Source organism: Citrobacter sp. Cpo065, assembly GCF_030332805.1.
Taxonomy (GTDB): domain Bacteria; phylum Pseudomonadota; class Gammaproteobacteria; order Enterobacterales; family Enterobacteriaceae; genus Citrobacter; species Citrobacter portucalensis.
The window spans coordinates 230,686-288,356 of sequence record NZ_JAOWHC010000029.1 but is presented as its reverse complement, the minus strand read 5'-3'; the positions used below and the strand labels follow the sequence as shown (position 1 = coordinate 288,356).

Below are 57,671 nucleotides of genomic sequence, written 5' to 3'. Positions count from 1 at the left end.
TCGGGCAGGCTCGTCCGGTGGCCGATTTATTAATGGCCTTGCATGCTGAAAAAGATTTTGATAGCGCCTGTAAAAATCTCGGCTACCGTTCTCAGGAAGAGAATCCCTGCATCTTTTACGTACAAGTAGAAGGAAAAATTAGCAATCTTGATACCGCCTCTCGTAGTGGAAAAATGACTATCGCCGATAAAAGCGGCAACAGCATTATTGTGCAGATTGGTCCGACGCTGCGCGGCACACAATTACGCGATGCCTTTAAAGGCACAAGTTATAGTGATTTCAATGACCAGGTATTATTTGGTGAATATGGTCGAGGAATTAACGAACAAGCAATAAAGATGATCCAATCTGCGCAGCTTAAAACCGGAGAATCAGTACACGTTTATGGTGTTTTTTCTGAGTGGGAGATACCAAAATCCATCCCGGTTATTACACCAGCGAAAATTGAATCTGTAGGAGGACAATAACATGCAGCAGCAAGATATCGTCACTCCTCATTCCGTCGAATCTGAAGTTATTATCGAAACACACGATTTATCGCGTGTTTACCCTGGGGTAGTGGCATTAGATAGCGTCAACTACCGGGTATATCGGAATAAAGTAAACGTGCTGATCGGAGAAAATGGTGCTGGTAAGTCCACCATGATGAAAATGCTTGCTGGTGTCGAAAGTCCCTCTTCCGGACAAATTATTATGGATGGCATACCCGTCACATTAAATTCGACCCATCAGGCCGAAAAACTGGGTATCAGCATTATTTTTCAGGAGTTGAATTTATTCCCAAACATGAATGTCATGGATAATATTTTCATGGCTAACGAGTTCTTTCAAAAAGGGAAAATCAACGAAAAATACCAGTACGCACTGGCAAAATCCTTACTGGAAAGACTCGAGCTGGATGTTGATCCGTATACACCTCTGGAGGAACTAGGGATCGGTCATCAGCAACTGGTCGAAATTGCTCGTGCGCTCTCCAAAGATACCCGCGTTTTAATCATGGATGAACCAACCTCCGCACTCAGCCAGTCTGAGGTGAAAGTGTTGTTTAACGTCATTGAGCAACTTAAACGGCGCGGTGTCACCATCATCTATATATCTCACCGTCTGGAAGAGTTGATGGAAATTGGTGATTACATCACGATTTTCCGCGACGGTCGTTTTATCAGCGAACGCCCAGTCAATGATGCCAGTATTCCGTGGATCATTGAACAAATGGTGGGTGACAAGAAAAAACATTTTGATTATCAACCCGCACCAAAAGGTGAAACGGTTTTATCCGTACAGGGTCTCACAGCCCTTCATCCGAGCGGCGGCTATAAGCTTAATGACGTGACGTTTAGCCTCAGTAAAGGCGAAGTCATCGGAATCTATGGTCTGCTGGGCGCTGGACGCACGGAACTGTTCAAAGGTCTGGTGGGACTTATGCCCTGCCAGAGTGGGAGCGTGCAGCTTAACGGCGAATGCATTGATAAAGCCCATTTTCAGTCACGTCTTAAAAAGGGGCTGGCGTTGGTGCCTGAAGACCGTCAGGGCGAAGGCGTTGTTCAGATGATGTCGATTCAGTCCAACATGACGCTGTCTGACTTCAGCCTGCAAGGCTTTCGCCGTGCCTGGAAATGGCTGAACCCGCACAAAGAGCAGTCCAGTGTGAAGGCAATGATCCAGCAACTGGCTATCAAAGTGAGCGATCCCGAACTGCCTATCACCTCATTAAGCGGCGGTAATCAGCAAAAAGTGGTGCTGGGTAAGGCATTGATGACGCAACCGCAGGTGGTTTTCCTTGATGAGCCCACCCGAGGCATTGATGTGGGTGCGAAAACCGACGTGTATCACCTTATTGGTAAAATGGCGCAGCAAGGGCTGGCGGTGATGTTCTCTTCATCAGAGCTGGACGAAGTGATGGCGCTGGCGGACCGCATTCTGGTGATGGCCGATGGCCGAATCACCGCTGATGTCCCCCGTCATGCGGTTACCCGCGAGACATTAATCGCGGCTTCTACACCTCAAGATTAATCAGGCTGGAATCCATCATGAACCAGAAATATATGATTTATATGTACCTCCTGAAGGCCAGAACGTTTATCGCACTGCTGCTGGTTATCGCATTCTTTAGCGTGATGGTACCTTATTTCCTGACCACCTCTAACCTGTTGATCATGACCCAGCACGTCGCCATCACGGGCTTACTGGCAATTGGTATGACGCTGGTGATACTCACTGGCGGTATCGATCTGTCCGTCGGGGCGGTAGCGGGTATTTGCGGCATGGTTGCAGGCGCCTTGCTTACCAACGGTCTGCCCATCTGGGGTGGCAACATCATCTTCTTCAACGTACCAGAGGTCATAATCTGTGTTGCCCTCTTCGGCGTTGTCGTTGGTTTTGTCAACGGTGCCGTCATCACGCGTTTCGGCGTTGCGCCGTTTATCTGTACGCTCGGCATGATGTACGTTGCCAGAGGATCTGCTCTTCTGTTTAACGACGGCAGCACTTACCCAAATCTTAACGGCATGGACGCGCTGGGCAATACCGGTTTTGCCACGCTGGGTTCAGGTACTTTGTTGGGGATTTATCTCCCTATCTGGCTGATGATTGCCTTCCTGCTGCTGGGCTACTGGGTAACCACCAAAACCCCACTTGGCCGCTATATCTACGCGATTGGGGGGAACGAGTCCGCCGCACGTCTGGCGGGTGTCCCTATCGTAAAAGCGAAGATCTTTGTGTACGCCTTTTCCGGCCTGTGTGCCGCTTTTGTTGGGCTGATTGTGGCTTCACAACTGCAAACCGCACATCCGATGACCGGCAATATGTTTGAGATGGATGCCATTGGCGCAACTGTGCTGGGCGGAACTGCGCTCGCGGGAGGACGCGGACGCGTCTCCGGCTCCATTATCGGTGCCTTCGTAATTGTCTTCCTCGCCGATGGCATGGTGATGATGGGCGTCAGCGACTTCTGGCAGATGGTTATCAAAGGTGTGGTTATCGTCACCGCCGTTGTTGTCGATCAGTTCCAGCAAAAGCTGCAGAACAAAGTCATTCTTATGCGTCGCCATGAAGAAAAGTTGGCGGCAGCACCTTCAGTAAATACCGTATCCAGTTAAGCAGCAACATTCCGCCGGGCATCTTTTGCCCGGCCTATACAGGGGATAAAAATATGCAACGTGATTTTCATGGTAAGACAATTGTCATCACTGGTGCTTGTCGAGGGATTGGCGCAGGTATCGCCGAACGTTTTGCCCGCGACGGCGCAAACCTGGTGATGGTATCTAATGCAGAGCGCGTCCACGAAACAGCGGAACAGCTTCGTCAGCGCTATCAGGCAGATATTTTATCTTTGCAGGTGGATGTCACCAATGAGGCGCAGGTGCAATCTCTGTACGAGCAGGCCGCAGCGCGCTTCGGCACCATTGATGTCTCGATTCAAAACGCGGGTGTTATCACCATCGACTATTTCGACCGCATGCCGAAAGCCGATTTCGAAAAAGTCCTCGCCGTAAATACCACTGGCGTATGGCTCTGCTGTCGGGAAGCAGCAAAATATATGGTTAAGCAAAACCAGGGCTGTCTGATTAATACCTCTTCCGGTCAGGGACGCCAGGGTTTCATCTATACCCCACACTACGCCGCCAGCAAGATGGGCGTAATTGGTATTACGCAAAGCCTGGCGCATGAGTTGGCACCGTGGAATATCACCGTCAACGCCTTTTGCCCAGGGATAATCGAAAGCGAAATGTGGGATTACAACGATCGTGTCTGGGGCGAAATTCTCAGCACAGATGAAAAACGCTATGGCAAAGGTGAACTGATGGCGGAATGGGTTAAAGGCATCCCCATGAAACGCGCGGGCAAACCTGAGGATGTCGCCGGACTGGTCGCTTTTCTCGCCTCTGACGATGCGCGTTATCTCACCGGACAAACCATCAACATCGATGGCGGCCTGATTATGTCTTAATGCCCACCAGGGTATCTGTTAAGAGAGTCATCACTATGATTACAAAAGATTTTGCTCAACAACTGTTTAATCTTGAGGGGCGCGTCGCTTTCGTTACTGGCGCAGGTAGCGGCATCGGTCAGACTATTGCCTGCGCACTTGCCAGCGCGGGCGCGCACGTGATCTGTTTTGATTTGCGCGAAGACGGCGGGCTGAACGCGACCGTTGATGCTATCACCGCTATTGGCGCCCAGGCTGCGCTCTATACGGGCGATGTCCGCCAGCTTAGCGACCTTCGCGCCGCGGTAGCCCTGGCGAAGGAACGCTTTGGTCGTCTGGATATTGCGGTCAATGCCGCAGGCATTGCCAACGCCAACCCTGCGCTGGAAATGGAAAGCGAGCAGTGGCAGCGCGTTATCGACATTAACCTCACTGGCGTGTGGAATTCCTGTAAAGCCGAAGCCGAGCTGATTCTGGAATCCGGTGGTGGCTCGATTATTAACATCGCATCCATGTCCGGGATTATTGTTAACCGAGGCCTTGAACAAGCCCATTACAATAGCGCTAAGGCGGGGGTGATTCATCTGTCGAAAAGCCTGGCGATGGAGTGGATTGGAAAAGGAATACGCGTGAACTCCATCAGCCCGGGATATACCGCCACGCCGATGAATACTCGACCGGAAATGGTTCATCAGACGCGGGAGTTTGAAAGCCAGACGCCAATTCAGCGCATGGCAAAAGTGGAAGAGATGGCGGGCCCGGCACTCTTTCTGGCCAGCGATGCCGCTTCATTTTGCACCGGTGTAGACCTGGTTGTAGATGGCGGATTTATCTGTTGGTAAACAGCAATACGCCCGCAGCCATTGTTAGCTGCGGGCGTTAATTTATTCGCGGCTACAGGCAGCCAGCGTTTTTCGTTGCCGCCCGTGTTCATCAAAGTTCTCTGCGGCCAACCAGCGCTGTAACACGGCGTCACACTGGGGCCATTCGCTATCAATCATTGATAACCAGTCGCTGTCGCGATTACGCCCCTTGCGCACAATCTTCTGGCGAAAGCGACCTTCGAAGATAAACCCAAGGCGTTCCGCTGCCCGTCGAGAAGCGGTGTTCAGAGAATCGCATTTCCACTCCACGCGACGATAGCCCAACGCAAATGCCTGGCGTAACAGCAGCCAGATGCTTTCGGTGCCGAGAACCGTATTTTTCATACGCGGTGACCAGGTCACATGACCAATTTCGACCGAACCGTGCTCTCGTTCAATCTCCATAAAGCACACCAGTCCGACAGCTCGTCCTGAACGCTGTTCAATGACGGCATAGGGAACGAGAGATGCATCCGAGGATTTACCCTGCACCCAGCAAACTGCGGCCTCAACGCTTGTGGGGCGAGAGCTTGCAAGCCAGGTCCAGTCGCGATCGTCCGGCGCCTGCGCGTAGGCATCAAACAGATCGGCGGCATGGCTTTCGGCATCCAGGGGAACCAGTCGACAATATTGCCCTATCAGCGTTTCCCGTGGCAGTACGGCAGCGCCATTCCAGTCCGGCACGACATCGCCGACGGTCTGCCCATAAAGATTTATTTCCGGCACGATTCAACCCCAGTAGCGAAGTAAAAAATAGTTATAACACTGGCCATTACACCTTCAAAGCGTCACAAGGGTGATTTTGACGACGAACAGAAAATCAGCAGTCCTTCTATACTGATTAAAAATCAACGCGGAAGAGAGCCTTATGCCACTACCTGATTTTCATGTTTCCGACCCTTTTACGTTAGGCATTGAACTGGAAATGCAGGTGGTCAATCCGCCAGGTTACGACCTGAGTCAGGATTCTTCCCGGCTGATTGACGCCGTAAAACCGCAGCTCACCGCCGGAGAAGTGAAGCACGATATCACCGAAAGTATGCTGGAGATGGCGACCGGAGTTTGCCGCAATATCGACCAGGCTGATGCTGAATTGTCCGCTATGCAGCAGATAATTATGCGAGTTGCTGCAGAGCATCACCTCGCCATTTGTGGCGGTGGCACACATCCATTTCAAAAATGGCAACGTCAGGAAGTCTGCGATGACGAACGCTATCGGCGCAACCTGGAAAATTTTGGCTATCTTATCCAGCAGGCGACGGTGTTTGGCCAGCATGTGCATATCGGCTGCGCAAACGGCGATGATGCCATTTACCTGCTACACGGCCTGTCGCGATTTGTTCCCCATTTTATTGCGCTCTCGGCCACCTCACCTTATATGCAGACGTCCGACACGCGGTTTGCCTGCGCGCGCCTGAATATTTTCTCCGGATTTCCCGATAATGGTCCGATGCCATGGGTGAATAACTGGCAGGAATTCGAGGGGCTATTCCGTCGACTGGCTTACACCAGCATGATTGATAGCATTAAAGATTTACACTGGGATATCCGCCCCAGCCCGCACTTTGGCACGGTAGAGGTTCGGGTAATGGATACGCCGCTGACCCTTGATCATGCGGTCAATATGGCAGGACTTATTCAGGCTACCGCCCACTGGTTACTCACCAAACGTCCATTCAAGCACCAGGAGCGTGATTACCTGTTGTATAAATTCAATCGTTTTCAGGCCTGTCGCTTTGGTATGGCGGGAATCGTCACCGACGTCAATACCGGCGACGGTTGCCGCCTGTCAGAAGACACATTGCGACTCCTGGAGAATATCGCTACCTCTGCAGATAAAGTAGGCGCAACCAGCGCGATTGAAGCTATACATCTGCAGGTTAAAAATGGTCATGATGAAGCACAAAACATGCGTGACTTTGTCGCCGAAGGCGGGTCACTGAGTGGACTGGTGAAAAAACATTGTGAGATTTGGGCGGGGTTGTAAGCGTGGGTATTTGCGTTGCCCGCTGAGATCCCGGACAATAGCTTTTTAACTCAAGTTTAACAATGTCATGAAACACCCGCTTGAATCACTGATGACTGTCGCAGGGATCCTGCTACTGGCTTTTTTGTCTTGCCTGCTGCTACCCGCCCCCTCGCTTGGTCTGATGCTGGCGCAAAAACTCGTCGCCATTTTTCATCTGATGGATCTCAATCAGTTTTATACTTTGCTGTTTTGCCTGTGGTTTTTACTGCTGGGCGTGATTGAATATTTGGTGCTGCGCTTCATCTGGCGGCGCTGGTTCTCGCTGGCGGATTAGGCCCGCGAGAACCCTCTGCTGTTAATGCGTTCGGCTATGATTTTCTTTGCGATAAGCTCCCGGCGGCTGGCTGAACGTACGTGTGAAAATACGCGTAAAGGTCTGCTGCGAATCGAATCCGTATTTCAAACAGATGTCGTACACTTTCTGGTCGGTATCGCGTAGATCGCGCGCCGCCAACAGCAGCTTGCGCTCGCGGATGTAACGCCCAAGACTTTCGCCTTTGTACTGCATAAAAAGACGCTGCAGGTGCCATTTGGAATATCCCGCATGGCGTGCAATATCATCAATGCGCAATGGTTGATTCAAATTATCATCAATCCATTCAACAATCGTATCAATTACCTGAGCAGAAATCGTCATCATGCTCTCCCCTGTATTCATTGAGTCACCTGTTGCCACCAGGCCGTAAACGGTTGGTCCGGTTCGGACAGTATTACCGGTTCACCCAGCATTGGCGTCAGCAGTCGGTAATCCTGATGACGGCTGGCAAGCGCCAGTCGTTTGTAAGGATCATCCCAGGTATGTTTCGCCAGAACGAAACGGCCGGCATGCCCTGGCAACACGGCTTTCGCATGCAGATCTGCCGCGGCCTGAGCCGTCTCTTCCGGCATCATGTGAATAAACTTCCAGTCCTGGTCATACTGACCGTTCTCCATAATCGCCAAATCGACAGAGCCAAACTGCTCGCCGATGGCTTTAAAATGCGGTCCATAGCCGGAATCGCCGCTGTAATAAACGTTCTGCTCCGGCGTTTCGAACATGAAGCTCGCCCATAGCGTTTGGTTGCGTTTGATACCGCGTCCCGAGAAATGACGAGCAGGCAGCACATGAACGATCAGCGAATCCGTCACTCTGACGGACTGATTCCAGTCCCGTTCTTCGATTATCTCGCTGCGCATCCCCCAGTAACGCAGATGCGACCCGACGCCAAGCGGCGTAATCACCCGCTTAATTTTCGACATTAGCGCCTTGATAGTGGCGAGATCCAGATGGTCATAGTGATCGTGCGAGATGATGAGCAGGTCTATCTCCGGCATCGTCTGTGCGGTCCACGGATAATCACCGGCAAAGGCCTTGTTCAGGAACGAGAACGGTGCGGCATAATTGCTGAAAACCGGATCAATCAGGATACGTTGACCCGCCAGCTGTAAATACCACGAAGAATGGCCCAGCCAGACCAGGGTATCCTGCTGCGGCGAAAGCCCGGCGAGATCGGTCGCGACCATAGGTAACGGTTGTGCTGGTCGTGCATTTTCACGCTTAGCGACCAGAAACTCCCACCAGGCCGCCAGCATGCCTTTGTTGCCGGTATAGCCCGGTGTCGGCACCTGGTTATGAAACTGTCCATCACGATAGTGCGGTGACTGTTCAACCTGACTCAGTTGTGCCCCTTGCGGCGCCTGACCAAACCCGGCATTGAGTACAAACGGTAAACTTGCAGCTGCAGCAATAAGCATAATAACAACCACACAAACTGTGAGACGCTTCATATCCTGACCTTAAACGCGCCCCCTTTCCGCTGGTTTGCGCGACTGACTCTTGATTATGAGTGAGTAAGCACTCATTATAGAAATCGAAAGTTCTCCGTCAAGATGATTTTCAATCTTTGACATTCGCCGTTGCGGCGCAGCAAACGCCGTGATTCAATCATGTTTTTTACAGACTTAAGGGTAAAGTGTAGTGGCTCGTCCGAAGAGTGAAGACAAAAAACTGGCATTACTGGAAGCTGCAACCACAGCATTTGCACAATCAGGTGTTGCGGCTTCGACCGCCGTGATAGCCCGTAATGCAGGGGTTGCGGAGGGAACGTTGTTTCGCTATTTCGCGACCAAAGATGATTTGATCAACGAGCTTTACCTCTTTTTGAAGCAAGACCTTTGTCAGTCGATGATGGCAAACCTGGATCGTTCAGTGACCGATGCCAAAACCATGACTCACTACATCTGGAACAGCTAGCCTGAACCACACCTGCGGGCATCGCACGATTCGTCAGTTGGCCGTCAGCGAGAAAATAAGCAAGGAAACCGAACAACAGGCTGACGATATGTTCCCGGAACTGCGCGATCTTTGTCATCGTTCCGTACGACCCGAGTTTATGTCTGACGAATATCGCGCCTTTGGCGACGGGCTATTCCTTTCTCTGGCAGAAACCACCATGGAGTTCGCCGCCCGCGACGCTGCCCGCGCAAATGAATATATTTCGATGGGGTTTGAAGCCATGTGGCGCGCCCTGACCCGCGAGGAACAATAATGGACGGCCAGACCCTTCCTGCCTGTGCGAAACGCCTTGCGCTCGAACTACCTTTTACCGAACACTGCTGGCCTTTCGGCCCGGAATACGATGTCTTCAAGGTTGGCGGTAAAATTTTTATGCTGGTCACGGAGCTTCGCGGACGGCCACTTATTAACCTGAAATCCGATCCGCAAAAATCACTGTTAAACCAGCAGATCTACCCCAGCATTAAGCCCGGCTATCACATGAATAAAAAGCACTGGATCTCGGTCTATCCTGGTGACGATATTACCGAGTCATTACTGGCAGAGCTGGTGAATGATTCCTGGCACCGCGTCGTCGACGGCTTGCCGAAACGGGATCAAAAACGCCTGCGTCCAGGTTGATTTATCGCTAACCCCGATAAGTGTTTTTGCATTTTCCTGTCTTATCTTTTGCCTACTAACCCTGTACCCTGCTGAAACAAAACGCACCCGCAGGGTATGGAAAATCACCAGGAGTAGTTATGGATATTGTTTCTGTCGCCTTAAAACGTTACTCCACTAAGGCATTCGATCCGAATAAAAAACTGACCGCTGAGCAGGCCGAAAAATTAAAAACGCTGCTGCAGTTTAGCCCGTCCAGCACCAACTCTCAGCCATGGCACTTTATCGTCGCCAGCACTGACGAAGGTAAGGCGCGTGTGGCTAAATCCGCAGCCGGCGGCTTTGTATTCAACGAACGTAAAATGCTGGATGCTTCCCACGTTGTGGTGTTCTGCGCCAAAACGGCGATGGACGATGCGTGGCTGGAACGCGTGGTGGATCAAGAAGAAAGCGATGGTCGTTTCGCCACGCCTGAAGCGAAAGCCGCAAACCACAAAGGCCGCACCTTCTTTGCCGACATGCATCGCAAAGAACTGAAAGATGACAACCACTGGATGGCAAAACAGGTGTACCTGAACGTCGGTAACTTCCTGCTGGGCGTTGCGGCGATGGGCCTGGATGCTGTGCCGATCGAAGGCTTTGATTCAGCTGTCATGGATGCAGAATTTGGCCTGAAAGAAAAAGGTTTCACCAGCGTAGTGGTGGTTCCTGTGGGTCATCACAGCGTAGAAGATTTCAACGCCGCGCTGCCGAAATCTCGTCTGCCGTTGGAAACGACGCTGACGGAAGTCTAATCCTCCGCATTTGCATAAGCTCCGCGCAGCGGTCATCATAGACCGCTGTTTATTAAGGAGACGTTATGCAGGAATTGATATCTCAGGTAGAAGAACTCGGCATTGAAATAAATCACACCACCTCATTGGTGATGATTTTTGGCATTATTTTTATCACCGCCATTATTGTTCACGTTATTTTGCACTGGGTGGTATTACGCGCATTTGAAAAGCGTGCCAGCGCCAGCTCCCGCCTGTGGCTACAAATCATCACGCAGAACAAGTTATTTCACCGGCTGGCATTCACCCTGCAGGGTATCATTGTCAATATACAGGCCGCACTCTGGCTACAGAAAGGCAGCGAAGCAGCAGAAATATTAGTGACCTGCGCTCAGTTGTGGATCATGATGTACGCCCTGCTGTCCCTGTTTTCCCTGCTGGACGTTATTCTCAATCTGTCGCAAAAACTCCCTGCCGCATCGCAATTACCGCTAAAAGGCATATTCCAGGGCATCAAACTCATCAGCGCAATTCTCGTCGGAATATTGATGATTTCCCTGCTGATTGGTCAGTCACCGGCAATACTGATAAGCGGTCTGGGCGCCATGGCCGCCGTGTTAATGCTGGTGTTTAAAGACCCTATTCTCGGTCTGGTTGCCGGAATACAGCTCTCCGCCAACGATATGTTAAAGCTTGGCGACTGGCTGGAAATGCCGAAATATGGTGCAGATGGCGCGGTTATCGATATTGGCTTAACCACCGTGAAAGTGCGCAACTGGGATAACACCATCACCACTATCCCAACCTGGTCACTGGTCTCAGACTCTTTTAAAAACTGGAGTGGAATGTCGGCTTCCGGTGGGCGGAGAATAAAACGCAGCATCAGCATCGATGCCACCAGCATCCATTTTCTTGATGAGGATGAGCGCCAGCGTCTGCATAAAGCCCACCTGCTGAAACCGTATTTAACCGCACGTCACCAGGAAATTGACGAGTGGAATCAGCAGTTAGATGCGCCTGAATCGGTGTTGAATCACCGCCGGATGACCAATATTGGCACCTTCCGCGCTTATCTGAACGAGTATTTGCGTCATCATCCGCGTATTCGCAAAGATATGACGTTAATGGTGCGCCAGCTTGCGCCGGACGATCATGGTTTACCGATCGAAATTTATGCCTTTACCAATACGGTGGTCTGGCTTGAATATGAAAGTATTCAGGCTGATATCTTCGACCATATATTTGCCGTAGTCGAAGAGTTTGGCTTGCGCATTCATCAGTCGCCTACCGGAAACGATATTCGTGCGCTGTCTGGCGCGTTTCAGCGATAAAGCTCAGGTACTGGCGCGTGAAATATAGCGCCAGTCCATCATCACCCTTTCCGTCTGCGCGTCAGGATTTTCTATTTTATTCAGCAATAATCCTACCGCTTTGCGGCCTATATCCCGTGAGGGCTGCTCAATGGTCGAAAGCTGTGGAGAAACCATTTCTGCCAGTTCCGTACCGTCGAAACCAACAACGGCGATATCCTGCGGGATCTGTAATCCGGCATCGAAAATAGCGCGCATCGCACCAGCGGCTAGCGTGTCCGATACGGCAAACACCGCGTCGGGTTTCACCTCTGCGGCAAGTAGTATTTTCATCGCCGCAATTCCTGCACTGGAACTTAATTCACTGGCATATTCCACAGCCTGATATTCAAGCGACAGCGCATGCAGCGCCGCTTTATAGCCGCGTTCGCGCAAACGAGCATATTTATAACTCAGGTCATGATTGATTAAGGCAATTCGTCGGTAGCCCTTATCCACCAGGTGAGATATTACCGACTGTGCGGCGTCAACATCGTTAATCCCCACGCAGGAAACCGCGCCTTTGTCAGCATATTCCGCGCACTGAACCCAGGGCGCATCGCCAATCAGCGTAGTCAGTTCCGGTAATTTGGAGAATGCATCCATGGTGATAATGCCATCGACGATTTTCCCCGACAGGAGCTTCAACGCCGATTTTGATCGGGCTGTATCCGAGCCGGAATTACACAGCAAAATGCGATAGCCATTCTTCTCCGCCTCCTCTTCAATGCCTTTAACAACCTCTGCACAAAAAGGATTGGCGATGTTGGAAACCATCACCAGAATCATCGAACTACGTGCCGTACGCAGCTGACGCGCCAGCAGGTTGGGCTGATAATTGCTTTCTTTAATAGCCTGTAGCACGCGCTCACGATTTTTGGCTTTGACGGTATCACTGTGATTCAGCACACGCGATACCGTCGCCACCGACACACCGGCAAGCTGGGCGATTTTTTGAATAGACATAACGACGACACATCCTGCGGTTTACGCTTTGCGTTGAGGCTACCATAAAATCGCCGACTGGCGAACCGGATGCGTGTTTAGCGCTGTACTGATATCCAACGCTGCTGCTGATGGCTTTTTATAATTGCATCAATAATATACATCACATCCGCACCGTCAGAAAAAGACGCAAATCGACGCTCCGCCGTCGCGGGCATTTTGCCTGCCAACACCGCCTGATAAAACTGCTGCATCATATTCTTGAACGCATCCGGCCAGCCCTCAATATGCCCACCCGGAAAGTGCGCACTGGCAGCAACATCCGCATTCATCAATCCTGGGTCGTCCGTCAGGATCTGGTTCGCCTGCTGACGGTGCCCGACCCAAAGCTGTTGCGGCGTTTCCTGATCCCAGTGCAGTGAACAGTGGCTACCGTTAATTTCAAAGCTCAGGTGATTCTTGCGCCCGGCACTCACCTGCGAAACGCTAAAGCAGCCTTTGCTGCCATCATCAAAACGTACCAGCACCGACCCACGATCTTCTGTCGTAACCGCTTTATCCTCAAATTGCACATCAGCCGTTTGCTGGCCAAACGTAGCGTTACTGGAAATGCTGGCTTTACGTACCGGCCAGACGATAGCCAAATCGGCCATCACCTCGACAATACGTTTTCCAGTCACGAATTGCACCGTATCACACCAGTGCGAACCGATATCCGCTACCGCCCGTGAATCGCCGCCCTGTGCGGCATCGACCCGCCAGTTGTAGTCAGTCTCCAGCAGCATCCAGTCCTGCAGATAGCTCCCCTGTACGGCAAACAGACTACCCACGCTGCCGCTTCTGACCATACTGGCCGCCTGCTGCACCATTGCAAACTGGCGATAGACAAAGCTCACGCCGTGCACCACTCCAGCCTGCTGTGCCAGCGTTTCCAGTTCACGAGCCTCATCCGGCGTCATACACAGCGGCTTTTCTGAAAACACGTGCATACCCGCGCGTAAAATCTGCCGATTGATGTCGGTATGCAGATGATTCGGTGTACAGTTATGCACTACCTGTAGTCCGGGATGCGCCAGCAGCGCTTCAACGCTGCCGTACGCATGAGGAATATGAAGAGCATCTGCGCGTTCCTGGGCAACCGCCAGTGAGCTATCACAGAGCGCCACCACGTTCACACCGCCGAGTCGACGCAACGCCTCAATATGTGCAGGCCCAATAAATCCGCTGCCAATAATGCCAACCTGTATCATTTGCGTACCTCATCGCCAGCGGCGAAATCATCAAATGCACGTGCAGAAACCGGAATAATATGGCGCCGTATAAAATCACTCCCCTCACGCGCCCCGGTTTGCGCGTCTTTCAGGCAACACTCCCATTCCAGCACCGCCCAGCCAGGGAAATCATATTGTGTGAGCTTGCTGAAGATCGTTTTGAAATCGACCTGCCCGTCCCCCAAAGAACGGAAGCGCCCGGCGCGATCGAGCCACGGCTGATAACCGCCATAGACACCGCTGCGGCTACTGGCATGGTACTCAGCGTCCTTGACGTGGAACGCTTTAATACGCGAGTGATAGACATCGATAAACCCAAGATAATCCATCTGCTGCAATAACAGATGGCTCGGGTCATAGAGAATGTTGCAGCGAGGATGATTATCAACCAGCGCAAGAAAACGCTCGAACGTCATGCCATCGTGCAGATCTTCGCCGGGATGGATCTCAAAGCAAACATCCACCCCATGGTGATCAAAGCGATCGAGTATCGGTCTCCAGCGGCGCGCCAGCTCCAGAAAAGCCTCTTCAAAGCGCTGACGATTATGCGGTGGCCACGGATAAAAGAAAGGCCAGGCGAGCGAACCTGAAAACGTGGCATGTGCCGTCAGCCCCAGTCTTTGCGAAGCCGCAGCGGCCTGGTGTAGGGTTTCGATGGCCCACGCCTGTCTGGCCTGCGGATTAGCGCGTACAGACGGCGGAGCAAATCCGTCAAAAGCGTCATCGTAAGCCGGATGGACGGCAACCAGTTGACCTTCAAGATGGGTAGATAATTCGCTAATCACTAACCCATATCCGGCCAGCATCCCGCGAATATCATCACAATAGGCCTGACTTACAGCAGCTTGTTCGACATCAAACAGCGACTTGTGATTACACGGGATTTGTAATGCCTTATAGCCCAGCTCCGCCGCCCATTTTGCCACGCCTTCCAGGGTGTTAAATGGCGGGCGATCCCCAATAAATTGCGCCAGAAAAATGCCTGGCCCCTTGATGGTTTTCATAACCCCTCCTGAAAATTACGCCTGCTCTTTGTCGTCATACTTGAAAGAGAAAAGGAAAATCAGGGCAATCACTGCGGCAGCGACTGCCGGGATCCACCAGAATGTGGTCCACGCCTGAGGCACGGTTTGCCCCGCCACCAGCCGGTTGTAAAGTGCGCCTGAAATTTGCGAGCCCAGCAGCATACCGATCCCATAGGTAAACATGACGATCATGCTTTGCGCCTGACCTTTTACTTTTTCCCCGGCGATACGATCGGTGTAAATAAAGCCGACTACGAAGAAGAAGTCGTAGCACACGCCGTGCAGCAGAATGCCGAGATACAGCAGGAATCGGCCCTCTTCGCTGATGCCGAGGGCAAAGAAGGCATAACGCACGAACCAGGCGCACATCCCGATTAACAGCATGTATTTCACGCCCAAACGTCTGAACAGGAACGGGATCACCAGCATGAAGAATATTTCAGACATCTGACCAAACGACATCGCCGTACTGACGTCGCCGACGCCCGCATCAGCAAGAAACGACGCGGTATACGCGTAATAGGTTCCCAACGGTACAGAGATAAGCGTCGCGCAGAGCGAGAAGACAAAAAAGTGACGGACCTTGAGTAAAGCAAAAGCATCCGCACAAAACAGATCGCGAACTTTTACCGGCAGTCCTTTCGCCGGTGCTGGCGTGTTGGGCAGCGTGAGGCTGTAGAGCGCCAGAATCACAGAGATAATCGCCGCCAGCGTAAAGATGCCGGTGGTGTCCGAAATTCCGGTTACACCGATAAAGATCCCCGCGACAATCCAGCCAATGGTGCCAAACACCCGCACCACCGGGAAGGTTTTGTCCTTATCCGACAGGCTATGAAAAGCAATATTGTTGGTAAGCGCCAGCGTTGGCATGTAGCACAACGTGTAGCCAAACAGCAGACCAATCAACAGTGCACCGTTTTGCGCCACCAATGCCTGCGGAACAAACCACAGGATTGCCGCGCCAGCAAGGTGCATCACCGCCATCACCTTTTGCGAGGCAAAAAAGCGGTCTACCAGCATCCCTAAGACGAATGGCGACAGAATAGAGGCAATGGGCCCGGCTGAAAACGCATCGCCAATCAACAGCGACATGTTGTGCTGGCTCATCACCAGCCCCAGCGTGACGGACCAACTTCCCCAGATAAAGAACTGTAAGAACATCATTAGCGACAGCCGGGGCACCAGCAGCCGGTACTGTACGCTCTGTTTTCCACTACTTTCGGTTGTTGACACCATTTTTTGCCCCACCCTTAAAATGTAATCGATTACAAATTAGATTCAATAGAAAAGTAATCGATTACAAAATAAAGTTCCTGTCAGCAGCAACAAAATTGCGAGAACGGTCACGATAAACGTTGAGTGAGGATCCGATCCCATCCTGACGATGGGATCGGTAATAACAAGATCGGTAGAAACTTAGCGGGACTTACGACGCAGCAGTTTGAAGGCAACAAACAGGAACAGGATCCACACCGGTAGCAGGATAGCTGACAGGCGCATCTCATCCATCGTACACATCAGCACCAGAATCATGCCAAGGAAAGCAATACACAGGTAGTTCCCTGCCGGATACAGCAGCGCTTTAAACTGCGTGTCACGTCCCTTACGACGCATCGCCGCCCGGAATCGTAGATGTGCCAGGCAAATCATAATCCAGTTCAGCAGCAGCGTTGCCACCACCAGCGCCATCAGCAGGCTAAAGGCCTTTTGCGGCAGCACATAGTTGATGAGTACCACCAGCGACGTAATAGCACCGGAAAGGATCAGTGAGTTCACCGGTACGCCGCGACGGCTGACGCGGGTTAAGAACTTCGGCGCGTTACCCTGAACCGAGAGACCAAATAGCATACGGCTGTTAGAGTAGACGCCACTGTTATACACCGACAGCGAAGCCACCAGGATGACAAAGTTCAGCGCAGAAGCCACTACGTTGCTGTCGAGATTATGGAAAATCATTACGAACGGGCTGCTGTTGGATTTCACTTCCACCCACGGGTACAGCGCCAACAGCACCACCAGAGAACCGATATAAAACAGCAGAATACGGTACACCACCTGGTTTACCGCCTTTGGAATGCTTTTCTGTGGATCCTGCGCTTCCGCGGCAGTAATCCCGATAAGCTCCAGCCCGCCAAAGGAGAACATAATCACTGCCAGCGACAGAATTAATCCGTTCCAGCCGGTAGCAAAAAAGCCGTTGTAACGCCAAAGGTTATCGATGCTTGCATGTTCCCCGCCATTACCGGAAAACAGCATCCACACGCCAAAACCAATCATGCCGATAATGGCCAGTACTTTAATCAGCGCAAACCAGAATTCCGTTTCGCCATACAGACGTACGTTGACCAGATTGACGGCATTGATGATCACGAAGAATGCCGCGGCCCAAATCCAGGTCGGAACATCGGGCAACCAGTACTGCATGTAGATCCCTGCCGCTGTCAGTTCTGCCATGCCGACCAGCACAAACATCACCCAGTAGTTCCAGCCGGACAGAAAACCCGCGAACGGTCCCCAGTATTTATAGGCAAAATGGGCAAACGATCCGGAAACGGGTTCTTCGACCACCATTTCGCCCAGTTGACGCATAATCAAAAAAGCGATGATCCCTGCAACGCCGTAACCCAGTAACACCGCAGGTCCCGCCATCTGAATAGCCGGGCCAATGCCCAAAAACAGGCCGGTACCAATTGCGCCGCCCAGCGCAATTAACTGAATATGGCGGTTTTGCAACCCTCGTTGAAGCGTCGGCTCGTTCGTCGACGCGGCATCAGACACGCTGGTGTCAGATGCAGTTGACGCGTTTTTCACGCCCTTCCCCTGTGTGGTTTTTATTGAAGGGGCTTCTTTTAACATTTCAACCTGGTTGTCGCAAGGCGCAATCGATTGGATACGCCGGGCCTCCTTGCCCAACGCACCGAGGCTCGGGAGAAAAACAATAGAAAGAAGGCGAGCTGTTATTGTTTATTCAGGTCAATACGTACCACGTTATCTGGCGCAGATGTAGAGTGGTCTTTATTAAATTTCTGTTTCACGGTGACAAACAGGGTTTGCCCATCCGCCGAGAGCAGCAAGCTGTTAGGGTTAGGTGGTAAATCCCAGCTTTTCTTCACGCTGTAATCGGTCGCATTCAGGCTGAGCAATTTCCCTGAATCACGCTGGGTAATATAGATTTCGTTGCGTTTTGCGTTAAATTTCACCGCCAGCGAATCACCCACATCCAATTTTTTCAGCAGCTTACCGGTATGGATATCCAGCACCAGGGTAGTTTTCGCTTTCGAGTTGTCGGTGACAAACAGGCGACCCGTTTGTGCGTCCTCCGCCATATTCAGCAACAGCGCAGGTTGTTCCCCCAGCGGTTGCCAGCGTTTTTCTACGCGCTGATTACGCGGGTTGATAACAAGAATTTCACCGCCGCCGTTAGCTGCATAAATTCGCTGCGTCACTTCTGAATAATGCAGTCCGGTCATCCATTTACCCGTATTTTTAATGCGGGTTTTTAGCTTCAGGGTTTCAGCGTCAACCACCCAAATCACCGCCGGATCCGCCACGGCACCAATATAGAGCAAACCGTTATGCAGCAGCACCTGGCGCGCACCATACGGGAAACCTTCTGGGTTACGTTCCGGGAACAGTACGCGATTTTTCACTTTGCCGTCAGCGGTATTCAGCGCGCTCAGGCCACCATCCAGTGAGTTGGTGACATACACTGTTTTACCGTCCGGCGAGATAGCCATACCAAAGTTTTTCATATCGGTATGACTCAAGCCGAGCGTTTTAAGCGTTTTTGGATCCAGCTTGTAAACCACGCCGCCCTGCACATCTTTAAATCCTTCGGCGCTGGCAACGTACAACGCATCCCCTGCCGGGCTAAGCGCCATTTCATATAACCCATCCGCCAGCGCGCGTTGTTGCACATCACTGACGGCAGGTTGCGCTGTTTTTTCCGTAACGCTGGCGTTGCTGGCTGGCGTGGTATGCGCCGCACAACCGCTTAACGCCGCAGCAATCAGCAATGCCAGCGCGGATGTTGTTTTTTTCATTGTCGGGATCCTTACCAGAAGTAATACAGGGAGTTAATAACAAAAGAGAATGAGAACTATACGCATTATCTTTACTGAATCAAGAATAATTACCCGAGAGTAAAAAACATGAAACAGAGGTTTGAAGATGCAGACAGGTGCGCGCGACTTCCGGTTTTTCATAATTACAGTGAATTATTCTGGACGAAAAGGCATCGCAGGCCACAGAATGCGCTTTACTGTTTTTCTAACATTTTCAAACGGGTGAACCTGTTGTACTTCAGCCACTCGTTTTTTAGCCAGGCCAGGCAACGACTGTCATGAATAAGATCATCAAACGACTGGAAATCGTCAAAAGCGCTATTGAACTAGAAGATGAGGAGATTATTTTCCAGCAGGTGGCGCATCTTAAAAATGAGCCTTTGTCAGTCGTACCAGGCACCATTGTGCAGGCGATCGAAGAACGACGCTTTGGTGATGCCCTGCGTGAAATCTCGGCCTGGCTGCAATCTCAACGGGCAGTCTCTACGTGGCAGGATCCCGCCATTGCCGCCAGTAAGCTGGAACTCAAAGCACTCGAAACACAGCTGCGTGACCTGATCGATAAGCGTAACACGCGCATTCAAATCCTCGATGATTTCAACGATCTGTATCACCTTCGTCTTGGACCGCTGATGAGCCGCATTCTCGAACTACGTAAACAGCTCGCCGCCAGTGCCCAGCGCAAACAGGAAGCGGAGCGAAAACGCCGGGAAAAAGACTATCAATCCTGTCAGCACTTTATTTCACAGGCTGTTGATCAACTGGCCAGGCTCAAGCAGCACTGGATGAACCAGAATTCAGATTCGCGCGAATCGGTAGAAACACGCCAACGTATTCAGCAGCAAACTGAACTGATTACCGCCCTGCTGGCGGAGATTCGTGAGCTGGAAAACGACTTTTCTCGCCAGGATGACAGCGCAACCCGTCAGGCACAGGAAGAGGCCAGCCATGAATATGATGAATATCAGGAGCAGCAGCAGGATGCACAGCATCGTTTTAGCCGTGACCAGCGGCTTTCCTCTGATGAACGTAATGAGTTAAAACGCCTGTGGCGTCAGGCAAGCCGTCTTTGCCACCCGGACGTGGTAGCCGATGATCTGAAAGAGAAAGCGCATCAGATGATGGTGCAGCTTAACCAGGCGCGCCAAAATGCCGATCTTGCCGCCGTCCGGGCGCTACTGACTCAATTGCAAAGCGGCCTCGAACCGATGATGGCGAGTGACCGATTGAACGATTTGCAGCATTTACGCAGCAAAATACAGCAGCTCAGAGAACAAATAAACGCGCTGCTCAAAGAGATTACCGAACTGGAAGCCGAGAACGCCTGGCGGCTTGCCACCTCCGTGACTGATAAAGAAGCCTACTTCTCCGATCAACAACGGGCGCTTACGGAAATCCGCAATACCCTGGAACAGCAGGTGCATCAGGTTGAACAGGAACTGTTGGCGGGCTAAGCCCTATCAGCAATAGCAATCAGAAAAAACAACCTCTTCAAGTGAGTTTTTAAAATTAAGCACAAAAAGCTAAAAATAGGATAATTCCCTAAAAACCTCACAACGCTAAGAATTATCAACCTGGATACTCGAGTTTCAGGTCGATAACTGCAAATTTAGCGATATTTCTCTCTTCCCCTCGACGTCCCTTCTCTTTATCCTGGTCTTGATTAAGAATTCTCCTACCCACCAGTAAGCCCATTAAGAAAAACGTATATCCATCTGAAATATAATGTTTTTCATGTAAATTCCCTCCAAAACAGATAGGAATACCCTGTCTTTATAGAAACCACTCAATCATTATTCATGCGATTCATAAGCGAAATCTATCAATCATTTACGCAGAGCTGAAATAAACGATTTATCTTAAATTTTAACAAAGTGTAATATCTACTTTAAGAATAGTTAATGATTCTAATAAATACAGAGAATATCTGTTTAATCTGGAATTAATAAGGATACGTTCACAGCACAGAACGTAATACGAGATTTAATTAACATTTCACGCGTCGCAAGAAACTCTTTTTTAACCTACAAAAAGAGGCGGCTGCTTGCACCAAAATTTCAAGGAGATCGTTATGTCAAAGGCTATTTTTTTGGGTGACTCAATTTACCCTTGGCTAGGCATGCGAGAAATCCTACGTGGCTCATCATTATATATTGATATCGCGTATTACTCCTCCCAGACGCTCTCTGCTGTCAAAATGCTTCCTTATGAAACGGATTGCATCATCATTAATCCTGACAAATCAGATTTTTTAAAATATGCCAGGATTATCCGCAACATGGCTTTACGACCTGTCACCAAAATTATTGTTTTGGCAGATGAAGCTACTTTTACTCTTTTTCAAACCGTTTGTGGGAAGAACATGCTGTTTCTTGATCAAGATGCCAGTCTTGATCGGCTACACCATGCCGTTACACGTATCACAAAAAACAATAACCAACAAAATATCAAAGCATTACACAACAAGATCACAGCAAACGAATTCAACGTAATGATGATGCTTGCACGAGGATGGTCACTGACACAAATCGCCGGGGCATCACAAAAAAGTGAAAAAACCATCGGGGCGTACAAAAGCAATATTGCCAGAAAACTCGGCAAAAATAACACCCGGCTCAAGTACACCATTTCTCACTATAGCCAGCCGTAACTGACTTATTTAAGGACAATTATCACGGTTATTATTTAAAAAAAGTTTTCTTTCGACTCGCTTTTTAATTCCGCATCGCACGGAAGGAAACCCTATTCCCAAAAATCTATTACCGGGTAGCACATCCGCGTGCCAACCATAGCCAACAACTCAATGTATTAACACATGCATAACAGGAATGTAGACGAGGGTTATATATGAACAAAGTTTACAGCATTATTTGGAACGCGGCGCTCGGTATCTGGGTGGTCGTTTCTGAATTAACCAAAGGAAAGAAAAAAAGCAGCTCGCGTAAAACGGTTGCGGTATTGGCAGCTGGTGCATTAAGCGCTGCTTCAATGCAGGTTTCCGCTGATCCGATTATCGATATCGGTGATCACAATATTTTCACCGACTACCAGGCAGGTATTTCCGTTGGGGATTATGCGGGTATCCACGACTACGGATTCTTATATAAAGATATCACTGCTGGTCAGGCGCTCAATATCAGCGGTGCGATCCCAACGATCAGTCCGGGTCAAAGTGGCGTTGTTGAATCAACGACCATCAGAGAGCTGCTGCAAACCGGCAAAATCACTCTTAAGGCCACCAGCCCTGACCAGAGCGTAAAAACGATTACTAATGCTGAAGAGCTGGCGGAATACCTGACGTACAACCGGTCGTCGACGCCTTCACAGAGCACAGAATTCTCTATTAACGACCCGGCATTTCCTGGTGAGCCAGCATCAATTAAAGTCTTTGATACCCAGGAGTTAAGTAGCTTTCTTACCGAATCACAGATCGGCGATTCGGTATTAAACACCTACGATCCAACGTTGTCTAAAATCTATAAACAATTTGGCATCGCGCTGGCGACAAATGGCTCCATAGCCAATCTGGATATTGGCAACGATACGCTCAATGTCCGCGACAAAGCCAATACTATCGAGTTGCTGGCTAAAGACTCCTCCTTGCTGGAGGCTCAGGACGCAGGTAGCCAGGTTAACTGGCAATCCGATAACTATATAAAATTTAACGCCGCCCCAGTTATCCCTGAAAAAACGTTCGCCGGTTCAGCGCAAACCTCCGTGTTTGGCGATGATGTAACACTCATGTCCTACGGCTATGATGCAGACGGTAAAGTAGTCGAAACGGGTACGCGCACATTTAACATTACCAGCACGCAGGAGCTGGCCGATTTTAACGACTGGCTGTTGGGTAAAAGTAGCGACGCAGCAGAAAACCCTGAAGGGCAAAAGGTCAGCCAACTGCAGTTGTGGCTGGATGTTGAAAACGGTGATATCACAACCGTCACCGCCGCGCAGACAAAATACGCGGAGCTGATTGATAGCTTGATCAACTCCAGCAAGTCTTCAGACGTGCTTACCTGGGATTACGACGTCTGGACCGACGGCTTGTCGCATAGCAATAACGCGACCGCTGGCCGCGGTGAGCTGCATGCTATTTACGCCAACGGTGCAGGCACCTCCGGCACCCTGAACAAAGATGCGATTATTGCCGTTGACGGCAGTATTAACGGTGTCATGAAATCCCTTAATGGCGGGGTTATCACTAACCTTGGCGAGCTGAACGCATTACGCACGTCTACCGGGCAGAGTCTGGCGATTGGCATGCTGGCAAAAGACGCAACGGCAACCAACAACGGGATCATCAACTCCGGGCTGTTTATCGACAAAGACGGCAATCAAAACGTCAACAGCTATGGCGCATTTGGCATGCAGGGGCAAGGCGCCAGCCAGATAGCAAACAACGGCACCATTAACCAGGCGATCACCACCGATAACTTTGGTACCGCGTCGGCAGCAGATCCCTGGAGTAAGGATGAGCCAGATTCTTCGCTGACGCTGGCTATTGGCATGCAACTGTCTGACGAATCGCAAGGCGTCAACAACGGCGATATCAACGTCGTGGACGGGCGCAAAAACGGTGCATCCTTTGCCAAAGGCACCGCTTATGGCGTAGAAGTTGCCGGGAATGCCACTTTCACTAACGCTCAGGATGCCTCAATTTATCTTGGTCGCGACGCAAGCGATCCGTCTAAAGATGTCACGATGGCTGGCGGCTCTAGTCTGAGCGCCGGGATCATGACCAAGAGTGCCAAAGAGGTGATTAACAACGGTCTGATCACGCTGGGAACCGGCATACGCAACGCCGCGGGGATTCTGGTCGGAAATGCCACGGGCAACGTTCTCAATACCGGCAATATCGTGATCAATGGAGGTTCTGACGGGGGCAGCAGTAAAAACTACGGCATCTCCGTACGCGACAGCGGCGCGGAAAATAATCAGGAAATCCGCAACGACGGCAAGATTAACGTAAATGGCACCAACAACGTGGGGATCCACGTTAGCGCCAATAACAAAAATGCCGAAGTCACCACCAGCGCTGCGGGCTCTATCGTGGTGGACGGAGAAGGCGGCGTCGGTAACCGTAACTACGCTATTTGGGCTGAAGGTGGCAGCAGCGGCCAGGCAGTGGTCAACGTTTACTCCAACATTACGCTGGATAAAGCCGGTAACATCGGTGTGCACGTACGTGATAACGCCATCGCTAACGTTGACAGTCTTAGTAGCCCGACATTCAACAACACCGATCAGATTGGTTATTACCTGTTTGGTAAAGGCGCTACCGCCAACATTGGTCAGGCGGTGATGAATGACAATGGTCAGGATCGCACCACCATTTTCCGTATCGCCAATGGCGCATTGCTGGCCGGTAACACGACTAACCCGAAAGATCAGTCCAGTTCCAACCTTGATCTTACCCTCAACGGTAAGAATTCCGTGGGCGTTCTCGCCACCGGCGCTGGCAGTAGCGTAGATACTGGTGAAGCAACGTTTGCCGTTAAGGGCAGCGACTCAGCGGCACTGGTAATCGAAGGCGGCGCGAAAGGGACCATCAGTGATAAAACCACCATCAATTTAACCGGCGAAAGAACCATTGCCGGGGTTGTGGATGGTCAGGCTCACCAGTTGAATGGTCGCACGCAGGGTGATCCTACTAGCACCACCCTCACCTCGAACGCGAAGATTACCTCTGAAGCTAGCGGCAATGAGGTTATCGCCTATGTGGCGAGGAATCAGGGCAACCTGATCCTGGATACCAACTCGATTATTGATCTGGCCAGCGTCGACAGCATCGGTGTTGATGTTCAACAAGGCGGGAGCTTAACCAATAACTCTTCCAGCGCTCTGCATGTCAGCAACGGCATCGGTGTTAGAGCTTCAGGTGCCAGCGCACAGATCAATACACTGGGCAAAGTTCAGGTTGATAATGGTACTGCCGGGGTTCTGCTCACCCAAGGAGCCAGCCTGCTAATTAACGGTATTTCTGGCGACAGTATTACTACCGATGGCACCGCTGACGGTATTCGTCTGGCCGAAGGCGCTGGCGCTCTGTCCGCGCAAAATGTGGAGATCAGTGCAAAGGGTGACGGTGCTGGCATTCAAAACGATGCTAACAATAACAATATCCTGTTACGAAACGTCACCATAAACTCCAACGATGGCGCAGGCATCCGCACCAGCGTGGCGTTGACCATGACCGATAAAGACAGCGCTGGAAATATCCTCAACGTCAACGGGAAAGGTACCGGCTTCGCTTTTGAACAACGCGATGGCGGCTCGGTGACGGGCGATCTGACCATCGGCAAAGGCTACACCATTGAGGTGCTGAACAGCGAAGGCAGCGGGATTCGCGCTAATACCAACGGTAATGTCACCACCAATGCCGACATTAACGTGCATAACGACGCAGGCGGTTCGGCGATCATCGCGAAAAACGTCAGCGCCTTGACCAACAGCGGCAAGATTATCTCTGCCAGCACCACCTCACCGGTAATTGACGCCAGCGGCGACAGCAGTAAAACCATTACCAACACGGGAACCCTGCAGGCCATCAACGACACGGCCGTGGCCATTCAGTCCGGCAAAGGCAATGACACCATTGATATCAGCGGCGGTGTAACCAGCGGCGTAATCAATACCGGCGAAGGTGCGGACATCTTTAACTGGCGTAGTGGCTCCTATGCGGGTGAAGTGAATTTCGCCGGTACTGGCGGTAACAATAAAGCCAACATCGGCAATGTGACGCTGGATAAAACACGCCACATCACTACTGAAGCTGGTAGCGGCAACGCCCTCACCTTCACCGATACAAAAGGTGCGAAGATTGGTACGCTGGCGAGCGACAATCTGACCACTGGCACCAACATCGGCACCGGCTGGGATTCGCTGACCATCAGCGGCTCAAACGCGGATGTCCGCGTCGTAGAAAACCTGACACTGGCAAGCAAAACCATTGCCGTAAACAATGGCGCAACCCTGAGCACCGGCGACCACGTCGAGCCGACCAGTACTGCAGCAAGCATTGGCGATTACAATGTTACGACCCAGGGCACAGGCAGCCGGGTTATCTTCGATACCCAGGGTGATGCTTCAGCGGCGCAAATTTATCGCGGTATCATCAGCGGTGACGGGAAGTTCGAACGTGCGGCGGGCGGTACCACGATCTTCACCGCTAACAATACCTACACCGGCTCTACCACTATCGCTCAAACCGGTACGCTGCAGTTGGGTGACGGCGGAAATACAGGCGAAGTCAGCGCCGTGTCAGACATTATCGACAACGGCATATTGGCGATTAATCGCGCCAACACCGTGCTGCTCAACGGCGTGATCTCCGGTATTGGCGCGCTACAGCAAATCGGCGGCGGCATTACCCGTCTGAACGGCAACAACACCTATACCGGCGACACCACCGTTACCAACGGCACGCTGCTGGTGAATGGCGATCAAAGCGCGGCGCGCGGTGCCACCACCGTTAGCGGCACGTCCACACTTGGCGGTAATGGCACTATCGGCGGCAACGTGCTGATGAACGATGCCACGACCCTCAGTGCCGGTGACGGTGGTGCGGGTACGTTATCCATTAACGGTAATCTGCAGCTTGGTAGCAAAACGACTTCCGCTTTCGAACTGGGTCAGGCCTATACGCCAGGCGGCGCGCTAAACGATCTGATTAACGTCGCGGGCGATCTGCAACTGGACGGGACTCTGGATGTCACCACTTCACAGGGCGGTAACTTCGGACCGGGCGTGTACCGTATCTATAACTACGGCGGCACGCTGGATAACCAGACGCTGGAATTAGGCGCAATACCGGACAGTCAGGATAAGAGCAATATTTTTGTCCAGACCTCCATCGACAAACAGGTCAACCTGGTGAACGCCAACGGCGTTACCCTGCAGTTCTGGGACGGCGCAACCGTCAATCAGAGCCACGGCGCGTCGGGCATTGAAGGCGACAGCAAAATTGACGGTGGCGATGGCAAATGGATGGCAATCGGCAGCCAGGGTGATAACAACTGGACCACCGCAACCGGTGAAGGTAACGCCCCTTGGGCACAGAAGTCCTTCGCCGTCTTCACCACCAAAGGCGGTACAGTTACCGTGGACAACGCCGCGGGAGAAGTTAACTTCTCCGGGGCACAGTTTGATGCCGATGGCTATGTCGTTAAAGGCGATGCGCTTAACGCGTATGCCACCACGGAAAATGCGACCCACGCAGGCCAGACGCCGGGAACTGGCGAACTGCTGCTGCGCGTTGGCGCCGGTGGCGCGGGGCAAAACTATACCGCGACCATTGAGTCTGTTATCCGCGAAGCCAGTACTGCTGATAAGCTGACGCTGGTGAAAACCGACCTTGGCCGTCTGATTCTCAGCGGTGACAACGAGTATCGCGGCGGCACGCGCATTGATGGCGGCACGTTGCAGATCTCCTCCGACAGCAATCTCGGCCAGAGCGGAACTGACCTGGCAATCAATAACGGTTCAACGCTGCAACTGGGCGCGGACCTGACCAGCAATCGCACCATCGAGCTGGGAGCGAATGAGAACGCAGCGGTGTTCGATCTCAATTCGCATCACTTCACGCCAACTGGTGAGATTACCGGCGACGGTAAACTGAAAGTCACCAGCAGCTCTAGCGATGCGGGCAGCACCTTGTCGCTCGACCGCGCAAACAGCTACAAAGGCGACACAGAAATTGCCGGTACCGGAAACGCCAACAACGTGACGGTCAACGTCAGCAAAACCGGAGCCTTTGGCAGTAACGAAAGCAGCACCGTGAACGTCAATAAGGGCGCGACGCTCAATGTCAGCGGGACAGATACCAGCCTGAAATCCCTGACTATGAACATCGCCGACAGCCTGTTAACGTTGGCAGATAACGTCACCGCAGCGAGCGCAATGCTGAACCTGACGGGCACGGCGAAAGCGGTGTTAACCAACAACGCCACCGCGGGCAACGCGACGGTTAACGTGTCAAAAGACAGTACTCTGGCGCTGGAAGAAGACGCCAGCGGCGGTAATGCCACCGTGAACAACAGCGGACTGATGACCTTTGCTGACCAGGCGATGGCAGAAAATACCGTCGTTAAAAACCTGGCGGGCGGTAAGGTCGATATCAGCGCAGTCGACAGCGCAACATCGATCGGCTCGTTGTCCGGCGCAGGTAATGTCGAATTGGGCAATAAAGAGCTGTCGCTGGGTAGTCTGCATCTTGATGACACCATCAGCGGCATTATCAGCGGCAACGACGGCAGCCTGGTGAAAATCGGTGACGGCACGTTAACGCTGACCGGCGACAACACATACACCGGCACCACGGACGTCAATGAAGGCGTACTGCTGGTCAACGGTAATCAGTCTGCGGCTACCGGCCAGGTGACAGTGAAATCCGGGGCAACGCTCGGCGGTAACGGGATTATTGGCGGCGCGGTTGATGTACTGGACGACGCTCATATTACCGCGGGTGCGGCCATCAACAGCGTGGGTAAACTGACTACCGGTTCGCTGACGCTCAGTGATAACGCACAGCTGGATTATCAGTTTGGTCAGGCTTACACCCCGGGCGGTGCTTTCAACGACTTGATTGACGTTAATGGCGATCTGACGCTCGACGGTAAGCTCAACATTGAAACCTCACCGGGCGGCAGCTTTGATGTCGGCGTCTATCGCGTCATCAACTACACCGGCACATTGACCAACAATGTGATGGATATTGCTAACGCGCCGGAAGCGGCTGACAGCCTGTACGTGCAGACATCGGTGAAAAATCAGGTCAACCTGGTCAACCACGCAGGACTAACGCTGCGCTTCTGGGACGGCACCGGTGGTGAAAATGGCGAGCTGAAAAACAACGGCGTCATCAACGGCGGCGACGGTATCTGGCAATCCAGCCAGGGTAACGACAACTGGACTACCGATGAATCAACGCCGGAAGGCGCGCTGAACGCACCGTTTACCGATGCCGCGTTTGCCGTCTTCCAGGGTGAAGCAGGCAACGTGACCGTCGATAACAGCAAAGGCGACGTCATCATCAGCGGCGCGCAGTTCGCCACCGATGGTTATCGCGTGGGCGGCGAAGCCATTACCACCGATTCGGCCAACACCCTGATTCGCGTTGGCGATGGCACAGTAGACGGCGCCAACTACACCGCGACTATCGACAGCGTTATCCGTGGTACCGGCGGCCTGAATAAAGGCGATCTCGGTACCCTCATCCTCACAGGCGACAACACCTACAGCGGTGGAACGACCATCACCTCCGGGACGCTGCAGGTAGCGGGCGATACCAACCTGGGTGCGGCAGATACGGGAATTACCTTTAATGGCGGTACGCTGAAGTATGGCGAAGCGTTTGATACTGCCCGTCAGGTGACGCTGGAATCCGGCGGCGGGACATTCGACACCAACGGACATGACGTTTCTCTGCTGACTGAAGTCGAAGGTAACGGTCAACTGACCAAAACCGGTAAAGGCTCCCTCACCCTGACGCTGGATAACACCTACACCGGTGGCACCACCATCGAACAAGGCGTTTTACAGCTGGGTAACGGCGGTGATATCGGCAGCATTCAGGGGGATGTCGTTGATAACGGCGTACTCAACGTCAATCGTGGCGATACCCTGGCGCTGACCGGCAATATCAGTGGTAAAGGCCAGTTGCATCAGACCGGTAGCGGCATTACCGAGCTGCAAGGCGAAAACAGCTACAGCGGCGCGACGTTGATCGCCAACGGCGTGTTGCAAGCGGGTAATGCCAACACCCTGAGTAGCGCATCGCACCACTATGTGGTCGCAGACACCACGTTGAACACTCAGGGTTACAACCAAACGGTAGCGGGCCTGAGCAACGGTGGCGATGTCTCGCTCATCGGTCAGCAGACTGGCACAACCTTAACCGTCAAAGGGGATTACACCGGCGAAAAAGGGACTATCAACATGGCGGCTATCCAGAATGGTAGCGGCTCAGGCATTGCCGACCGTCTGATTATCGATGGCGGTAAAGCCAGCGGTAGCACGCTGCTGGATGTCGATGGTTCTGGTCTCGGCGCGCCGACCATTGGGGATGGTATCGAAGTGGTGACAGCGCTCAATGGCGCAACCACCACCGCACAAACGTCGCGGGATGCCTTCCATCTTGCCGCCGATCGTATGGCTGCAGGTGCGTTTGAGTACCAACTGCATGCGGGTAATGCTCAGGGCCAGGGTGAAAACTGGTATCTGAGAAGTGAATACCGTCCAGAAACCATGCTGTATTCTGGCCTCGCCAGCGTCGTACGTCAGGGTGATCTTAGCCTGTTGGGTAACATGCACCAACGTATGGGTGACGAGGTTAAACCGGGCATTGATGAAGACAATCGCGCGTGGGCAAGAATGATTGGCTACTCCGGTAAAACCAAACTGGATGACGCGGCCGGTACGCAAACCAGCTCCCATACCATGGGCATTCAGGTCGGCGTTGATATGTATGCTAACGAAAGCTGGAAAGCCGGGATGTATACCAGCATCCTTGATATCGACAGCAACGTGAAAGGCACGAAGACAGGCAGCGATGGCAAAGGCGGTAACATCGACGACAACGCATTTTACGTCGGCGGCTATGCTACCTGGTTCTCGGGTGACGGTATGTATGTTGATAACGTCCTGCAGTACGGTAACCATAAATCCCGCCTGGAGGCGACCGGTAACAACGGCTCGTATACGGTCAGAGGCAACACGCTGACGGCGTCGACAGAGGTAGGTAAATCGTTCCGTTTAGGTGCCAGCGCATGGAGTCTGGAACCTCAGGCTCAGTTGATCTACCAGTACAGCGACTTTGATAACAGCACGCTGGATGGTGTGACCCCAACGAAAGTGAAAATGGATACTGCGGATTCCTTTACCGCGCGTCTGGGCGTGCGTCTGGTCGCTGACTATGACACCAACCATGGCAAATTCCAGCCGTATGGCAGGGTAAACGTCTGGCAGGGTCTGGGTTCAAAAGACAAAACGCACTTTAGCAATGCGGTAGCCACCACCACGCTGGAATCTTCACAGCAGTACTCCAGCACTGAAGTTGCAGCCGGCCTGTCATGGTCCATCGACAGAAACCTGCAGGTCTACGGTGAGCTGGGTACGCAATTCAGCAACGGCGGCAGTAAATCGCAGGTAGAAGCGCCGGTCAATGCCTCTATCGGCTTTAAGAAATCGTTCTAAGCTGACATAAACTCACCAGCCCCCTGTTCTGCAGGGGGCTTTTTTTTGCCGTTCAAAGTCGCCTGATGCGCTACGCTTATCAGGCCTACAGACTTAACAGCAACGCGGAACAACCAAGGGGTTGGGAAACGTGAAAAGGAGGGATTAACGATTATATTGTGCTAAGAGTGAAGGGATCTCTTCTGCCAGCACCGGGGGAGAAATGAAAAAGCCTTGAATTTTGTCACAACCAATCTGCATCAACCGCTCCAGCTGGGACTGGGTTTCCACCCCTTCGGCAAGAACTTCAATGCCAAAATTATGCGCCAGTGAAATAATACCCTCAACAATCTTTGTTGATCGGGTGTCGGGCTCAATACCGGTGACAAATTCCTTATCAATTTTTAAAGTGTCAAAAGGATATTTCAACAGGTAATTAAGATTAGCATGGCCGGTTCCAAAATCATCAAGTGCAAGCTTGACCCCTATCGCCTTTAATTCTGTCATATTTTTAGCCGCAATCTGGCTGTCACACAGCGGTGACGTTTCCGTGACCTCTATTTGGCATCGATGGACCGGCAATCCGGAAGTGGCAAGATTTTGTCTGACGCGTTGGGATAGCAGAGGATCGCAGAATTCAAGCGCGGAAATATTGACGGATAATACAATGGGGTCAGGCCAGGAAGTTGCAACATCCCACGGCGAGTGAGTAACCATATCTTCAATGGAAATAATATTGCCGCTATCTTCCAGTAAGGTAATAAAAACATCGGGAGAGATCATACCCATCTGAGGACTATTCCAACGCATTAATGCTTCAAATCCGCTTATACGCTGGGCATGCAAATTGAAAATAGGCTGATAAACCATATAAAGTTGACTGGTATTCAAAGCCTTTTCAAGCGCAGTTAGCACCTCATTGGAATTAAACATTCCCCTCTCCCTCTACAAATCATAAAATTAAAAACCAGTCAAAATCACTCCCAAATTGTATCTACTATTAGGTGTATTACATCAGAAAAGAATGGTCAGGTTAGGGTAAAAAAGACATACGATGGGTAAATCTGACAATTAACTTATTTAAATCAGAGGTATTGGTCAGGCCAAGTTTGGCGACGACTCTCATCTTATGTGCCTGAATCGTTTTATAGTTCAGGCTAACTAACTCAGAAATTTCTTTGGCTGTATAACCACTTACCAGTAAGTTCAGGATCTGCTGTTCTCTTTCGGTTAATCTCTTCTGCGAACGATACAGTCGGGGGTTCCATTTCCCGACTGATAATTTCGCCAATTGACCAAAATCGCGCAGTGAAGATTTTTCAGTCAAAACTATTGTTTTTTCGACATATAATAACTCTACGCATAATTTCGCCACCAAACTATCAGCAACAATCACCACGACGTTATTATAAAATTTGAATCGGTTTTTATTCAAAAACTGAACAATGTCTGAACACGCTTGTTCATTATCAATGATATTAAAAACCATGGTTTGATGCTGGCATAATGATGACTGATGCAACATATCCTCAAACTGGAATGTTTGTATCGGTACATGTTTGCTGGTCAGGTAGGCAAACATACCATTGCCCACAAAATTATCACTGCCACACATCAACATCCTGTTCACCGTTCCTTATAAGCTTCTAATCTTGTTACTCATTAAAAATTTAATAATGATTTTCTCGACTTCAGTCTCTTCACGACGATTTTTAAAGTCGAACTCACATGAGATCTGATGACAGGAATACAACTGGTTATCCTCATCAAATTCATTGATCGGGACGACATCGATCACTTTTAAGTCCAGTTGTAAACTGCCAAAGGTATCGAAATCCAGAGATGCATTTTTAATCACCGCATCTTTATAAAGAAAACGGGCGTTTACATCTTTAACGATTAACGCACAACCACCCTGCGAGATATTTTTAATCTTGAGAGAGTAGTTTTCTCCATTTTTGTAACGACCAAAACAGAAAAAGTCATAGCCCTTCAGGAATGAAAAACGCTGATTTTGTCTCTGCTGGGCAAAGAAAATCATATCCGGGATGAAGTAGGATAATCCTGCTTCCGCACCTGCTGACGAGGTTTGTTCGAACCTGGCAGTAAATTTTACAATCCCGCTTTCGCTGTGCAGGATAAAGTATTGGACCTTTTCAGGAACAATGTCTCCGTGTCCGGAGATGACAAACCGTTCGAAATCAACTTTCTCTAACTGCGTGATAACGCTACTGTCTCCACACAGGATTTCCAGTTTCGTTTTCTTATGAAGCTCTTCACGAAGGATAGCGATGATTTCAAACTTGTCTTCCTTTGCTAAGCCAAAGCTCATTCTAAAACCCTTATTTCCATATTTAAGATATGTCCCGCCTTTGGTTACTCACAAAACGCGAGATCAGCATCCACCCCTGGTGCTTAATTACCATAGTGGATTCCATGTCAAACAGTTGGTTAAAAGTTAAGTTTTTAACTATCTTTAGTCAGTTATTGATACGTAAAAACATTTAATCAGGATTAATTCTAGCTCAAGCCAGGCCTAAAACCACGCGAACTTGCGTACTGGCTATAACAAAAGCGAATAACAAAATTTTTAAAATGAGGTTTTGAGATAACAAATAGCAAGAATTGTACAGAAAAAAAATAAAGCAATCATGATGGAGGGGCTACGCAACATGCGGGTTGGCGTGCTATCGCGGGGGATAAGAGAAGATGTTTACTGCACTCTATCATTAACTAAAATATAGCCCTGACTCGTTATGCTTCTGAATTGAATAATTGCAATTTATATATGCTTAATAAATTTACCTTAAGTCAGAAAAAAAGCCAGCATCCTGCTGGCCCGGTAAGTACCGAATCGAACTATAGTGGCTTGCTATCTTACAGAGGGCACAACGTTAAAAATTCAATACCGCTGCTTAATTATTGATCGGGATGAATCTGCGATAATCATCACTGCTCCCGCCAACATTAACGTATCTTTTAACACCAACCGCCCGGCGCCTGACAAGTACGGAAATCCGTGGTGTAAATCACCCAGCGGCATTACCCATGCTTCTGGAGTGGTTATTAAAAATGATAAGGTAACAATTGGTGTGGCAAATGCCAGAACGCCGCCAATTAATCCCAACCAACGGCTAACAGGATTAGCCAGCACCAGCAAAGCGATAAGAACTTCGACTACGCCCAGGCCATTTGAGAACGTATACGTGTTATTCGCTGTCTGCCATTCACGAGCCTGTGGTTTGAATTCACCTTCGTGGGTTAAATGTTGTTTGTATTCTTCTGGATGCTCATAAAAAAATGACATTACCGGACTATTGGCGACAAACGGCGTAATGCTGTCGGCTTCGTAAGGTACAAATTTTAATAAACCAATCCAGATAAAAACAATCGCGATACTCAGGCGAATCAAGGTTAATCCAACTCTATCGCCTTTGCCCAATATACGAAGATACTTTTCCATCCCGGCTCTCCTTACTTGTACAAAATTGCCGTTGCGTGAGTACTGCTATCAATGCGCATTGAGGTAATTTTCCAGGAAGTCGCATTCTTTTCCTGCGCCAGTTTCGCAATAGCATCTTCCACCACGGAAGGAGAGCCAGACACGGCTGATACGCTAACGTGGGCAACCTCTGTTTGCGCTAACGCGGAAAATGTCACCGGAGCAGTCAGTAACGCAGTCATTAGTAACGTAGACTTAAACATGTTCATTTCTATTTCCATTAACGAGTTATTTCAGTGGAAATATAATAAAACATGTCACTTTATTTTATTTCATCCGTAACGCCAGAATAACTGTCAATTAGTATCAGGAATATAACAAACAAATAAAAAAAAGCCCCACACGGGTGGGGCAAATATGCAGACTACGCTATTATCATTTTATGAGAGAAAAGAGATCGTTTAATGATTCGCTCATACTTGGATGGGTAAATATCTGGTCACGCAATGTGGTATAAGGTAACCCCGCATCCATAACCGTCTTGATGATATTAATCATTTCATGAGAATCCACGCACAGCAGCGACACGCCTAATATTTGTTTCGTTTCGCTATCCACCACCGCTTTAAGAACACCACGCGTATCATTCATCACCCGCGCTCGCGGGATAGCCGCTACCGGCAACGTCACGACTTGCACCGCCGCACCGCTGGCGCGAGCCTGTTCTTCAGTCATTCCGACGCGGGAAAGCGGCGGCGTCATAAAGACGGAATACGGTACGTTTTGGCGATCGCCCGTGTTACGTAACCCCTCGCCTAGCAGGTTGTCACGCACAATACGGAAGTCATCCAGTGAGATATAGGTAAATTGTAATCCACCAGTGACATCGCCCATTGCCCAAATGTTATCTGCCGATGTACGCAAATATTTATTCACAACAATGGCACCACGATCGTTTACATCCACACCCGCTTTCTGCAATTGCAGGTTTTCTGTCGCCGGTTTGCGACCTGATGCTACCAACAGCGCATCCACCGTCTGGCCCCCCTCCGGCATGTGCAGCTGTACTGCACCATCATGCGAGGAGACCGACTGCACGTTGGCATTGAGGATCAGCTCGACGCCTTTGTCGCGTAAAATGTTGGCGATAGCGTCAGCAATATCCCGGTCCTCACGAGGCAAAAATTGCGGAGCTGCTTCATAAATAGTAACTTTGCTACCAAAGTTGGCAAACATCGATGCGAATTCAACGCCGATATACCCACCGCCCAAAATGCCCAGACGCTCTGGACGTTGCGTCAAATTCAACAGCCCGGTGCTGTCAAATACGCCAGGTGTCGTGGTTAATCCCCCAACGTTTGGAATCGTTGACTGGGCGCCAGTATTAATAAAGATTTTCTCGCCGCTCAGCTCAATCTCGCCTGTTGACTGCACGACTCGCACAGTATGATTATCAACGAATTCAGCACGACCTTCAATCACATCCACGTTTTCCAGATCGGCAAGATTATGGAAGTTTTTATCGCGCAGAAAACTGACAACAGAGGCCTTGCGTTGCATTGCTTCGGCAAAGTCATGCTGAAGCTCAGCATCATGTACCAGGGTTTTGGTTGGGATACAGCCGATGTTGATGCATGTCCCGCCATACATGGTGTTTGACTGTTCAATAATCGCTACCCGCCAACCCGTTTTGGCCAGTGTTGCCGCCAGCGTTTTACCCGCTTTGCCAAATCCAATAATAATCGCCTGATACTGATTCATGCTGTCTCTCCGCCAAGTCACTGTTCGTTTGATGAACTGAAATATAGCTCTAACTCTGCCGAAACAATGTATCCACAACTCGCAGATAACTGTCAGATCGTCTAAATTAGCCTTAAAGATGACTAACATTTCGAGAATGAATTATTACACTAACACCTTGAAGGTATTAATTTAATAATAAAATAAAGAGATAATATCGTTTCAATAAACGACAACAAAAAATGTTCAGGAGTCTCCATGGATGCCCTTAGCCGATTACTGATGCTTAACGACCCACAAGGCTCGATCGATCAAAATTGCCTGCTGAGCAGGGACTGGCAACTGCCGCACGCAGCAGGTGAATTGTCCATTATCCGCTGGCATACGGTCACACAAGGGGCAGCCCAACTGGACATGCCCGATGGGACATCTTTTACTCTGCTGCCCGGTACTATCATGCTCTTGCCGCAAAACTCCGCACATCGGCTCTGCCAGTCTGGCGATGAACAAACACACATTGTTTGTGGCAGCCTTCGATTGCACGCTTCCTCACGCTATTTTTTAACTGCATTACCGGAAGTATTAGTTCTGGCACCTGATGAAAATAGCCCTGTCGGCCATTGGCTTAAGGCTATGATTGAGCTGATGCAACAGGAATCCATGAGTACGCTACCAGGTTCCAGTGTAGTCTGCAGTCAACAATGCGCCACACTGTTTGCCTTAGCCGTTCGCGAATGGTTAACCAGGGCGACCCCCGTTCAAAACGTGTTGAATCTACTGCTTCATCCCAAACTAGGGGCTGTCGTCTTCATGATGCTGGAGTCACCGGCGTTTGCCTGGACCGTCGAAGAACTGGCGAAACGTGCGCATATGTCACGGGCCAGCTTCGCGCAGTTATTTCGTGAAGTCTCAAACTCCACGCCGCTCGCAGTATTAACCACTTTACGCCTGCAATTCGCTGCCCAGATGCTGTCTCGCGGGTCGCAGCCATTGGTTGTGGTGGCCGAGTCGGTAGGCTACGCCAGCGAATCGTCATTCCATAAAGTCTTTTTACGGGAATTTGGCTGCACGCCGGGTGAGTACCGCAAACGCGTGAAGGCACTGGAGGTATAACGCGGCGCCTGCTTCGGCAACAAATCCGAATGCAGGCGCGCGCTTTAGAGCATTATTTTTGACCGCGGTGTCTGTGCAACCACATCAGCTTATACGCAGCCGGAATAATGAATAGCGACAGCAATGGCGCGGTGATCATGCCGCCAATCATCGGCGCGGCTATGCGGCTCATGACTTCTGAGCCTGCTCCCGTCCCCCACAAGATAGGTAACAGACCCGCGATAATCACCGCCACGGTCATCGCTTTTGGCCGCACGCGCAGCACGGCACCGTGATATAACGCTTCATCCAGCTTGTCCGCCGTAAAGGTTTGCGGATTTTCCAGCGCGGGTTCGGCTTCAATAGCGTGGCGCAAGTACATCAGCATCACCACGCCAAACTCCGCAGCAACACCTGCCAGGGCGATAAATCCGGTTCCGGTTGCAACCGACATATGGAACCCCATCCAGTAAAGGAACCAGATGCCGCCCACCAGCGCAAAAGGCACACTGGTGATAATCAGCAGCGCTTCGCCAAAGCGACGGAAGGCCAGATAAAGCAAGACGAAGATAATCATCAGCGTCATTGGCACCATCAACTTGAGCTTATGGCTGGCGCGCTCAAGCAGCTCGAATTGCCCCGAAAACACCACACTGGTCCCCGGCTTTAACTGGACCTTTTCAGCAATAGCCTTTTTCAGATCGTTCACCACTGAGACCATGTCACGATCTCGGGCGTCGATGTAAATCCAACTGGTTGGTCGCGCATCTTCGGTTTTCAGCATCGAAGGCCCCGAAACCACCGTCACATCGGCGACATCCGCCAGCGTAATTTGCTGTTTCATGGGCGTCAGAATCGGCAGATTACGCAATGCTTCCGGGCTATCACGATAGCTCTGCGCATAGCGCAGGTTGATAGGATAGCGTGCAATCCCTTCCACCGTTTCGCCCACCATTGCCCCTCCTACCGCTGAAGTGACAAACAGCTGCACAGCACCTACGGTCATGCCGTACCGGGCCGCTCTTTCACGATTAATATCTACGTTGAGATAGCGTCCGCCCACCAGACGCTCGGCCAGCGCCGAAGAGACACCCGGCACGGTTCTGGCCACCTCTTCAATTTGCTCCGCCGTGGCGTCGATATCTGCCAGAACATTACCCGACACCTTAATGCCAATTGGGCTTTTGATCCCCGTAGAGAGCATGTCGATACGGTTACGAATCGGCGGAACCCACAGATTCGCCAGCCCCGGCAAGCGTACGGTTTTGTCCAGCTCGGCGATGATTTTGTCCATTGTCATCCCCGGACGCCACTGGTCCTGCGGCTTCAGTTGGATCGTCGTTTCAACCATTTCCAGCGGCGCGGAGTCTGTTGCGGTTTCTGCCTTACCGGTTTTACCAAACACGCGCGCCACTTCCGGAACGGTCATGATCAGCTTGTCGGTTTTCTGCAGCATATCCGCTGCCTGCGCCGCTGAGATCCCCGGCAATGTCGAAGGCATATACAGCAGATCGCCTTCGTTAATCTGCGGCAGGAATTCACCACCGACTTTATTCAGCGGGTAGACAACCGTCAGTATTGAAAGCACCGCCACCAGAATGGTGGTCTTGGGCCAGTGCAACACCTTCAGCAACAACGGATGGTAAATACGGATCAGAAAACGGTTAAGCGGGTTGCTGCTTTCGGCCGGTATTTTTCCACGGATCCAGAATCCCATCAGGATAGGAATAACCACAATCGCCAGAAATGCCGCCCCTGCCATGGCATACGTTTTGGTGAACGCCAGCGGGCCGAACAGTCGCCCCTCTTGCCCCTCAAGCGTGAAAATGGGGATAAACGACAACGTGATGATCAACAGGCTGATGAACAATGCCGGGCCGACTTCTACCGAGGCGTCAGTAATAACCTTCCAGCGCGTTGCGTTATCGAGCTTTTCATTCGGATGCTGATGCCCCCACTCTTCCAGCCGCTTATGGGCGTTTTCAATCATCACGATTGCGGCATCAACCATCGCCCCGACGGCAATGGCAATTCCCCCTAGCGACATGATGTTGGCGTTCAAACCCTGGAAATGCATCACGATAAACGCGATACACAGCCCCAGCGGCAGGGAAATAATCGCCACCAGCGCCGAACGCAGATGCCACAGGAACAGTGCGCACACCAGCGCCACGACGATAAACTCTTCCAACAGCTTGTAGCTGAGGTTATCAATGGCGCGATCGATGAGCTGACTGCGATCGTATGTTGTAACTACCTCTACGCCTTCCGGCAGGCTGCTTTTCAGCGTGTCGAGTTTGGCTTTAACGGCAGAGATCACCTCACGCGCATTTTTACCGGAACGCAGGATAACCACCCCGCCCGCGACTTCGCCTTCGCCATTCAGTTCGGCGATCCCACGGCGCATTTCCGGCCCAATCTGTACGCGCGCCACATCGCGCAGGTAAACAGGTACACCGTCGGCCTCTGTTTTCAGGACGATGTTATTGAAATCATCGAGAGTTTGCAGATATCCACTGGCGCGGACCATATATTCCGCTTCAGCCATCTCAACAGATGAGCCGCCCGCTTCCTGATTCGACGTATCCAGCGCCGATTTCACGTCCGCCAGGCTGATGCCATATTGCGTCAGCTTCATCGGATCGATAACGACCTGATACTGTTTAACCACGCCGCCTACCGAAGCGACCTCCGCCACGTTAGGAATCGTTTTTAACTCATACTTTAAAAACCAGTCCTGAAGAGAGCGTAATTCCGCCAGATCATGTTTCCCACTGCGATCCACCAGCGCGTACTCAAATATCCAGCCGACGCCCGTGGCGTCCGGTCCCATTTCCGCGCTAACGCCAGCCGGTAATTTTCCCTGAACCTGGTTGAGATACTCCAGTACGCGCGAGCGCGCCCAGTAAGGATCGGTACCATCTTCGAAAATGACGTACACGTAGGAATCACCAAACTGCGAGAAACCGCGCACGGTTTTCGCACCCGGTACCGACAGCATGGTGGTGGTCAGCGGGTAGGTCACCTGATTTTCAACAATTTGCGGCGCCTGCCCCGGATAGCTGGTTTTGACGATCACCTGAACATCAGAGAGATCGGGCAGCGCATCAACCGGCGTATTGATGATGGTCCAGGTTCCCCAGACGCTAAGAAACAGCGCCCCCATCATCACCAGAAAACGGTTTGCCACCGAACGACGGATAATCCATTCAATCATTTATCATGTCCTCAGTGTGAATGGGTCGCCTGGGCTGGCATGGCGGCTGCATCTTGCGCCTTACTGTTCTGGGCGCGCATACGGTCCAGTGCGCCAGAGATATTCGCTTCGGAATCAATCAGGAACAGGCCACTGGACACCACTTTTTCGCCTTCGGTCAGGCCGGAGCTGATAGCCGTCAGCCCCTGGGATTCATGGAATACCGCAACCTGTTTCGGCACAAATCGGCCTTCGTTATCAACGGTGATGACCCGCTGCTCGGTACCCGTATCAATCAGTGCTTTAGACGGAATCAGCAGCATTGGCTCGCTTTGTGTTTTCAGTTGCAGGTAAGCATTCATCCCGGGCTTGAGCGCCTCGTCGGGGTTATCGACCTGTAAACGGAGCTGGAGCGTACGCGTGGTAGCATCAACGCTTGGTAAGATACTCCACTTGCTGATGGTGAAAGGCTTATCCGGCCAGGCGGGCACGGTGATGGTAAACTGCGAGGCATCTTTAATCAGCCAGGCGATAGATTCCGGGACCGACGCGCTAACCCATACCGGGTCCATACCCTGAATTTTCGCGACCACATTGTCTTTGGAAATATTCATACCGGTACGCAAATCGAATGCGGTGATCACCCCATCGATAGGCGCTTTCAGGGTAAAGCGAGTCTGAATTTTACGCGTCGATTTTAAGCGCTGGATATCTGCTTCAGGCATTCCAGCCAGACGTAATCTCTCCAGAATCCCTTCCACCTGCGTCGCGCTACCGCCCGTTTCACGCAGCAATAAATATTCGCTCTGCGCCTCAACCCAATCAGGAATAGTCAGGTCGATCAGCGGCGAACCCTTCTTAATTTTGTCCCCCACGGTCAGCGGGTAAACCTTCTCGATAAAGCCCGCAGAGCGTGCCTGGACAATAACAAACTGGTATTCGTTATAACTAACGTTGGCCGGGAAAGTTTGCGTGTAGTGCAGTGGTCCACGACGCACTGGCTCTGTTTTCAGCCCCAGGTTCTGGGTCTGTGTAGGATCGATGCGCACGCTAGGCGATGACGCGTTCGCGGTCTCTTCATCGGCATATTTCGGGATCAGATCCATATCCATAAACGGCGATTTACCCGGTTTATCAAAGCGCGTGTTCGGATACATGGGGTCATACCAGAACAACACTTTTCTGGCTTCTTTTTGCTGAACTGGCCCGGCTACAGACGATATTTTTACCGATGAATAATAAGTATAAACACCGACAGAAATAATCCCGCCGGCAATCATGCTACCGAGAATAAGCGCGGTATTTTTAATATTTAAAGACGCCATAGTGATTTCCATTGCGCGATAGTCTCACCCGCGTTCGCAAAAAACTCGGGCAAGAATAAAAGAGACCAGCGAGAACGTTATTTACTGATGTGAATATCGCGTAACACAGAGAGATTTCCCTGCTGAACAAACGTAAACGCGACCTTATCGCCTGGCTTAATATCATCAGCCTTCGTATCAGCAACCAGCGTAAAGCGCATCGTCATGGCCGGCCAGTTCACCGCTGGAATAGGGTCATGCTTAATCGTGATTTTTTTACTCTCCATATCAACAGCTTCAATCACCCCGTTAGCGCTAATGAGTTGTTCCTGTTGAGCCGCTGGCTGCATATTCATCATCTCGCCATGCTGATTTTCATTGGCCTGGGCGTTAAACATAACCACAGAGAAAAGGCTAAACAGTACGGCTTTGGCGGTAGTATTCATACATCATGCTCCTGAAAAGTTAATATTAAGGATTACTCCACCCAACCGCCGCCTAAGGCAGCAAACAGTTTAATTTCATTAACCTGTTGGGCGTAATTAAGATCGAGCAGCGATTGCCGCGTAGCGAATAAAGAACGTTCTGCGTCTAATACTTCGATATAGCTAACTGCGCCATTCTGATAAAGCGCTCTGGCGCGCTGTAGTGTGATTTGCAATGAATCCAGATAACGCTGCTGCCCACTAATTTGATCGGCAATGCTTTGGCGTAACACCAGTGCATCCGCCACTTCTTTAAACGCGTTCTGAATTTTTTGTTCGTAATTAACTACTGACTGTTGCTGGCGAATTTCTGCCAGGTCGAGATTGGACTGATTACGTCCGGCGTTGAAGATTGGAATATCTATTTTGGGGACAAAATTCCACATGCCGCTGGAGGCATTAAATAAATTGGAAAGATCGCTACTGCTACTGGACACGGAACTGGTCAACGTTATCGACGGAAAAAATGCCGCCCGCGCAGCACCGATATTGGCATTTGCCGCCAATAATCCGTGCTCAGCTTCCATAATATCCGGGCGCTGCAACAGTATTTGCGACGACAACGATGGCGGCAGCGTTACCGGTTTAATATCCCCACGGCTGCGCGCCTGGTCATCGGGTAATTTCCCGTATGTACCCAGCAACAGTTGCAGCGCGTTATTGGCCTGTGCCAACTCACCTTTACGCTTGGCAATTTCGCTACGCGTACTTTCAATCACACCGCGCGCTTGTTCCAACGCCAGTACGTTGGTGCTACCGGTTATCAGTTGCTTCTCTACAAAAGCATAAGAGCGCTGATAGTTTTGCAGCGTTTCTTCGGCAACTTGCAACTGCGCGTAAGCCAGACGCTGGTTGAAATAGCTTTGCGACACGTTGGAAATTAATAAGATATGCACCGCCCGACGCGCCTCTTCGCTGGCGAAGAAGTTCTGCCGTTCGGCTTCACTCATATTTTTAAGCCGCCCAAAGAAATCCAGGTCGAAACTGAGATTGAGTCCAGCTTCGAATTCACGATCGGTGCTGCTATCACCTTTTAATTTACCGCTGTAGGTACCGCTGGAGCCTGCCGTGATTTGCGGATAACGGTCAGCGTCCGTGACGCCATACTGCGCTCGCGCTTCCTGAACCTTCAGCGTCGCCATGCGTAAATCGCGGTTATTGATCAGCGCCTCACCAATCAACGCCTTCACCTGGTCGTCAACAAAAAAGGTTCGCCACCCCGTGTCCTGGTATTCACCAGGAGCCGACACCAGGGAATTCTGGCTTAAAGAAAATTGCTGTGGCACCGGCAAGGCCGGGCGCTGATAGTCCGGCGCCAATGAACAACCAGCGAGCACGAATATAGCGCTGAGAGTAAGAAGCTTAAATTTGCTCATAGTTCTTCTCGTCCTGACCGGACTGATGTCCCTAAAATAAGTAGGAATTTATAGTCTTGTACTTTAACGAAGTGACTCTGTTTAACCGGTGACAGGAAAATGACAATACTGTCATTTTCCCAATAACAGATTGCTATCCGATCCCGCTTCCCTAGAATTGAAAGTCCGCACAACCAGTGCGAGAAGGAGAATGCGATGAAGGTTTTGATAGTCGAAGATGAGAAAAAAACCGGTGAATACCTGACGAAAGGCCTGACGGAAGCGGGTTTTGTTGTGGATTTGGCGGATAACGGCCTGAACGGGTATCACCTGGCTATGACCGGCGATTACGACCTGCTCATACTCGACATCATGCTGCCGGATGTAAACGGCTGGGATATCGTGCGGATGCTGCGTTCCGCCAACAAAGGAATGCCCATTCTTCTCCTCACCGCACTGGGTACCATTGAACATCGGGTTAAAGGTCTGGAATTAGGTGCTGATGATTACCTGGTTAAACCGTTTGCCTTCGCCGAACTGCTGGCACGGGTCAGAACGCTGCTGCGCCGGGGCGCTGCGGTGATTGTTGAAAGCCAGTTTCAGGTCGCGGATTTAATGGTCGATCTGGTCAGCAGGAAAGTCACCCGCAGCGGTACGCGCATCACCCTGACCAGCAAAGAGTTTACGCTGCTTGAGTTTTTCCTGCGCCATCAGGGGGAAGTTTTACCCCGCTCACTGATCGCCTCCCAGGTCTGGGATATGAATTTTGACAGCGATACTAATGCCATCGACGTCGCCGTTAAGCGTCTGCGCGCCAAAATTGATAACGATTTTGAGCCGAAACTGATTCAGACCGTGCGCGGTGTGGGATATATGCTTGAGGTTCCTGATGACCAGTAAACGATGGCGGCGCCCTTTTTCACTGGCGACACGACTGACCTTTTTTATCAGCCTGGCGACAATTGCTTCATTTTTCGCCTTTGCATGGATAATGATCCACTCCGTGAAAGTCCACTTCGCCGAGCAGGACATCAACGATTTACAAGAGATTAGCGCCACGCTGGAGAGGATTATTAACCAACCCAACGAGCCAGAATCACGCCGCCTGGAAACGCTAAAAAATGTGGTGGCGGGTTATTCGAACGTCATTATTTCTCTGGAAGATAACAACCAAAAGGCCATTTTCCATTCGCCCAATGCGCCGGATCTCCGGCAGTTTATCGCCAGTGCAAGGCCGGATAAAAATGCTCATGCCAGCGATGTTTTTATTATCTCAGGCCCCACACTGCAAACCTCCAAACATATCCACGGACAGAAAACATCGTCTAACTGGCGAATGATTCGCCTGCCGGTAGGACAACTTGCCGATGGAAAACCAGCGTATACGCTGTATCTGGCATTATCGATCGACTTTCATCTGCACTATATTAACGATCTGAAAAACAAGCTGATTATGACAGCATCGCTGATTAGCATGATGATTGTTTTTATCGTGTTGTTCGCCGTATACAAAGGTCATGAACCGATTCGTAACGTCAGTCGTCGCATCCAAAATATCACCTCGAAAGATCTCGATGTACGCCTCGATCCGCAAGCTGTTCCTATTGAACTGGAACAACTGGTGAGTTCGTTTAATCATATGATCGAACGCATCGAAGACGTATTTAAACGCCAGTCGAACTTCTCAGCGGATATTGCCCATGAGATCCGCACGCCAATAACTAACCTCGTCACCCAAACGGAGATTGCGCTCAGCCAGACCCGCAGCCAAAAAGAGCTGGAAGATGTGCTGTATTCCAATCTCGAAGAGTTTGGCCGTATGTCGAAGATGGTGAGTGATATGCTGTTTCTGGCGCAGGCGGATAACAATCAGCTGATCCCAGAAAAAAAAGCGCTCAATCTGGCTGATGAGGTCGGTAAAGTGTTCGACTTTTTCGAAGCCTGGGCTGAAGAGCGTGAGGTTGGTTTACGGTTTGAAGGACGCGCATGCTGGGTTTCAGGCGACCCATTAATGTTACGCCGGGCAATGAGTAATCTGCTGTCAAATGCCATGCGCTATACGCCAAAAGGCGAGTCGGTAACCGTGCGGGTGAAAGAGGCGGATGGCCAGGTGCAGATAGTCGTTGAGAATCCCGGAAACCCCATTCCCCCGCAACATCTTCCGCGACTCTTTGACCGCTTTTATCGAGTGGACCCTTCACGACAGCGTAAGGGCGAAGGCAGCGGCATTGGTCTGGCGATTGTGAAATCAATTGTGACTGCCCATCAAGGAAAAGTCTCGGTGACTTCCGACCCTCATGCCACTCGCTTTATTCTGACGCTGCCCAAGCACGCGATTTAATTTATGGTGATGACGCTTATACCCGTCATCACCTGTTGTCTGACACAACCGTCATAATCCTGTCACGCCACTGACAGCCCCTATTAATTATACTTTCTTTCGTAAACCCAAACAGGAGAAATATGATGAATAAGATGTCCTCTTTTTTAGCTATCGCGTTTTTTATTTCAGCTGGCGTTAATGCGGCAGAAACACCCAAAATGCATCAGCAGGCCGCAATGGCTCATGAAATGATGAATAACAGCGACGCTCCTGCACATCAACAAATGGCACAAGCACACGCCGCGCAGGCAAATAATTCATCGTCAACATCAACCAATGCGCAATCATTTTCACAAATGAATGAACATGAAAAAGCGATGGTTGTTCACCAATCGGTAAACAACGGCCATTCATTTGCTCATGAGGTACAGGCCGAGCAGCACCGCGCGCAGATCTCCACTCAGGGGTAAAGACGAACTATATTGACAACGACATCCATAAATACGCGAAGTTTGAATATTGTGGACTACTCTCCCCACGCGGGCCTGTTTATATACAAGCCCGCGTCCCACTTCATCGTTAATGTCAATATTAATAACTCATTAAATCCTTCTTCTAAAAGTAAATACATCTTAGCTCTCTACCCGGATTGTATAAAATAAGTAAATAAACAGCTTATTATGTTGCGTATTACAGCATTCACCACCCCACCCTAATTATAAATTAGGATTCCCCCTGGTATGCTTCATTAATATTTAATGGGAGACTGCCGTCGTCGTAAACATGACAGTCAAAAAGTTCGCATTCCTATAAATAAATTTAATGATGATAGTGAGTAAAAAATGAATAAACGTCTGCTAACCCTCCTTGTCCTTGGCCTGACAACTGCCACAACAGCATGTGCAATTACCCCGGCAATGCAGAAAAAGTATGAACGTTCAGGTTGTACGCAGATGAGTGAACTCAATGGCTGCGATGTGAATAAATCCTATCAGTGGAACCGCGATCATGGCTTTATTGAGAACAGTAACGGCCAGCAGAATCGTCATCATCATGGTGAAAAACAGCAAAATACCACTAACACGGATAACCACGATAATGCCGGTATTGATGGCAAATTCAGCGGAAATTACATAGCCAAATTTGCCAGTGGTCAACGCAGCGTTGATATTCACGTCGAAGATTCCGGCGTTTACGTCAATGGTAATGAAGTGCGTGACGTAAATACCTATAAGGATACGATGACCTTCCGCGTCGGTTATGCCACTTACACCATTAAAACAAATGGTCACGGTAGCTGGAATGACAGCGATGCAGGAAACGCAGGCAAAATTGTGCGTGAATAACGGATAACGCTAAAGAGCGCTGCGATCACAGCGCTCTCAAAAGCGATGCATTACAGTATGCCGTTTTAATACGGGAGTCAGGCATGGCTTTAACCCTCACAGTGCTGCTTGAAAACCGACGCGCTGCTGGCGCAGAAAAATCAATACTGGCCAAGCCTGGATTAAGTCTGTTAGTTCAGGATGAAACAACCACAATATTGTTTGATACCGGGCCGGACGGCAGCTTCATGCATAACGCTGCACAAATGGGCGTGGACCTGACCCAATTAACCGCCGTAGTGCTGTCGCACGGTCATTATGATCACTGCGGCGGCGTGCCGTGGCTTGCGGATAACAGCCGTATCATTTGCCATCCTCAACTGGCCTGCGAGCGTTACGCATCGATAACGGTTGCGGGAATACCACGAAAAATTAAAAAACTCTCGCGTGATAACAACTACTCTCGATTCATAATGGAATACACCCGCGAGCCGCTGGCTATCAGCGATCGTTTTTTGTGGTCCGGGGAAATCAGTGTCCCCACGCCACAGTCCTATGGCGTGATTAGCGAGAAAACACTCCAGCCAGATTACATCAGTGACGAAGGCGTATTGATCTATAAATCTGCACGCGGGTTAGTCATCATTACCGGTTGCGGGCATCGGGGAATAGAGAACATCGTACGCCATTGCCAGAAAATCACCGGGGTTACCAAAATTCACGCCCTGATCGGTGGCTTTCATTTACGCGCCGCCTCCCCCGCTAAGCTATGGCGGACCCGACAATTTATTCAGCAACAGCAACCCGAAAAACTGCTCGGCTGTCATTGCACCGGTTCGTGGGGGCGATTGTGGCTACCGGGAACTGACGCCCCGGCAACGGGAGATGTGATAGTGCTGGCTGAGTAACAACAGTAAAACGTTGCCCAAACAGCAATAAAAAACGGGAGCCTTACGGCCCCCGTTTATCAGTCATCATTACATGGTGACAATTGCTGGCTCATCAAAGACGGTGAGTTTTGGCGCTTCACCGGTGTATTTTTCTGCGTATACCAGGCTGGTATTCCCGGCACAGCCGTTCGCCAGTCTTGAAGTCGGGATATCCGCCGTCAGCACGTTCGCGCCGCCATTTTTACAGATACCGTTTTCAATATCCGGCCATGCGCCTTCATGAATACAGATGATGCCCGGTTTGATGCCGTCGCTGACGTGCGCCCCAACCAGAACCTGTCCACGAGCATTCCATACGCGGACCAGATCGCCCTCGGCAATCCCTCTGGCTTTTGCGTCATCCGGATGAATCGTCACCGGTTCACGATTGGCAATTGCGTACTCTTTACGTAGCGACGCGTAGTTCAGCTGGCTATGCAGACGATGTGCCGGGTGCGCCGTCAGTAGCTGCAGCTGATCTTTATCCGCAGTTCCTTTCCATTCATCCGGTTCAATCCAGGACGCATGCGGCGGACAGTCTTTATACTGATAGCCTTCAATCGTTTTCGAGTAGATTTCTATCTTGCCGCTCGGCGTTCCGAGTGCGTTCATCACCGGATCGCTGCGGAAATCCGCGTAGCGCACATATTTGTTATTCTTTTCATTCTCACGCATTTCGATCAGTTTATTCTGCTGCCAGAACGCGTTGAACTGAGGCATGGCGACACGCTGGGCGCGGGCGGCTTTTTGCGCGACGTCATAGAACTGCTTCAGCCACGCCATTTCGTCTTTGCCTTCGGTGTAGACAGCTTTCCCCCCCGGCTTGAGCATCTCAGCCAGATCGGCAAATACGTCAAAATCACTACGCGCTTCAAACTGCGGCTCAATGACCTGCTTCATCGGTACCAGATGCTGGTTACTGTAATCACCGGTCATGGTCAGATCGTTACGCTCAAACGAGGTGGTGATTGGCAGAACGATATCGGCGTGTTTGGCCGCAGCGGTCCAGTAGCATTCAGAGATGACAACCAGTTCAGGCTTCTGCCAGGCTTTGATTAAGCGGTTGGTATCCTGATGATGGGTAAAGTTAGCGCCGCCCGCCCACCAGATCATTTTGATATCCGGGAAGGTTTGCTCTTTACCGTTATGTTGATATTTGCCGCCTGGGTTTTCCAGCGCTTCGACAATTCGCGCTACCGGCAGGCTGGTCACCGCATCGGAAACCGCCCAGTCATTACCTGCCGATGACCCACCCTCAATTTTGGCGGAGATCGCCGGTAAGACCCCACCGATGCGCGTTGGATTACCGCCGTTGGAATAGTGATAAGAGAACCCGAAGCCGCCGCCTTCGGTACCAATTTGCCCCAGCATCGCCGCCAGAGTCACCAGCATCCAGTGTTTTTGCTCACCGTATTGCTGGCGCTGAATCCCCCAACCTGCCATGAGCATGGTTTTGTTGCTGGAGAAAATTTCCGCCAGCTTTTCCAGTTGCTCAGCAGGCACGCCACACACGCCAGATGCCCATTCGGCGGTTTTCTCTACTTTATCGCTCTTGCCGAGCAGGTACTCTTCAAACTGCGGATATCCGGTGGTGTATTTTTCCAGGAAGGCTTTGTCGTGAAGGTTTTTCTTCACCAGCGTATGGGCGATCCCTAACATCATTGCCACATCGGTCCCCATATGTGGCGCAATCCAGGTCGCATTATCACCAAAGAACTCGATGGTTTCAGAACGCATCGGATCGATGGCGATGACGCTTTTCCCTGATTTCTTCAGCAGATTAAAGTATTCGATCCCTTGTTCATCCGTGCTGCTCCAGGCAATCTTAAGGGTGTTGAGCGGGTTCATCCCCCACAGCACCACGACCTGACTGTGCTCAAGCACCATCGGCCAGGTGGTTTGCTGCTCATAAACCTCAACCGATCCCACAACATAAGGCATGATCACCTGCGCGGCACCGGTTGAATAATCTCCGGTATGCCCAGCGTAGCCACCGGCCATGCTCATATAGCGTTGCAGTAAGGTTTGCGCCTTATGCAGAACGCCGCTGGATCGCCAGCCATAAGAACCGGCAAATATCGAAGCCGGACCATAGCTGCTGCGGATCCGGCTGTGCTGTTCATGAATGAGCTTCAGCGCTTGCTCCCAGCTGACCCGCACGAAGGGATCGTTACCGCGCTTGCCATCCGCTTTACCCGGGTTTTCCAGATAGCTTTTGCGCACCATCGGATACTTAACGCGGATATTGGTATGAACCTGATCTGGCGCGGTTTGCTGTAATGAGTTCGGCACCGTTTTCGGCAACGCGCCTTTTGAGGAAACCACTTTTCCGTCTTTTACTTCCACGTATACCGCACCCCAACGTGCTGCCGTCAGGATTGCTCCGCCATTCTGGCCTTCGGCCCAGGCTGGCATTGGGATCACCGAAGAAATCGCCATTGTCCCGGTTGCCGCGCCAGCCGTCTTAATAAAGTCACGTCTTGTGAGTTTCATGATTTCTCCTGATTGATCGCTTATTTATTCATGTCTTTAGCGTTGTACTGGAAGTAACGGCTCAGGATATCCAGTTCGGTTTCACTGATATTGGTGCGAGCGCCCATCCCTTTGGCTACTGAAGGCCAGGCGTTGAGCGTGAAGTGATTCGCCGGAATTGGCGCATGACAGCCCGCGCAGTAAACATTGTCGAGTTTGCGCGCGTAATCCCACATAGGTTCACGGCTGGCGAGTGCGGAACCGCTCCATTCGCCCTGCAGCACGACATCTCGCCACGCATTGCCGTAGTCATCTTTTTTCCAGTCGGAGAGGATCTTCAGCGACTGTTGACCTTTTTCACTCAGGCTGGCAAGAATCAAACGCTGCCCTGCTGCGTAGTAAATAACCTGTTCACTTCCTTGCATCTGGCTACCGCGAATCTCGACCAGTCGCGCATTGTCCGTTATTTTCAGGACCTGCATTTTGGTTGCCGGGTAAACAGTTCCCAGATCGCCCAACGCGGTGTTGCTTACAGCATAAAGTTCAGTTGCTGAAGCTGGGGTGGAGGCTGACTGCGCTTCAAGTCCTTTAAGCGCACTGTCATCCATTTTTATTTCAGGTGGGAAATGGGCGACGCCTTTATGGCAATCAATACAGGTTTGCTTTTCCGCGATGCCCATTTTGTGCATCTTCTGAGCATCCGCGCTTTGTGCGGCAAGATCCATGGCGTCCATACTGTGGCAGCTACGGCAGGTCGCAGAATCATTAGCCTTGAGCTGTGCCCAAACGGTTTGCGCCATCTCCAGACGGTGTTCTTCAAATTTTTCCGGGGTATCGATTTTTTTGGTTATGAACTGATGATAAACATCTTTTGAGGCCCGCAGCTTAGCCACCAGAAAATCCAGACCGCCCTCCGGGATATGACAGTCCGCGCACTCTGCGCGAATGCCTTTCTGATTCTGGAAGTGAACCGAGCCGGTATATTCTTCGTAGGACGCCTGCATCGTATGGCAAGACAAACAGAATTCTGTACTCGAGGTTTTATGTAATGTCCATTGCCCCGCCAAAACAATAACTGCGCCAAGAACAATGCACAGCAGCATCGTCCATAGGATAGTTTTATTTATTTTTCTCATCTTTTATTTCCATCAGACGAATACCCTTTTAGAGGTAGACAATAAATATCCTAAAGCAGCTATTTATTGATATTCATCAAGCAAAGAGAGAAATAAGAATCAGCCAATGGGTAAGTTTGAAGGGGCTCGCATAATTAGTGAGAATGAAATGTAAATATCAAATTTCGTTTAAAATTAGAGTTTTATTCTACTTGCAAGGTTTGATTATCCATTAACCACACAAACTTCAGAATAAAAATTCTATAAACAGTAAAAGTCGCTGAAGTTAATCCCGCGTTAACACTCGCTATATAATTAAATATACAATGAAAGCATATAAAAAAGAACCCTTTTCTATTTTGCGATTACACGTATTAATGAAGATACCTGTCTTACTATTTCGCTCACATATACATTACGGCCAGACATACGACACACACACATTTCATTGGCCCGCACTGATGCACACATCCTTGATCTGGTCACTTATTATACAGAAACAACTTTCGCTACACTCAGGGTAGAGGTAAAACAAACAGGAGGTAGTGAATATGTATCGCTCAATTCTGGTGCCCATTGATATCTCTGAAGCCGATCTCACTCGTCATGTTGTGCCGCAGGTCCAGGCGCATGCCAAAACCGCGAAGGTCCACTTTTTAGCAGTTATTCCTACCGTTCCGTTCTATGCCTCGCTGGGACTGGCCTACTCTACCGAATTTCCGGACAGAAGTGGTCTGCAGGCCAAGGCCAGCGAAAAACTCGAAGAGATTATTAAGCAGTTCAATATTCCTGCCGGCAGGACTCAGACCCACGTTGTTTACGGCCCGCCGAAGGATCAGATCCTCAAGCTGGCGGAGGCGGTTGACGCCGAGCTTATCGTCATCGCCTCACACAAGCCGGGGTTTAGCACTTATTTACTGGGTTCAACGGCGGCAGCCGTAGTCCGCCACGCGAAATGCCCGGTGCTGGTTGTGCGGTGATAAGGTTAAAACGGGAGCGAATGTGCTCCCGTTTTTCTATGGCTCAGGCCATCACTCAGTTCTGATGATCCAGCCTGACAAATGCCAGCAGTAGCTGGCTCAACACACCGTAGAAACCAAAGTCATCATATCGGCGGCATTTAGCGGTGAACTCCGGTAACCAGCGTAACAGCCCCTCCAGCGTTTCTCTGCGCAACGCATCAATACGCTGACGGCTACCCCCTGGCTCACCAAGAGAAAAATGCAGATGACTCAGCAATTCGATAAAAATCGCCAGATGATCGGCTGATTCGCTAAACGTATCGCTTACCTGCATGCCCGCATCAGATAACAGTTGTTTAATGACCCCGTAGTTTGGCCCTTCTTCAAGATGAGCCGACGCATAGGGTAACGCGGCGTGTTTATCCGACATCAGGAACAGGCTGCAAAAATCAGCCGCCAGTTCCAGGGTAGCGTCTTCACGTACCTTGAGCGCGGCAATTTTCGCTTCCAGCAAAAGAACATCCGCCTCAAGCGACGGTTCACCTTTGAGTACGGTGAACCACTCAGTCATTTCGCTGGACTGCAATTGCGCTAATCCCTCACCGTCACGCTCCCGGGAAAACATTTGCGCCAACCATGCATAAACACAGGCCATCTGTTCTGTCGTCAGGGAGGTGTGTTTCATCATGACGTCACCTTCTGTGCCGGGACATATTCACACTGCGCCACCATTTTTATCGGGCCGCTGAACGCCGTCACGTTATCCACCTTACCGGTATATTTCTCAATTTCCACCAGCGTAGTATGCGCACTGGTCGCCTGCGCCAGCTGAGACGTGCCGATATCTAGGGTTAACACGTTCGGATTGCCGTATTTACACAGCGCTCCGATTTCTCCGCCGTTATCAGGATCGTACCAGGCACCTTCATGGATGCGCGCCACGCCCGGCGAGTAGAGATCGGAGACAACCGCTCCGGCCAGCACTTGTCCACGCGCGTTAAATACACGAACTATATCGCCGTTGCGGATCCCCCTGGCGCTGGCATCCTGCGGGTTAATAAACACCGGTTCTTTGCCACCTACCGCGTAATGCTTACGCAGCGCTTCGGACTCGCAGAGCTGTGAATGCAGACGGAAATCCGGGTGGACGGATTGCAGATGCAGCGGCCAACGTTGCGATCCAGGCCCACCGTGTGAACGTTCGATTTTCTCAAACCACATCGGATGCCCCTGGCAATCGTCATACTGCATATCGGCAATAGTTTTCGAATAGATCTCGATCAAACCGCTCGGCGTCCCCAGCGGTTCAAGGTCGGGATCTTCGCGGAAGGCCTGATGACGGACAAACATCTGCGGATGTTCGAATTCAACGTACTCTTGCTGATTCCAGAAAACGTCGAAAGCCGGGAGATGGACGCCGCGCCCTTTCCCCTGCTGGCTACCTTCCTGCCAGATCCGTTTTAACCAACCCATCTCATCCAGCCCTTCGGTGAAGGCTTCTTCACGATTAAAGCGGCGGCAAAGATCGCGGAAAATATCGAAATCATTACGCGCTTCAAACTGCGGCTGCACCAGCTGCTTCATAGCGATAATGCCGCGGTTGGAGTGGTTGCCATATTGGTCGAGATCGTTACGTTCAAACTGGGTCGTCGCCGGCAATACGATATCAGCGAATCGACAGGTCGAGGTCCACTGATTGTCGATGGCGATAACGGTTTCCAGCTTCCGCCAGCCCTCAATAATACGGTTGATCTGCTGGTGACGATGGAACGGATTGGTCCCGGCAAAAACGCACATCTTCAACGGTGGCAGCTTGACGGTTTTACCGTTCCAGTTAATGCTCTTGCCCGGCTCCAGAATCGCATCGATAAAACGCGCGATTGGAATGGTACTGCTGTAGCCCTTATAATCGGTGCTGTCATGTACCGGTGGAACGGTGGTAGAACCAGAAAATCCGCTCAGGATAACGCCTTTACGACCTGGGGTGCCCGCGCCGTTGTAATGCCAGCCAAAGCCAAATCCCCCCCCGGGTAAGCCAATTTGCCCAAGCATTGAGGCCAGCACTACGATCATCCACGCCCACTGTTCCCCATGCTGCATACGCTGCACGCACCAGCCAGCAATAATTTGCGTTCTGCCCCCCGCCATCTGCCGAGCCAGTTCACGGATTGCCTCAGCATCAATCCCGCAGATTTTTTCCGCCCACTGAGCATCTTTAGGCTGTCCGTCACTTTCTCCCAGCAGATAAGGCAGAAATTGCTCAAACCCAACGCAGTAGTTCTCGAGGAAATGCTTATCGTAGAGCTTCTCGGTATACAGCGTGTGTGCCAGCGCCAGCTGTAGTGGCACATCAGCCTGCGGGTTTACGGCGATGTGCTTAACCTTGTCGCGGCCCAGGTAGTCATGAGTCGAGGTGACGACCGGGTCAACGCTGATGACCGAAATCTCGCCCCGCGCCACTTTATCCTTCAGTTGCTCGTAGTATTCGTAGACATCATGATCCGGGCACCACCAGTTCGCCTGCTGGTTTTTGATGAGGTCAGAACCCCACAGCACAATGGTTTTGCTGTTTTCGAGTACCAGTGGCCAGGAGGTCTGCTGTTCATATACCTCCATTGAACCCACCACGCGCGGCAGAATGACCTGAGCGGCACCGGTGGAATAGTCGCCCCCCGTACTCACGCTGTTGCCATGCAGCGCAATGGCACGCGCCAGCATCCCGGAAGCATTGTGGAACATCCCGGTCGATTGCCAGCCGCTGGCCGTTAGCAGCGCGCTCGGACCATAAGTCTTCTGAATGCGCTCCAGCTCCTGATAGAAGAAATCCAGCGCTTCATCCCACGAAACGCGCACAAAGCGGTTATCTCCACGTTGTGAGGTATCGCTCTGATGGCGTTTACGCAACCAGTCCACGCGGACCATCGGGTAGCGAATACGCGCTCCACCGTGTACGTGATCCGGGAGTCCGGCGATCATTTTTGACGGGTATTTATCGCGCTCGAACGGCCTGGCTTCAATGAAACGACCGTCAACCACGGTGGCACGAATCGCCCCCCAGTGAGAACCGGTCAGAATCCCCTCTTTGACGCCTGCCCCCTGCACCTCTGCGGCATTAGCGCTACGCGGCGTGAGCAGCGAAGGCCCTAACATACCAGCTACGGTCAAGCCGCCCAGTTGCAGCAAAAAACGTCGGCGCGATGCCTGAAAGAGATCGTTATTTTTCATTGCTTTCTCCCTTATCGCCATGCGGCTTATCCGTAGTGTCAGAGGCATTCATTTGCAGATATTTCAGCAAGGTACGTTCTTCACGTTTATCCAGACTGGTAAATCCAATCATGCCGTTCAACGTGCCAATCCAACCGTTAGCATCAAAGTGTTCTTTCTCTGGTGCACCGTGGCATTGGTTACAGGTTCCGTTATAGAGCGAGTCGGCATAAGCCCAGATAGGTTTGATATCGTTGACCATATCGCCCTTCTGCATCCAGGCAGTGGCCTGCAATTTACTCCATGGCGTATTCGTTTCCGCAACGGTGGTTTGCTCCAGCGTCTTCACGTGCTGCTGGATGTCGCCACGAATGGAAGCCACAAAAATGCGCTTGCCAGGCAGTTGCGCCAACACGCGCTGACGCCCATTACTCTCGGTCCAGCCCACAATTTCAATTTGCAGCCAGTCACCGTCACGCTTTAACACTTTCACTTCAGAAGCGGGCAGCAGTGAGCCTGCAGGTTCTTTATCACCTTTGGCGGCATAAATAGGTTTGATGTCCAGAGAGTAGAGCGTCTCGCCATCGTCGTTCGCCCTGGCGCGTAACTCATCAAACTGCTTGCGGAAACCGCTGCTCATATCGGGAAGCTGGTGCGCAATACCTTTATGGCAGTCGATACAGGATTGGTTGTCCTTGGCCGCAATCTTCATCTGGCGCGCAGCTTCAGGATGTTGTTTCGCGTGGTCCATCGCATCATAGTCATGACAAGAACGACAGGTCGCGGAGTTGTTTTCCTTCATTCGCGCCCATTCGCGCTCCGCCAGCTCAGCGCGTTTGGCTTCGAATTTCTCTGGAGTATCAATAGAGTGGGCAACAAAGGTTTGGTAAATATCGTTGCTGGCCTCCAGCTTACGTTTCACCATGCCTGGAATATCGGATGGAATGTGGCAGTCATGACATTCTGCGCGCACCCCGGAGGCATTCTGAAAATGCGCAGACTGTTTATATTCTTCGTAGACCGGCTGCATACTGTGGCAGCTCACGCAAAACTCGGTAGAACTCGTTAATTTAATACCAACGTGCGGCAAGACGATCAGCGCAATACCGACCACAATCCCGATAACGACCAGCGCCAACACTGACCAACGTGCGCTCGGTCTGAGCAGCGCCCTCCATAGTTTCCGCATAATAGCCCCTGTAATCTTATGGTTTAGTTACAGAGGATCTTATTTCTCAAATGTGAACAGCAACACTGGTCAGGATGAATGGCTTACGGCACAATGTGAACAGATATGAACAGAAAGAGAACGCCATCAAGATGCCGCATCACATTGTCATTGTTGAAGATGAACCCGTCACCCAGGCGAGGTTACAGGCATATTTTGAACAGGAAGGCTATCATGTCTCTGTCACCGCCAGCGGAGCTGGTCTG

At 50.9% G+C, this 57,671-nt stretch carries 45 protein-coding genes and 1 pseudogene (2 of these 46 only partly in view); 22 read left to right on the top strand and 24 right to left on the bottom strand.

All coding sequences use genetic code 11. The features are described 5' to 3' along the window. The 5 genes in view from OGY68_RS07355 to OGY68_RS07335 are tightly spaced (at most 53 nt apart) and all read left to right on the top strand, a layout consistent with a single transcriptional unit that may run on beyond the window. A protein-coding gene (locus OGY68_RS07355; protein WP_020996556.1) for a DUF2291 family protein crosses the window boundary here: on the top strand, positions 1-467 show its 3' portion. 154 nt of this gene lie to the left of the window's left edge; 467 of the gene's 621 nt are visible here — the last part of the coding sequence; its start codon lies off the left edge, out of view; the stop codon is at positions 465-467. 1 nt (position 468) lies between these two features. Then, a complete protein-coding gene (locus OGY68_RS07350; RefSeq protein ID WP_057066476.1) occupies positions 469-2,013 on the top strand; it encodes a sugar ABC transporter ATP-binding protein in 1,545 nt (514 codons plus the stop codon). A gap of 17 nt (positions 2,014-2,030) precedes the next feature. Beyond that, entirely contained in the window at positions 2,031-3,098 is a 1,068-nt protein-coding gene (locus OGY68_RS07345) for an ABC transporter permease (protein ID WP_057066477.1), read from the top strand. A 53-nt stretch (positions 3,099-3,151) separates the two neighbouring features. Further along, positions 3,152-3,949: an SDR family oxidoreductase gene (locus tag OGY68_RS07340; RefSeq protein WP_003831170.1), complete on the top strand. Its 798-nt coding sequence runs from the start codon at positions 3,152-3,154 to the stop codon at positions 3,947-3,949. 35 nt (positions 3,950-3,984) lie between these two features. Then, positions 3,985-4,770 (top strand): SDR family oxidoreductase, encoded by a 786-nt coding sequence (locus OGY68_RS07335; RefSeq protein WP_060682608.1) that lies wholly within the window; start codon positions 3,985-3,987, stop codon positions 4,768-4,770. 42 nt (positions 4,771-4,812) lie between these two features. Here OGY68_RS07335 and OGY68_RS07330 read toward each other — a convergent pair whose 3' ends face one another. Next, positions 4,813-5,517, bottom strand: coding sequence for a GNAT family N-acetyltransferase (locus OGY68_RS07330; protein ID WP_057066479.1), 705 nt, complete (start codon positions 5,515-5,517; stop codon positions 4,813-4,815). 142 nt (positions 5,518-5,659) lie between these two features. On the opposite strand from OGY68_RS07330, the gene OGY68_RS07325 reads away from it, so the two are divergent. Next, positions 5,660-6,778 (top strand): YbdK family carboxylate-amine ligase, encoded by a 1,119-nt coding sequence (locus OGY68_RS07325; protein ID WP_057066480.1) that lies wholly within the window; start codon positions 5,660-5,662, stop codon positions 6,776-6,778. A gap of 67 nt (positions 6,779-6,845) precedes the next feature. Continuing rightward, positions 6,846-7,094, top strand: coding sequence for a DUF1158 domain-containing protein (locus OGY68_RS07320; protein ID WP_032942634.1), 249 nt, complete (start codon positions 6,846-6,848; stop codon positions 7,092-7,094). A 21-nt stretch (positions 7,095-7,115) separates the two neighbouring features. On the opposite strand, the gene OGY68_RS07315 is transcribed toward OGY68_RS07320, so the two are convergent. Beyond that, the gene (locus OGY68_RS07315) at positions 7,116-7,457 is read right to left on the bottom strand and encodes a RamA family antibiotic efflux transcriptional regulator (protein ID WP_003021996.1); all 342 of its coding nucleotides are present in this window, start codon (positions 7,455-7,457) and stop codon (positions 7,116-7,118) included. 17 nt (positions 7,458-7,474) lie between these two features. Next, entirely contained in the window at positions 7,475-8,587 is a 1,113-nt protein-coding gene (locus OGY68_RS07310) for an MBL fold metallo-hydrolase (protein WP_286616914.1), read from the bottom strand. 190 nt (positions 8,588-8,777) lie between these two features. Between OGY68_RS07310 and OGY68_RS07305 the strand changes: the two are divergent. The 4 genes and pseudogenes from OGY68_RS07305 (at position 8,778) to OGY68_RS07290 (ending at position 11,799) form a co-directional block, all read left to right on the top strand. Then, positions 8,778-9,348 (top strand): annotated as a pseudogene (locus OGY68_RS07305) (TetR/AcrR family transcriptional regulator). Then, positions 9,348-9,716 (top strand): MmcQ/YjbR family DNA-binding protein, encoded by a 369-nt coding sequence (locus OGY68_RS07300; RefSeq protein WP_008784040.1) that lies wholly within the window; start codon positions 9,348-9,350, stop codon positions 9,714-9,716. The pseudogene OGY68_RS07305 and the gene OGY68_RS07300 overlap by 1 nt, the downstream one beginning before the upstream one ends. A 119-nt stretch (positions 9,717-9,835) precedes the next feature. Then, positions 9,836-10,489, top strand: a complete 654-nt coding sequence (nfsB, locus tag OGY68_RS07295; RefSeq protein ID WP_003831162.1) for an oxygen-insensitive NAD(P)H nitroreductase — start codon at positions 9,836-9,838, stop codon at positions 10,487-10,489. A gap of 65 nt (positions 10,490-10,554) precedes the next feature. Then, positions 10,555-11,799 carry a mechanosensitive ion channel family protein gene (locus tag OGY68_RS07290; RefSeq protein WP_057066482.1) on the top strand — a complete coding sequence of 415 codons (1,245 nt, stop codon included), beginning with the start codon at positions 10,555-10,557 and terminating at the stop codon, positions 11,797-11,799. A gap of 3 nt (positions 11,800-11,802) precedes the next feature. On the opposite strand, the gene OGY68_RS07285 is transcribed toward OGY68_RS07290, so the two are convergent. The 6 genes from OGY68_RS07285 to OGY68_RS07260 all read right to left on the bottom strand — a co-directional run bounded on the left by OGY68_RS07285 (position 11,803) and on the right by OGY68_RS07260 (position 19,101). Then, positions 11,803-12,783 (bottom strand): LacI family DNA-binding transcriptional regulator, encoded by a 981-nt coding sequence (locus OGY68_RS07285; protein WP_057066483.1) that lies wholly within the window; start codon positions 12,781-12,783, stop codon positions 11,803-11,805. Between the two features lie 77 nt (positions 12,784-12,860). Beyond that, positions 12,861-14,012, bottom strand: coding sequence for a Gfo/Idh/MocA family protein (locus tag OGY68_RS07280; protein ID WP_057066484.1), 1,152 nt, complete (start codon positions 14,010-14,012; stop codon positions 12,861-12,863). Beyond that, positions 14,009-15,037 carry a sugar phosphate isomerase/epimerase family protein gene (locus tag OGY68_RS07275; protein ID WP_057066485.1) on the bottom strand — a complete coding sequence of 343 codons (1,029 nt, stop codon included), beginning with the start codon at positions 15,035-15,037 and terminating at the stop codon, positions 14,009-14,011. The genes OGY68_RS07280 and OGY68_RS07275 overlap by 4 nt, the downstream gene beginning before the upstream one ends. Before the next feature lie 15 nt (positions 15,038-15,052). Further along, complete coding sequence (locus tag OGY68_RS07270; RefSeq protein ID WP_032942623.1) at positions 15,053-16,294, bottom strand: MFS transporter; 1,242 nt, start codon at positions 16,292-16,294, stop codon at positions 15,053-15,055. A gap of 180 nt (positions 16,295-16,474) precedes the next feature. Next, complete coding sequence (gene pheP / locus OGY68_RS07265) at positions 16,475-17,869, bottom strand: phenylalanine transporter (protein WP_008784036.1); 1,395 nt, start codon at positions 17,867-17,869, stop codon at positions 16,475-16,477. A gap of 146 nt (positions 17,870-18,015) precedes the next feature. Continuing rightward, positions 18,016-19,101: a YncE family protein gene (locus OGY68_RS07260; protein WP_020996557.1), complete on the bottom strand. Its 1,086-nt coding sequence runs from the start codon at positions 19,099-19,101 to the stop codon at positions 18,016-18,018. 299 nt (positions 19,102-19,400) lie between these two features. On the opposite strand from OGY68_RS07260, the gene OGY68_RS07255 reads away from it, so the two are divergent. From OGY68_RS07255 to OGY68_RS07245, 3 genes are all read left to right on the top strand, one after another. Next, entirely contained in the window at positions 19,401-20,576 is a 1,176-nt protein-coding gene (locus OGY68_RS07255; protein ID WP_057066486.1) for a coiled-coil domain-containing protein, read from the top strand. Positions 20,577-21,193: 617 nt separating this feature from the next. Further along, positions 21,194-21,772 (top strand): helix-turn-helix transcriptional regulator, encoded by a 579-nt coding sequence (locus tag OGY68_RS07250; RefSeq protein WP_008784033.1) that lies wholly within the window; start codon positions 21,194-21,196, stop codon positions 21,770-21,772. 197 nt (positions 21,773-21,969) lie between these two features. Then, positions 21,970-31,314: an autotransporter outer membrane beta-barrel domain-containing protein gene (locus OGY68_RS07245; protein ID WP_286616912.1), complete on the top strand. Its 9,345-nt coding sequence runs from the start codon at positions 21,970-21,972 to the stop codon at positions 31,312-31,314. A gap of 144 nt (positions 31,315-31,458) precedes the next feature. On the opposite strand, the gene OGY68_RS07240 is transcribed toward OGY68_RS07245, so the two are convergent. From OGY68_RS07240 to rclA, 6 genes are all read right to left on the bottom strand, one after another. Further along, on the bottom strand, positions 31,459-32,226 hold the full coding sequence (locus tag OGY68_RS07240; RefSeq protein WP_057066487.1) for a putative bifunctional diguanylate cyclase/phosphodiesterase: 768 nt from the start codon (positions 32,224-32,226) through the stop codon (positions 31,459-31,461). A 100-nt stretch (positions 32,227-32,326) separates the two neighbouring features. Next, the gene (locus OGY68_RS07235) at positions 32,327-32,908 is read right to left on the bottom strand and encodes a helix-turn-helix transcriptional regulator (protein ID WP_003831148.1); all 582 of its coding nucleotides are present in this window, start codon (positions 32,906-32,908) and stop codon (positions 32,327-32,329) included. Positions 32,909-32,929: 21 nt separating this feature from the next. Next, positions 32,930-33,625 carry a flagellar brake protein gene (locus OGY68_RS07230; RefSeq protein WP_048226180.1) on the bottom strand — a complete coding sequence of 232 codons (696 nt, stop codon included), beginning with the start codon at positions 33,623-33,625 and terminating at the stop codon, positions 32,930-32,932. A gap of 570 nt (positions 33,626-34,195) precedes the next feature. Then, positions 34,196-34,756, bottom strand: a complete 561-nt coding sequence (gene rclC / locus OGY68_RS07225; RefSeq protein ID WP_008784029.1) for a reactive chlorine resistance membrane protein RclC — start codon at positions 34,754-34,756, stop codon at positions 34,196-34,198. A gap of 11 nt (positions 34,757-34,767) precedes the next feature. Then, positions 34,768-34,998 carry a reactive chlorine resistance periplasmic protein RclB gene (gene rclB, locus OGY68_RS07220; RefSeq protein ID WP_032941888.1) on the bottom strand — a complete coding sequence of 77 codons (231 nt, stop codon included), beginning with the start codon at positions 34,996-34,998 and terminating at the stop codon, positions 34,768-34,770. A gap of 172 nt (positions 34,999-35,170) precedes the next feature. Further along, complete coding sequence (gene rclA, locus OGY68_RS07215) at positions 35,171-36,496, bottom strand: reactive chlorine resistance oxidoreductase RclA (RefSeq protein WP_286580833.1); 1,326 nt, start codon at positions 36,494-36,496, stop codon at positions 35,171-35,173. Positions 36,497-36,733: 237 nt separating this feature from the next. On the opposite strand from rclA, the gene rclR reads away from it, so the two are divergent. Next, on the top strand, positions 36,734-37,588 hold the full coding sequence (gene rclR, locus OGY68_RS07210) for a reactive chlorine-specific transcriptional regulator RclR (protein WP_032942614.1): 855 nt from the start codon (positions 36,734-36,736) through the stop codon (positions 37,586-37,588). A gap of 52 nt (positions 37,589-37,640) precedes the next feature. On the opposite strand, the gene OGY68_RS07205 is transcribed toward rclR, so the two are convergent. The 4 genes from OGY68_RS07205 to OGY68_RS07190 all read right to left on the bottom strand — a co-directional run bounded on the left by OGY68_RS07205 (position 37,641) and on the right by OGY68_RS07190 (position 43,928). Next, positions 37,641-40,784, bottom strand: coding sequence for a CusA/CzcA family heavy metal efflux RND transporter (locus OGY68_RS07205; protein WP_286580829.1), 3,144 nt, complete (start codon positions 40,782-40,784; stop codon positions 37,641-37,643). Positions 40,785-40,795: 11 nt separating this feature from the next. Further along, a complete protein-coding gene (locus OGY68_RS07200) occupies positions 40,796-42,088 on the bottom strand; it encodes an efflux RND transporter periplasmic adaptor subunit (protein WP_057068637.1) in 1,293 nt (430 codons plus the stop codon). 77 nt (positions 42,089-42,165) lie between these two features. Further along, complete coding sequence (cusF, locus tag OGY68_RS07195; protein ID WP_057068636.1) at positions 42,166-42,513, bottom strand: cation efflux system protein CusF; 348 nt, start codon at positions 42,511-42,513, stop codon at positions 42,166-42,168. Positions 42,514-42,545: 32 nt separating this feature from the next. Continuing rightward, positions 42,546-43,928, bottom strand: a complete 1,383-nt coding sequence (locus OGY68_RS07190; RefSeq protein ID WP_008784022.1) for an efflux transporter outer membrane subunit — start codon at positions 43,926-43,928, stop codon at positions 42,546-42,548. Between the two features lie 195 nt (positions 43,929-44,123). On the opposite strand from OGY68_RS07190, the gene cusR reads away from it, so the two are divergent. The 5 genes from cusR (at position 44,124) to OGY68_RS07165 (ending at position 48,463) form a co-directional block, all read left to right on the top strand. Next, positions 44,124-44,807, top strand: coding sequence for a copper response regulator transcription factor CusR (cusR, locus tag OGY68_RS07185; RefSeq protein ID WP_003831137.1), 684 nt, complete (start codon positions 44,124-44,126; stop codon positions 44,805-44,807). Beyond that, positions 44,797-46,248: a Cu(+)/Ag(+) sensor histidine kinase gene (locus OGY68_RS07180; RefSeq protein ID WP_032942607.1), complete on the top strand. Its 1,452-nt coding sequence runs from the start codon at positions 44,797-44,799 to the stop codon at positions 46,246-46,248. Before cusR ends, OGY68_RS07180 begins: the two co-directional genes overlap by 11 nt. Positions 46,249-46,373: 125 nt before the next feature. Further along, positions 46,374-46,700 (top strand): PcoE/SilE family metal-binding protein, encoded by a 327-nt coding sequence (locus OGY68_RS07175; RefSeq protein ID WP_020996562.1) that lies wholly within the window; start codon positions 46,374-46,376, stop codon positions 46,698-46,700. A gap of 372 nt (positions 46,701-47,072) precedes the next feature. Next, complete coding sequence (locus OGY68_RS07170; RefSeq protein ID WP_032942605.1) at positions 47,073-47,576, top strand: hypothetical protein; 504 nt, start codon at positions 47,073-47,075, stop codon at positions 47,574-47,576. Between the two features lie 83 nt (positions 47,577-47,659). After that, entirely contained in the window at positions 47,660-48,463 is an 804-nt protein-coding gene (locus tag OGY68_RS07165; protein WP_032942603.1) for an MBL fold metallo-hydrolase, read from the top strand. A 69-nt stretch (positions 48,464-48,532) separates the two neighbouring features. Here OGY68_RS07165 and OGY68_RS07160 read toward each other — a convergent pair whose 3' ends face one another. Next, on the bottom strand, positions 48,533-50,977 hold the full coding sequence (locus tag OGY68_RS07160) for a trimethylamine-N-oxide reductase 2 (protein ID WP_032942601.1): 2,445 nt from the start codon (positions 50,975-50,977) through the stop codon (positions 48,533-48,535). Between the two features lie 20 nt (positions 50,978-50,997). Further along, the gene (locus OGY68_RS07155) at positions 50,998-52,092 is read right to left on the bottom strand and encodes a NapC/NirT family cytochrome c (protein WP_057068626.1); all 1,095 of its coding nucleotides are present in this window, start codon (positions 52,090-52,092) and stop codon (positions 50,998-51,000) included. A 530-nt stretch (positions 52,093-52,622) separates the two neighbouring features. Between OGY68_RS07155 and uspF the strand changes: the two genes are divergently transcribed. Next, on the top strand, positions 52,623-53,051 hold the full coding sequence (gene uspF / locus OGY68_RS07150; RefSeq protein WP_003831130.1) for a universal stress protein UspF: 429 nt from the start codon (positions 52,623-52,625) through the stop codon (positions 53,049-53,051). Positions 53,052-53,106: 55 nt separating this feature from the next. Here the strand turns inward: uspF and torD are convergent, their stop codons facing one another. From torD to torC, 3 genes are read right to left on the bottom strand one after another with little or no spacing between them, the layout of a single operon-like run. Then, complete coding sequence (gene torD, locus OGY68_RS07145) at positions 53,107-53,721, bottom strand: molecular chaperone TorD (RefSeq protein ID WP_032942598.1); 615 nt, start codon at positions 53,719-53,721, stop codon at positions 53,107-53,109. Beyond that, a complete protein-coding gene (gene torA / locus OGY68_RS07140) occupies positions 53,718-56,258 on the bottom strand; it encodes a trimethylamine-N-oxide reductase TorA (protein ID WP_057068624.1) in 2,541 nt (846 codons plus the stop codon). The genes torD and torA overlap by 4 nt, the downstream gene beginning before the upstream one ends. Next, positions 56,248-57,426, bottom strand: coding sequence for a pentaheme c-type cytochrome TorC (gene torC / locus OGY68_RS07135; RefSeq protein WP_003831126.1), 1,179 nt, complete (start codon positions 57,424-57,426; stop codon positions 56,248-56,250). Before torC ends, torA begins: the two co-directional genes overlap by 11 nt. Before the next feature lie 131 nt (positions 57,427-57,557). On the opposite strand from torC, the gene torR reads away from it, so the two are divergent. Next, positions 57,558-57,671 carry the 5' end (the start) of a two-component system response regulator TorR gene (torR, locus tag OGY68_RS07130; protein ID WP_020996565.1) on the top strand. The gene runs 579 nt beyond the window's last position, so 114 of the gene's 693 nt are visible here — the first part of the coding sequence; it begins with the start codon at positions 57,558-57,560; its stop codon lies beyond the right edge, outside the window.

What these genes read in the sequence shown, in the direction of transcription:
- OGY68_RS07345 (WP_057066477.1), top strand. Translation starts at nt 2,031, where the DNA reads ATGAACCAGAAATATATGATTTATATGTACCTCCTGAAGGCCAGAACG.
- OGY68_RS07165 (WP_032942603.1), top strand. Translation starts at nt 47,660, where the DNA reads ATGGCTTTAACCCTCACAGTGCTGCTTGAAAACCGACGCGCTGCTGGC.
- OGY68_RS07170 (WP_032942605.1), top strand. Translation starts at nt 47,073, where the DNA reads ATGAATAAACGTCTGCTAACCCTCCTTGTCCTTGGCCTGACAACTGCC.
- OGY68_RS07260 (WP_020996557.1), bottom strand. Translation starts at nt 19,101, where the DNA reads ATGAAAAAAACAACATCCGCGCTGGCATTGCTGATTGCTGCGGCGTTA.
- OGY68_RS07180 (WP_032942607.1), top strand. Translation starts at nt 44,797, where the DNA reads ATGACCAGTAAACGATGGCGGCGCCCTTTTTCACTGGCGACACGACTG.
- OGY68_RS07230 (WP_048226180.1), bottom strand. Translation starts at nt 33,625, where the DNA reads ATGAGCTTTGGCTTAGCAAAGGAAGACAAGTTTGAAATCATCGCTATC.
- OGY68_RS07320 (WP_032942634.1), top strand. Translation starts at nt 6,846, where the DNA reads ATGAAACACCCGCTTGAATCACTGATGACTGTCGCAGGGATCCTGCTA.
- OGY68_RS07275 (WP_057066485.1), bottom strand. Translation starts at nt 15,037, where the DNA reads ATGAAAACCATCAAGGGGCCAGGCATTTTTCTGGCGCAATTTATTGGG.
- OGY68_RS07315 (WP_003021996.1), bottom strand. Translation starts at nt 7,457, where the DNA reads ATGACGATTTCTGCTCAGGTAATTGATACGATTGTTGAATGGATTGAT.
- OGY68_RS07190 (WP_008784022.1), bottom strand. Translation starts at nt 43,928, where the DNA reads ATGAGCAAATTTAAGCTTCTTACTCTCAGCGCTATATTCGTGCTCGCT.
- rclR (WP_032942614.1), top strand. Translation starts at nt 36,734, where the DNA reads ATGGATGCCCTTAGCCGATTACTGATGCTTAACGACCCACAAGGCTCG.
- OGY68_RS07285 (WP_057066483.1), bottom strand. Translation starts at nt 12,783, where the DNA reads ATGTCTATTCAAAAAATCGCCCAGCTTGCCGGTGTGTCGGTGGCGACG.
- OGY68_RS07290 (WP_057066482.1), top strand. Translation starts at nt 10,555, where the DNA reads ATGCAGGAATTGATATCTCAGGTAGAAGAACTCGGCATTGAAATAAAT.
- torD (WP_032942598.1), bottom strand. Translation starts at nt 53,721, where the DNA reads ATGATGAAACACACCTCCCTGACGACAGAACAGATGGCCTGTGTTTAT.
- OGY68_RS07325 (WP_057066480.1), top strand. Translation starts at nt 5,660, where the DNA reads ATGCCACTACCTGATTTTCATGTTTCCGACCCTTTTACGTTAGGCATT.
- OGY68_RS07340 (WP_003831170.1), top strand. Translation starts at nt 3,152, where the DNA reads ATGCAACGTGATTTTCATGGTAAGACAATTGTCATCACTGGTGCTTGT.
- OGY68_RS07250 (WP_008784033.1), top strand. Translation starts at nt 21,194, where the DNA reads ATGTCAAAGGCTATTTTTTTGGGTGACTCAATTTACCCTTGGCTAGGC.
- cusF (WP_057068636.1), bottom strand. Translation starts at nt 42,513, where the DNA reads ATGAATACTACCGCCAAAGCCGTACTGTTTAGCCTTTTCTCTGTGGTT.
- OGY68_RS07300 (WP_008784040.1), top strand. Translation starts at nt 9,348, where the DNA reads ATGGACGGCCAGACCCTTCCTGCCTGTGCGAAACGCCTTGCGCTCGAA.
- OGY68_RS07255 (WP_057066486.1), top strand. Translation starts at nt 19,401, where the DNA reads ATGAATAAGATCATCAAACGACTGGAAATCGTCAAAAGCGCTATTGAA.
- OGY68_RS07280 (WP_057066484.1), bottom strand. Translation starts at nt 14,012, where the DNA reads ATGATACAGGTTGGCATTATTGGCAGCGGATTTATTGGGCCTGCACAT.
- uspF (WP_003831130.1), top strand. Translation starts at nt 52,623, where the DNA reads ATGTATCGCTCAATTCTGGTGCCCATTGATATCTCTGAAGCCGATCTC.
- OGY68_RS07335 (WP_060682608.1), top strand. Translation starts at nt 3,985, where the DNA reads ATGATTACAAAAGATTTTGCTCAACAACTGTTTAATCTTGAGGGGCGC.
- OGY68_RS07240 (WP_057066487.1), bottom strand. Translation starts at nt 32,226, where the DNA reads ATGTTTAATTCCAATGAGGTGCTAACTGCGCTTGAAAAGGCTTTGAAT.
- OGY68_RS07155 (WP_057068626.1), bottom strand. Translation starts at nt 52,092, where the DNA reads ATGAGAAAAATAAATAAAACTATCCTATGGACGATGCTGCTGTGCATT.
- OGY68_RS07310 (WP_286616914.1), bottom strand. Translation starts at nt 8,587, where the DNA reads ATGAAGCGTCTCACAGTTTGTGTGGTTGTTATTATGCTTATTGCTGCA.
- torA (WP_057068624.1), bottom strand. Translation starts at nt 56,258, where the DNA reads ATGAAAAATAACGATCTCTTTCAGGCATCGCGCCGACGTTTTTTGCTG.
- OGY68_RS07245 (WP_286616912.1), top strand. Translation starts at nt 21,970, where the DNA reads ATGAACAAAGTTTACAGCATTATTTGGAACGCGGCGCTCGGTATCTGG.
- rclC (WP_008784029.1), bottom strand. Translation starts at nt 34,756, where the DNA reads ATGGAAAAGTATCTTCGTATATTGGGCAAAGGCGATAGAGTTGGATTA.
- OGY68_RS07235 (WP_003831148.1), bottom strand. Translation starts at nt 32,908, where the DNA reads ATGTGTGGCAGTGATAATTTTGTGGGCAATGGTATGTTTGCCTACCTG.
- torC (WP_003831126.1), bottom strand. Translation starts at nt 57,426, where the DNA reads ATGCGGAAACTATGGAGGGCGCTGCTCAGACCGAGCGCACGTTGGTCA.
- OGY68_RS07160 (WP_032942601.1), bottom strand. Translation starts at nt 50,977, where the DNA reads ATGAAACTCACAAGACGTGACTTTATTAAGACGGCTGGCGCGGCAACC.
- nfsB (WP_003831162.1), top strand. Translation starts at nt 9,836, where the DNA reads ATGGATATTGTTTCTGTCGCCTTAAAACGTTACTCCACTAAGGCATTC.
- OGY68_RS07175 (WP_020996562.1), top strand. Translation starts at nt 46,374, where the DNA reads ATGAATAAGATGTCCTCTTTTTTAGCTATCGCGTTTTTTATTTCAGCT.
- OGY68_RS07200 (WP_057068637.1), bottom strand. Translation starts at nt 42,088, where the DNA reads ATGGCGTCTTTAAATATTAAAAATACCGCGCTTATTCTCGGTAGCATG.
- OGY68_RS07205 (WP_286580829.1), bottom strand. Translation starts at nt 40,784, where the DNA reads ATGATTGAATGGATTATCCGTCGTTCGGTGGCAAACCGTTTTCTGGTG.
- OGY68_RS07270 (WP_032942623.1), bottom strand. Translation starts at nt 16,294, where the DNA reads ATGGTGTCAACAACCGAAAGTAGTGGAAAACAGAGCGTACAGTACCGG.
- OGY68_RS07350 (WP_057066476.1), top strand. Translation starts at nt 469, where the DNA reads ATGCAGCAGCAAGATATCGTCACTCCTCATTCCGTCGAATCTGAAGTT.
- rclB (WP_032941888.1), bottom strand. Translation starts at nt 34,998, where the DNA reads ATGTTTAAGTCTACGTTACTAATGACTGCGTTACTGACTGCTCCGGTG.
- rclA (WP_286580833.1), bottom strand. Translation starts at nt 36,496, where the DNA reads ATGAATCAGTATCAGGCGATTATTATTGGATTTGGCAAAGCGGGTAAA.
- cusR (WP_003831137.1), top strand. Translation starts at nt 44,124, where the DNA reads ATGAAGGTTTTGATAGTCGAAGATGAGAAAAAAACCGGTGAATACCTG.